The 57273-nt window shown below is 60.6% G+C and carries 52 protein-coding genes, 2 tRNA genes and 1 pseudogene; 23 read left to right on the plus strand and 32 right to left on the minus strand.

Features of this window, described 5'->3' with window-relative positions:
- From CWI66_RS06140 to CWI66_RS06170, 7 genes and pseudogenes are all read right to left on the minus strand, one after another.
- Positions 1-189: DUF6444 domain-containing protein (locus tag CWI66_RS06140; protein ID WP_232710767.1), on the minus strand; the 189-nt coding region annotated here is incomplete at its 3' end.
- Between the two features lie 79 nt (positions 190-268).
- Positions 269-460: pseudogene (locus CWI66_RS06145) on the minus strand (adenosine deaminase); the annotation flags it as partial.
- Positions 461-491: 31 nt separating this feature from the next.
- Positions 492-2198, minus strand: coding sequence for a thiol reductant ABC exporter subunit CydC (cydC, locus tag CWI66_RS06150; RefSeq protein ID WP_100731204.1), 1707 nt, complete (start codon positions 2196-2198; stop codon positions 492-494).
- Positions 2195-3871 carry a thiol reductant ABC exporter subunit CydD gene (gene cydD, locus CWI66_RS06155; protein ID WP_100731205.1) on the minus strand — a complete coding sequence of 559 codons (1677 nt, stop codon included), beginning with the start codon at positions 3869-3871 and terminating at the stop codon, positions 2195-2197. The genes cydC and cydD overlap by 4 nt, the downstream gene beginning before the upstream one ends.
- Positions 3872-3874: 3 nt before the next feature.
- Positions 3875-4876, minus strand: coding sequence for a cytochrome d ubiquinol oxidase subunit II (gene cydB, locus CWI66_RS06160; RefSeq protein WP_016913968.1), 1002 nt, complete (start codon positions 4874-4876; stop codon positions 3875-3877).
- A 3-nt stretch (positions 4877-4879) separates the two neighbouring features.
- The gene (locus CWI66_RS06165) at positions 4880-6295 is read right to left on the minus strand and encodes a cytochrome ubiquinol oxidase subunit I (protein ID WP_100731206.1); all 1416 of its coding nucleotides are present in this window, start codon (positions 6293-6295) and stop codon (positions 4880-4882) included.
- A gap of 221 nt (positions 6296-6516) precedes the next feature.
- On the minus strand, positions 6517-7491 hold the full coding sequence (locus CWI66_RS06170; RefSeq protein ID WP_100731207.1) for a calcium/sodium antiporter: 975 nt from the start codon (positions 7489-7491) through the stop codon (positions 6517-6519).
- Positions 7492-7676: 185 nt separating this feature from the next.
- On the opposite strand from CWI66_RS06170, the gene CWI66_RS06175 reads away from it, so the two are divergent.
- The 8 genes from CWI66_RS06175 (at position 7677) to CWI66_RS06210 (ending at position 16016) form a co-directional block, all read left to right on the plus strand.
- Complete coding sequence (locus CWI66_RS06175; protein WP_189464035.1) at positions 7677-9020, plus strand: paraquat-inducible protein A; 1344 nt, start codon at positions 7677-7679, stop codon at positions 9018-9020.
- A complete protein-coding gene (gene pqiB / locus CWI66_RS06180; RefSeq protein ID WP_100731209.1) occupies positions 9013-10686 on the plus strand; it encodes an intermembrane transport protein PqiB in 1674 nt (557 codons plus the stop codon). Before CWI66_RS06175 ends, pqiB begins: the two co-directional genes overlap by 8 nt.
- A gap of 11 nt (positions 10687-10697) precedes the next feature.
- Positions 10698-11294, plus strand: a complete 597-nt coding sequence (locus CWI66_RS06185) for a PqiC family protein (protein ID WP_100731210.1) — start codon at positions 10698-10700, stop codon at positions 11292-11294.
- A gap of 248 nt (positions 11295-11542) precedes the next feature.
- Positions 11543-12799, plus strand: coding sequence for a DEAD/DEAH box helicase (locus CWI66_RS06190; protein WP_016913974.1), 1257 nt, complete (start codon positions 11543-11545; stop codon positions 12797-12799).
- A gap of 75 nt (positions 12800-12874) precedes the next feature.
- On the plus strand, positions 12875-13378 hold the full coding sequence (locus tag CWI66_RS06195) for a hypothetical protein (RefSeq protein ID WP_016913975.1): 504 nt from the start codon (positions 12875-12877) through the stop codon (positions 13376-13378).
- 9 nt (positions 13379-13387) lie between these two features.
- Positions 13388-14590 carry an MFS transporter gene (locus CWI66_RS06200; RefSeq protein WP_100731211.1) on the plus strand — a complete coding sequence of 401 codons (1203 nt, stop codon included), beginning with the start codon at positions 13388-13390 and terminating at the stop codon, positions 14588-14590.
- Positions 14591-14619: 29 nt separating this feature from the next.
- Positions 14620-15690: an asparaginase gene (locus CWI66_RS06205; protein WP_100731212.1), complete on the plus strand. Its 1071-nt coding sequence runs from the start codon at positions 14620-14622 to the stop codon at positions 15688-15690.
- A gap of 86 nt (positions 15691-15776) precedes the next feature.
- Positions 15777-16016, plus strand: a complete 240-nt coding sequence (locus CWI66_RS06210; protein WP_016913978.1) for a DUF2789 domain-containing protein — start codon at positions 15777-15779, stop codon at positions 16014-16016.
- Positions 16017-16026: 10 nt separating this feature from the next.
- Here CWI66_RS06210 and CWI66_RS06215 read toward each other — a convergent pair whose 3' ends face one another.
- Both CWI66_RS06215 and CWI66_RS06220 read right to left on the minus strand, forming a co-directional pair.
- The gene (locus CWI66_RS06215; RefSeq protein ID WP_016913979.1) at positions 16027-16695 is read right to left on the minus strand and encodes a TVP38/TMEM64 family protein; all 669 of its coding nucleotides are present in this window, start codon (positions 16693-16695) and stop codon (positions 16027-16029) included.
- Positions 16688-17104: an SRPBCC family protein gene (locus tag CWI66_RS06220; protein WP_100731213.1), complete on the minus strand. Its 417-nt coding sequence runs from the start codon at positions 17102-17104 to the stop codon at positions 16688-16690. Before CWI66_RS06220 ends, CWI66_RS06215 begins: the two co-directional genes overlap by 8 nt.
- A 193-nt stretch (positions 17105-17297) precedes the next feature.
- Between CWI66_RS06220 and queC the strand changes: the two genes are divergently transcribed.
- Genes queC through CWI66_RS06240 form a run of 4 tightly spaced genes read left to right on the plus strand, consistent with a single transcriptional unit; the run spans position 17298 to position 19793 of the window.
- On the plus strand, positions 17298-18005 hold the full coding sequence (gene queC, locus CWI66_RS06225) for a 7-cyano-7-deazaguanine synthase QueC (RefSeq protein ID WP_100731214.1): 708 nt from the start codon (positions 17298-17300) through the stop codon (positions 18003-18005).
- Positions 18005-18679: a 7-carboxy-7-deazaguanine synthase gene (gene queE / locus CWI66_RS06230; protein ID WP_100731215.1), complete on the plus strand. Its 675-nt coding sequence runs from the start codon at positions 18005-18007 to the stop codon at positions 18677-18679. The genes queC and queE overlap by 1 nt, the downstream gene beginning before the upstream one ends.
- Entirely contained in the window at positions 18679-19512 is an 834-nt protein-coding gene (locus CWI66_RS06235; protein WP_100731216.1) for a 6-carboxytetrahydropterin synthase, read from the plus strand. Before queE ends, CWI66_RS06235 begins: the two co-directional genes overlap by 1 nt.
- Positions 19509-19793, plus strand: a complete 285-nt coding sequence (locus CWI66_RS06240; protein ID WP_100731217.1) for a YkgJ family cysteine cluster protein — start codon at positions 19509-19511, stop codon at positions 19791-19793. The genes CWI66_RS06235 and CWI66_RS06240 overlap by 4 nt, the downstream gene beginning before the upstream one ends.
- Here the strand turns inward: CWI66_RS06240 and CWI66_RS06245 are convergent.
- Complete coding sequence (locus CWI66_RS06245; protein WP_100731218.1) at positions 19790-23695, minus strand: AAA family ATPase; 3906 nt, start codon at positions 23693-23695, stop codon at positions 19790-19792. The genes CWI66_RS06240 and CWI66_RS06245 overlap by 4 nt on opposite strands.
- Before the next feature lie 30 nt (positions 23696-23725).
- On the minus strand, positions 23726-24382 hold the full coding sequence (miaE, locus tag CWI66_RS06250; protein ID WP_100731219.1) for a tRNA-(ms[2]io[6]A)-hydroxylase: 657 nt from the start codon (positions 24380-24382) through the stop codon (positions 23726-23728).
- 531 nt (positions 24383-24913) lie between these two features.
- On the opposite strand from miaE, the gene acnB reads away from it, so the two are divergent.
- From acnB to CWI66_RS06265, 3 genes are all read left to right on the plus strand, one after another.
- The gene (acnB, locus tag CWI66_RS06255) at positions 24914-27517 is read left to right on the plus strand and encodes a bifunctional aconitate hydratase 2/2-methylisocitrate dehydratase (protein WP_100731220.1); all 2604 of its coding nucleotides are present in this window, start codon (positions 24914-24916) and stop codon (positions 27515-27517) included.
- Positions 27518-27660: 143 nt separating this feature from the next.
- Positions 27661-28155: a ribonuclease E activity regulator RraA gene (gene rraA / locus CWI66_RS06260; RefSeq protein WP_081193057.1), complete on the plus strand. Its 495-nt coding sequence runs from the start codon at positions 27661-27663 to the stop codon at positions 28153-28155.
- A gap of 87 nt (positions 28156-28242) precedes the next feature.
- Positions 28243-30126: a glycerophosphodiester phosphodiesterase family protein gene (locus CWI66_RS06265; protein ID WP_446718682.1), complete on the plus strand. Its 1884-nt coding sequence runs from the start codon at positions 28243-28245 to the stop codon at positions 30124-30126.
- Between the two features lie 21 nt (positions 30127-30147).
- Here the strand turns inward: CWI66_RS06265 and ggt are convergent, their stop codons facing one another.
- Together ggt and ppsA are read right to left on the minus strand one after the other, a co-directional pair.
- Entirely contained in the window at positions 30148-31935 is a 1788-nt protein-coding gene (gene ggt / locus CWI66_RS06270) for a gamma-glutamyltransferase (RefSeq protein WP_100731222.1), read from the minus strand.
- A 180-nt stretch (positions 31936-32115) separates the two neighbouring features.
- Positions 32116-34500, minus strand: a complete 2385-nt coding sequence (gene ppsA, locus CWI66_RS06275; RefSeq protein ID WP_100731223.1) for a phosphoenolpyruvate synthase — start codon at positions 34498-34500, stop codon at positions 32116-32118.
- Between the two features lie 314 nt (positions 34501-34814).
- On the opposite strand from ppsA, the gene ppsR reads away from it, so the two are divergent.
- Complete coding sequence (gene ppsR / locus CWI66_RS06280; RefSeq protein WP_016913992.1) at positions 34815-35648, plus strand: posphoenolpyruvate synthetase regulatory kinase/phosphorylase PpsR; 834 nt, start codon at positions 34815-34817, stop codon at positions 35646-35648.
- A 9-nt stretch (positions 35649-35657) separates the two neighbouring features.
- Here ppsR and CWI66_RS06285 read toward each other — a convergent pair whose 3' ends face one another.
- The 4 genes from CWI66_RS06285 to CWI66_RS06300 all read right to left on the minus strand — a co-directional run bounded on the left by CWI66_RS06285 (position 35658) and on the right by CWI66_RS06300 (position 38542).
- The gene (locus CWI66_RS06285) at positions 35658-36236 is read right to left on the minus strand and encodes a hypoxanthine-guanine phosphoribosyltransferase (protein ID WP_016913993.1); all 579 of its coding nucleotides are present in this window, start codon (positions 36234-36236) and stop codon (positions 35658-35660) included.
- A 30-nt stretch (positions 36237-36266) separates the two neighbouring features.
- Positions 36267-37286, minus strand: a complete 1020-nt coding sequence (gene nagZ / locus CWI66_RS06290; protein WP_100731224.1) for a beta-N-acetylhexosaminidase — start codon at positions 37284-37286, stop codon at positions 36267-36269.
- A 76-nt stretch (positions 37287-37362) separates the two neighbouring features.
- Positions 37363-37878 carry a L,D-transpeptidase gene (locus CWI66_RS06295; RefSeq protein WP_026001706.1) on the minus strand — a complete coding sequence of 172 codons (516 nt, stop codon included), beginning with the start codon at positions 37876-37878 and terminating at the stop codon, positions 37363-37365.
- Positions 37856-38542 (minus strand): TetR/AcrR family transcriptional regulator, encoded by a 687-nt coding sequence (locus CWI66_RS06300; protein WP_016913996.1) that lies wholly within the window; start codon positions 38540-38542, stop codon positions 37856-37858. The genes CWI66_RS06295 and CWI66_RS06300 overlap by 23 nt, the downstream gene beginning before the upstream one ends.
- A gap of 224 nt (positions 38543-38766) precedes the next feature.
- Here CWI66_RS06300 and lexA point away from each other — a divergent pair, with 224 nt between their 5' ends.
- Positions 38767-39444, plus strand: coding sequence for a transcriptional repressor LexA (gene lexA / locus CWI66_RS06305; protein ID WP_016913997.1), 678 nt, complete (start codon positions 38767-38769; stop codon positions 39442-39444).
- A gap of 12 nt (positions 39445-39456) precedes the next feature.
- On the opposite strand, the gene CWI66_RS06310 is transcribed toward lexA, so the two are convergent.
- On the minus strand, positions 39457-40128 hold the full coding sequence (locus CWI66_RS06310; protein ID WP_016913998.1) for an energy-coupling factor ABC transporter permease: 672 nt from the start codon (positions 40126-40128) through the stop codon (positions 39457-39459).
- Between the two features lie 23 nt (positions 40129-40151).
- Entirely contained in the window at positions 40152-41006 is an 855-nt protein-coding gene (gene purU / locus CWI66_RS06315) for a formyltetrahydrofolate deformylase (RefSeq protein ID WP_016913999.1), read from the minus strand.
- 275 nt (positions 41007-41281) lie between these two features.
- On the opposite strand from purU, the gene CWI66_RS06320 reads away from it, so the two are divergent.
- The gene (locus CWI66_RS06320) at positions 41282-42880 is read left to right on the plus strand and encodes a ribonuclease J (protein WP_026001707.1); all 1599 of its coding nucleotides are present in this window, start codon (positions 41282-41284) and stop codon (positions 42878-42880) included.
- Between the two features lie 32 nt (positions 42881-42912).
- Here the strand turns inward: CWI66_RS06320 and moaE are convergent, their stop codons facing one another.
- From moaE to CWI66_RS06370, 10 genes are all read right to left on the minus strand, one after another.
- The gene (gene moaE, locus CWI66_RS06325; RefSeq protein ID WP_100731225.1) at positions 42913-43392 is read right to left on the minus strand and encodes a molybdopterin synthase catalytic subunit MoaE; all 480 of its coding nucleotides are present in this window, start codon (positions 43390-43392) and stop codon (positions 42913-42915) included.
- 3 nt (positions 43393-43395) lie between these two features.
- The gene (moaC, locus tag CWI66_RS06330; protein WP_016914002.1) at positions 43396-44190 is read right to left on the minus strand and encodes a cyclic pyranopterin monophosphate synthase MoaC; all 795 of its coding nucleotides are present in this window, start codon (positions 44188-44190) and stop codon (positions 43396-43398) included.
- Between the two features lie 4 nt (positions 44191-44194).
- A complete protein-coding gene (gene mobB, locus CWI66_RS06335; protein WP_016914003.1) occupies positions 44195-44755 on the minus strand; it encodes a molybdopterin-guanine dinucleotide biosynthesis protein B in 561 nt (186 codons plus the stop codon).
- A gap of 23 nt (positions 44756-44778) precedes the next feature.
- The gene (locus CWI66_RS06340) at positions 44779-46008 is read right to left on the minus strand and encodes a uracil-xanthine permease family protein (RefSeq protein WP_039182211.1); all 1230 of its coding nucleotides are present in this window, start codon (positions 46006-46008) and stop codon (positions 44779-44781) included.
- Positions 46009-46097: 89 nt separating this feature from the next.
- On the minus strand, positions 46098-46727 hold the full coding sequence (gene upp, locus CWI66_RS06345) for a uracil phosphoribosyltransferase (RefSeq protein ID WP_039182214.1): 630 nt from the start codon (positions 46725-46727) through the stop codon (positions 46098-46100).
- A 97-nt stretch (positions 46728-46824) separates the two neighbouring features.
- Complete coding sequence (gene ung / locus CWI66_RS06350) at positions 46825-47508, minus strand: uracil-DNA glycosylase (protein ID WP_100731226.1); 684 nt, start codon at positions 47506-47508, stop codon at positions 46825-46827.
- Between the two features lies 1 nt (position 47509).
- The gene (gene gpt / locus CWI66_RS06355; RefSeq protein ID WP_100731227.1) at positions 47510-47989 is read right to left on the minus strand and encodes a xanthine phosphoribosyltransferase; all 480 of its coding nucleotides are present in this window, start codon (positions 47987-47989) and stop codon (positions 47510-47512) included.
- Positions 47990-47995: 6 nt separating this feature from the next.
- Entirely contained in the window at positions 47996-48541 is a 546-nt protein-coding gene (locus tag CWI66_RS06360; RefSeq protein WP_039182221.1) for an adenine phosphoribosyltransferase, read from the minus strand.
- Positions 48542-48575: 34 nt separating this feature from the next.
- Complete coding sequence (locus tag CWI66_RS06365) at positions 48576-49874, minus strand: NCS2 family permease (protein WP_039182223.1); 1299 nt, start codon at positions 49872-49874, stop codon at positions 48576-48578.
- Between the two features lie 193 nt (positions 49875-50067).
- Positions 50068-50694 carry a riboflavin synthase subunit alpha gene (locus CWI66_RS06370; protein ID WP_100731228.1) on the minus strand — a complete coding sequence of 209 codons (627 nt, stop codon included), beginning with the start codon at positions 50692-50694 and terminating at the stop codon, positions 50068-50070.
- Between the two features lie 462 nt (positions 50695-51156).
- On the opposite strand from CWI66_RS06370, the gene CWI66_RS06375 reads away from it, so the two are divergent.
- The 4 genes from CWI66_RS06375 (at position 51157) to CWI66_RS06390 (ending at position 54328) form a co-directional block, all read left to right on the plus strand.
- A complete protein-coding gene (locus tag CWI66_RS06375) occupies positions 51157-52200 on the plus strand; it encodes a methionine ABC transporter ATP-binding protein (RefSeq protein WP_100731229.1) in 1044 nt (347 codons plus the stop codon).
- Positions 52181-52834, plus strand: a complete 654-nt coding sequence (locus CWI66_RS06380; RefSeq protein ID WP_026001709.1) for a methionine ABC transporter permease — start codon at positions 52181-52183, stop codon at positions 52832-52834. The genes CWI66_RS06375 and CWI66_RS06380 overlap by 20 nt, the downstream gene beginning before the upstream one ends.
- 136 nt (positions 52835-52970) lie before the next feature.
- Positions 52971-53765: a MetQ/NlpA family ABC transporter substrate-binding protein gene (locus CWI66_RS06385; protein ID WP_100731230.1), complete on the plus strand. Its 795-nt coding sequence runs from the start codon at positions 52971-52973 to the stop codon at positions 53763-53765.
- Between the two features lie 95 nt (positions 53766-53860).
- Entirely contained in the window at positions 53861-54328 is a 468-nt protein-coding gene (locus CWI66_RS06390; RefSeq protein ID WP_100731231.1) for a GAF domain-containing protein, read from the plus strand.
- A 42-nt stretch (positions 54329-54370) separates the two neighbouring features.
- Here the strand turns inward: CWI66_RS06390 and CWI66_RS06395 are convergent.
- Both CWI66_RS06395 and CWI66_RS06400 read right to left on the minus strand, forming a co-directional pair.
- Positions 54371-54447 (minus strand) — tRNA-Val (locus CWI66_RS06395).
- 20 nt (positions 54448-54467) lie between these two features.
- Positions 54468-54544, minus strand: a tRNA-Val gene (locus CWI66_RS06400).
- A 181-nt stretch (positions 54545-54725) separates the two neighbouring features.
- On the opposite strand from CWI66_RS06400, the gene CWI66_RS06405 reads away from it, so the two are divergent.
- A complete protein-coding gene (locus tag CWI66_RS06405; protein WP_100731232.1) occupies positions 54726-55796 on the plus strand; it encodes an endonuclease/exonuclease/phosphatase family protein in 1071 nt (356 codons plus the stop codon).
- 37 nt (positions 55797-55833) lie between these two features.
- Here the strand turns inward: CWI66_RS06405 and CWI66_RS06410 are convergent, their stop codons facing one another.
- Positions 55834-57210: a class II fumarate hydratase gene (locus tag CWI66_RS06410; RefSeq protein WP_100731233.1), complete on the minus strand. Its 1377-nt coding sequence runs from the start codon at positions 57208-57210 to the stop codon at positions 55834-55836.
- Between the last annotated feature and the right edge of the window lie 63 nt (positions 57211-57273).

Here is a 57273-nt window from a genome sequence, read left to right on the forward strand (position 1 = left end):
ATTGGGATCCTGGGACGGTGGCTTGCTGCTGTTGCGGCTACTGGTGGCCAGGCGATCGGCCATGAGCTTGACCAGCAGCATCAGCACATCGATGGCCGCACGCAGCGACGGAGAGACCGTCTGGTCTTCCTTGAGCTGCTGTCGGACCCGCTCCAGAGCCTCGTCGACGTTGATATCGCTGATGGTCATGTCACCGCATAGATATGCCGAAGGATTAGGCACACTATACCAGAAAAATCAGGTGGTTGGCGACAGGCTATCCGCAACCACCTGAATAGTTACGATTCAGAAACCCTTGCAAATCCTTGAAATCATACGCTGCCTTGGCCTCTTCGACCGTGGCATAGGGGAGTTCGATGCCGTTACGTTCCGCCAGTTGGAACATCAGTTCCGGCTCGAGAGAGCCTTCGATATGCAAGTGAAGCTCAGCCTTGGGAAGGTGTCGTAAAAAGTCGTTCATGGTCGTCGCCTACTTGCCGATTCGGTGAATATCATGATGAAGTATCGTGAATTAACTTACCGCCATCAAGCCGCCATTGATGAGCCAACCCCGGCACCAGGGCCGCATCATCCACTTGATGAACAAAGAAAATCGCCGTACGGCCTACCAACCAGGCGTCCAGCGAGGCCGCTACGTGCCGGGCCGTTGCCGCATCCACTCCCGCGAAGGGCTCATCCAGCAATACCACCGAGGGTGAGCGTAAAAAAAGCCTCGCCAACGCCACTCTGCGCGCCTGCCCGCCTGAAAGCTGCTGCCCTCTTTCTCCCACCTGAGTCGCCAGCTGACGAGGCTGGCGTGCCGTCCAATCTGAAAGCGCTACCTGGGCCAGCACCTGCCAAAGCTCTTCGTCTGTCGCGTCAGGCTTGGCGATCCGCAGGTTATCGGCCAGCGAGCCATCGAACAGGTCTATTTGCTGGGGCAGATAACCCATATGCGCTGCGCTACTTTCGAGGGTAACGGCCGAGGGTGCATGCTCCGCCACCCACACGTCCCCCTCAGTGGGAGAGATGCGGCCCATGATCAAATTGGCCAGCGTCGACTTGCCCGAACCCGAAATACCCATGATGGCACCACGTTGACCGGCGGGCAGGGTCAGGGAAACCTGGCATATCGCCCAGCCCGCCACATCCGGATAACGGAACATGACCTCACGCAGTTGCAGGGCATGGCCACCCTCGTCATCCGGAAGAGAGCCCACACGCGTTTGCCCTTGTGTCGCCTGCAGGGCATTCAGCCGCTGGGCCGCCCCGTGGCTGGCGCCAAACCGCACAAAAGCGGCAGGCAGGCTGGCCAGCACCTCATTGATACCAAACACGGCAATCACGGCCATGACCATGATGGGGCCCACCACGCGCTGCTCGGCCAGTGCCAGCCCCCCCAGCCAGAGCACACCGATGATCAACAGCCCCGTTACCGCCATCAGTAGCGCATTTCCCAGCGCAGCCTTCACGGCCAACTGACGCTGGTTATCCAGCGCTTGCTGTTCGTGAGCTCGTATTTTCCTGCGGTACCAGTCACTGGTTCGGTAGCTCAGCAGCTCAGCAGACGCCTGTACCTGATCCAACACCAGCCGCCGAAGCTCCTCCTGATCATCCACTTGCCGATGGCTGTTGGTGAAACCCAGCCTGGCAAAGCCCAGGGTGATGACCAGCCACAGCAGCGTCAATACACAGGCCACGACGGCTCCCACCAGCGGCAACCAGATAGCGATGAAACCTGCGACGATCCAGACACTAAACAAGGCCACTACTGGCGGCACCAGTAGGCGCAGATACAGGCTATCCAGGGCATCGATATCCGCCGTCAGGCGACTCAACCACTCACCGACTCGCCGACGCCGCAGCGATGCGTCATCCAGGCGCGTCAAGTCACCAAAGACGCGATAGCGTAAATCCGCCAGCAGCGTCAGCACGGTATTGTGGTTGTAGAGCCGCTCGGTATATCGAGCGACGGTGCGCAGCAAGGCAAAAAAACGAATGCCGCCGCCGGGCACATAAATATCCAGCGATGACGGCAACCCGGCAGCCAACGCAATGCCCGCCAAGGCACACGCCGCAATGAACCAGCCGGACAAACCCAGCAGGGCAAGGCCCGCCAGCAACGTTACCCATACCAGCAGCGCACCCACGAGGAAGCGCTGCCTGCGCCTTAACATGAGCGCCAGCCATGGGCTCAGGTCATTGTGCAGAAACTTCATGGCGCCACCTCGTGAAGCTGGCCGTCTCGACACACCCAGTGGCGAGTGGCAACGGCCATCACCGCAGGGTGATGTGTTGCCATGACTAACGTTCGCCCTTCCGCCGACCAGGCCAGCAGTGCGTCGATCACGCTCTTTTCCGTCGCCGAATCAAGGCTGGCCGTGGGCTCATCCAACAACACCAGCGGTGCCTGGCTGAGAAATACCCGAGCCAGGGTCAAGCGCTGCGCCTGACCTCCCGACAAGCCGACCCCGCGCTCCCCCACCACCGTCTCCAGGCCATGGGGCAAGGCAACCAACAGTTCCCCCAGGCCAGCTTTTTCCAGGGCCTCCTGCATGGCAGCCGGTGTCGCATCAGGCGCCGCCAGGCGCAGGTTATCGGCCAACGACCCTTGAATGATGCAGGGTGATTGATCCAGCCACGCCACTTGCTCGCCCTGGCGGACTCTGCAAGCGCCACGCAGAGGCGCCATGAAACCGGCCATCAGCGCCAGCAAGGAAGATTTGCCACTGCCTGACTCTCCGGTAATGACCACCACATCCGCCTGACGTATCGTAGCCGAGACGCCCGTCAAGACCGCCGAGTGCCGACCATAGCCCACCTCGGCATCCACCAATTCAATCAATGCATCTGGTTCGGCGGGGGCGTCAAACCGAGTCGGCACCACGTCAGGCTCATCGAGGATGGTCACGATACTCTCTGCCGCCCCCAGCGCCGCAGCACGGTCGTGATAATGCTGCGAGAGGGTGCGCAAGGGCTGGAAGAACTCCGGAGCCAGAAGCAACACCGCCAGACCACTGAACAGGGTCAGCGAGGGGGAAGGACCGTAATCGATATAGCCCAACAGACCAAACCCCACGTACATGGCGACGACGGCAATGGCCACCGAGGCAAAAAATTCCAATACCGCTGACGAAAGAAATGCCAACCTAAGCGTGCGCATGCTCAGGCGGCGATACTGATCAGTGGCATACCAGACGTCCTGCTGGGCAGCACGCGTATGACCAAACAGCTGCAGCGTCGTCATGCCGCGTACGCGGTCAACGAAATGCGCCGAGAGCCTGGCAACAGAAGCGAACTGCTCCTTGTTGAGACGCTCTGCCCCCATGCCGACCAGCGCCATGAACAGCGGAATCAATGGCGCAGAGAGCAACAAGAAGATGGCCACCAGATAATCGAGCCACCCCACCACCGCGGCAATCAGCAGTGGCAGCAATAGCACGATGCGCATTTGGGGTAGAAAGCGCGCAAAATAGCCATCGAGGGCTTCGATGTGCTCAACCGACTGGGTCGCCAAGGCTCCGCTCTGCTGCCGCGTCATCCAGACCGGGCCTAGCGCGGCAACCTTGTTCAAGACCTGCTCCCGAGCGTACTGACGGATGCGCAAGCTGGCAGTTGCACTCAACGACTCTTGCAGGGCAAGAAACAGTGAGCGCAACGCCACGGCCACCACCAGGCCGAGCAGCACGGGTACCAGCGTGACAGGTGAGCGGCCATGCACGACCAGTTGCTCAATCGACCACGCCAACCCGACCACCAGCAGGATCGTCTGAGCACCAGACAGCACGCCGAAGCACGCTGCCAGCGCTAGCCGAGCACGCTCACGACGAGCCAGCGTGCTCAGCCAACGGCGCGGCGTCAACGAATTCGACTGGGCCGCAGGAGAGGCCATGAATCAGTGATACCCTTCGCCAACGCGCACCTTGCCGCGGAAGACCCAGTAGGTCCAGGCAGTGTAGGTCAGGATGATCGGAATGACGAACAGCACACCGATCAGCAGGAACAGCTGAGACTCAGGGGCGGAGGCGGCATCCCACAGCGTGTAGTTCGGTGGCACGATGATGGGCCACTTGCTGACGATCAGCCCCAGGTAAGTGAACACGTAGATGCCGATGGTGGCCACGAAGGGAATGCCCTCGTTACGACGCTTCACGGAGCGATACACCATGAAGGCCGACAGCAGCGCCAGTGCCGGGAATATCCAGATCAGCTGCAAATGACCGAACCAGCGCTCCCAAACCACCGGATTCACGAACGGTGTCCAGATGCTAATGATACCGAAGACGCCCAGCACCAGCGCCAACAGCAGCGGCGTCACCTTGTAAGCCCACTCCTGAATATGCCCCTCGGATTTCAAGATCAGCCAGGTGGCTCCCAGCAACGCATAACCTGCCATCAGGCCGAAGCCGGTCAGTACCGAGAATGGCGTCAGCCAATCGAAAGCGCCACCTGCAAAGGCAAAGTTTTCGACATGAAACCCCTGAATGTAAGCACCGACCACCGCCCCTTGAGCGAAAGCGGCCACGCCGGAGCCCCAACAGAAAGCGCGGTTCCACCAGCGACGATTGCGCCGGGATTTGAAGCGGAACTCGAAGGCCACCCCCCGGAAAATAAGCCCCGCCAGCATCAAGAACACGCCAATATAGAGTGCGGGCAGGAAGACCGAATAGACCAGCGGGAAAGCCCCGAGCAAACCGGCACCCGCCAGCACCAGCCACGTCTCGTTGCCGTCCCAGACCGGCGCCACGGAGTTCATCATCACATCCCGGGCATCTTCGTCCGGGGCGAAGGGATACAGAATCCCAAGCCCCAGATCGAAACCGTCCATCAACACGTACATCATCAACCCGAACCCGATGATGCCTGCCCAGATTATCGTCAGATCAAACATTTCCATGTCTCAGTTCCTCACCGGGTCGACATCGTCATCAAAGGGAGTTTCCGTGGCCGATAGCGGGCGCATGGGGCGTCTGAAGTTGTCACCTACCGTTTCACGCTCTTCCTTGGGCAGCATGCCGTTACGCACCACGCGGGTCAGGTAGTAGATACCGGCATAGAACACCACCGCATACACCAGCACGTAGCCCACCAGCGTAAACAGCGCCATGGGGCCGGTCAGCGAAGGCGTAACGCCTTCTGCGTGGGTCATCATGCCGTATACCAGCCATGGGGCTCGTCCAGATTCGGTGACTACCCAGCCAGCCAACACGGCGACGAACGGCATGGGGATCATATACACCAGCGTCTTGAGGAACCCGGTGTGCTGATGGAACTTGCCTTTACGACGCAGGAACAGTCCTGCCAAGGCGGTGGCAATCATCAATAGTCCAATCCCCACCATCACGCGGAACGCCCAGAAGACGATCCAGACCGGTGGCTGCTCTTCAGGAGCAAATTCATTCAGCCCCTGAATAACCCCATCCGTAGAGTGGGTCAGGATGAGGCTGGCAAGATTGGGAATGCCGATTTCAAAGCGATTGGTTTGTGCTTCCTGATCCGGGATGGCGAACAGCAGCAGCGGAACGTTGCCAGAGGTCTCCCAATGCCCTTCCATGGCCGCCACTTTGGCCGGCTGGTGCTCCAGGGTATTCAAACCATGGAAGTCCCCCACGACCGCCTGGGCTGGCGCCAAAAACAGCAGCAACCAAAGGCACATGGAAAGTGCTCGACGGTTGGCTTCCGGGTCACGACCACGCAGCAGGAACCAGGCACTCACACCGGCCACCACGAAGCCACCGGTCAGGAAGGATGCCATGGCCATGTGTGCGAAGCGGTAAGGAAAGGAGGGGTTGAATATCGCTTCGGTCCAGGAAACCACGTGGAACCGATAGTCGATGAGCTCTACCCCTGCCGGCGTATGCATCCAGCTGTTGGCAGAAAGAATCCAGAACGACGAAATGAACGTACCGATCGCCACCATGATGGCAGCAAACAAGTGCACCCCTTGTGGCACCTTGCCTCGGCCAAAGAGCAGGACACCGAGGAATGCCGCTTCAAGGAAGAAAGCGGTAACGACCTCGTAGCTGAGCACCGGCCCGAGGAAGTTGGACGCTGCCTGGGAGAAGTTACTCCAGTTGGTGCCAAACTGAAAAGACATGACGATCCCGGAGACCACGCCCATACCGAAAACCACGGCAAACACCTTGGTCCAGAACAGTGCCAGGCGGTCCCAGGCGGGGTTGTTGGTCTTGAAGAACAGCCCATGAAGCAGCGCTATGTAAGACGCCAGTCCGATGGTGAAGACCGGAAAGATCGCATGAAACGATACAACGAAGGCGAACTGCATTCGCGATAGTACAAGGGGGTCGAGTTCCATCACACGCTCCTAAGACCTGGATCAATATCCCATCAATGGGTTACACAAGCTTAGTTGAGCCTTAATGGCACCGCATTTTAGTTATAAGCACTAAGCTTATTCTTTAGCTGTGTTGCATTTTAACGCTTCGACACCCGTTATACAGCGCAAGTTTGCCCAAAAAGCTGTGTCGCATTGACGCATGCCATTCAGGCAAACTGCTCTTTTTCAATTAAAAAAAGTCATGTCATCACCACCAGACTGACCATGTAGCCGGTGTAGGCGACAAACAGGGAAAACAGCACGCCACCCTCCAGACGATTGATCCGCCGCGGACGGCCACGCCAGGAGAATGCAAACAGCACCATCATCAGCGTCATGAAGGTCATCACGCTCCAGTCACGCACCAGCACCTCACGACCCGCCTCGATTGGCGCGATCACACCCGCCAACCCGACGACGGCCAGACTATTGAACAGATTGGAACCGACCACGTTGCCCAGCACCATATCGTGCTCTTTGCGCCTCAAGGCACTGATGGACGAGGCAAGCTCGGGTAACGACGTACCGACGGCCACCACCGTCAAACCGATGATGAGATCGCTGACACCAAATCCTACGGCAATTTCTACCGCGCCCCACACCAACAGACGCGAGCTGGCTACCAACAGCACTAACCCCACCAGCGTCCACATCACTGCTTTACCACGTGACAGCGGCTTGCTGTCCAGGCTCTCCGTCACTTCATCGGTCAGTGCATCCGCCTGATGACGCCGTGACTGGATGATACTGACCGTAATGAAGATCCCCAGCGCGGCCAGCAGCAACACTGCCTCACCGCGGGAAATCCAGCCATCCATCAGCATGTAACCAGTCAGCAGCATGACCGCCACCAATAGCGGCATCTCCTTGCGAATAACGCTGGAGTGCACCGCCAGCGGCGCTATAAGCGCCACAAAACCCAGCACCAGCCCTATGTTGGCAATATTGGATCCGTAAGCATTGCCTACCGCCAGCCCGGGATTACCCTGCATGGCCGCCAGTACGGAGACCATCATTTCAGGGGCCGACGTTCCGAATCCGATCACCAGCATACCGATCAGCAGTGGCGACAACCCCAACCACCGCGAGGTAGCAGCAGCGCCATCGATAAATTTTTCAGCACTCCAGATCAGCAGGACGAGCCCTACCACCACTGCTACAAAGGCAAGCAACATTTCGGTTCCTTAATGTCATCGTATTAGGCACTATCGCGGCTGCATCCTTGTCGAACCGGGAGGCGGGGTCAAGCACCGAGTTCAAGAGAAGCGTGGTGACCCTGATTTGACACTCACGTCTCGGCTCTATATTGATTTAAAATGCGCCAACTATCGAGAGTTTGCTATTACCTGATGTCTCTTTCATGAAACGACCCACCCTTTCCATGCATACCCCCGCCGTGGACTGCACGCCCCCCGAGGCACGCGTCCAGCGCAGACGGCTGCGCGCCTGCCATGAGTGCGACTGGGTCTCGGCCCTGCCCCCTTTGGGCTCGGGTGAGAAGGCCTCCTGCCCACGATGCTCCCATGTGCTGGTCAAGCGCCACCGCTACCCCGCGCAACGTAGCATGGCACTGGCCATTGCCTCACTGGTGGCACTCATCCTGGCCGTTTCGTTTCCTTTCGTCAGCTTCAGCGTAGGCGGTATCGGCAACCGCATCGAGCTGACCCAGACGGCCACGGCGCTGATCAATTTTCATCAGCCTGTCGTGGCCATCGCAGTGATCATGACCATCGTGGTACTGCCTGCGGTCTACCTGACGGGGGTCATCTGGCTGCAGTTCGGGCTACTGCGCGCCCGCCCGCTGCCATTGAGTCGTGATATCGCTCGCTCACTGGCCCACCTGACCCCCTGGATGATGGCCGATGTATTCATCATCGGCGCGCTGGTCAGCCTGATCAAAGTGGCCGGCATGGCACAGATCGAGCTAGGCATCTCCTTTTGGGCCTTCTGTGTGTTCGCGATCCTGCTACTGATGACCACACAGTCCATCGACGCGGACTGGATGTGGTTTTCATTGGAGGGCGAGCCACTGGCCCCGGAAGGCACCCTGACGGGTGCCACGGCGGCGAGCCAGAACGTGACGGGCTGCCCCACCTGCGGGCTGGTCAACCGCCTGGACAAAGGCCATGGACGGTGCGTTCGCTGCCACGAAAAATTGCACACACGGCTTCCGTACAGCTTGCAGCGCACCTGGGCGCTGCTCTTTGCTGCGGCGATCATGTATATTCCTGCCAATGTCTACCCCATCATGACCACTACCAGCCTTGGCCATACGGCACCCTCGACCATCATTGGCGGTGTTGTGCAGCTCCTGCAAATGGGGTCATGGCCCGTGGCTGCGGTGATTTTCATTGCCAGTGTCATCGTGCCTGTCGGCAAATTGGTCGCGCTGGTATGGTTATGCCTGATGATCAATCGCAGCGACGAGCTCAACGCCAACAGCCGCACGCGGCTATATCGCATCACCGAGTTCATTGGCCGCTGGTCCATGGTGGATGTATTCGTGGTAGCGATTCTCGTTGCCCTGATCCGTGCCGGTTCGCTGATGTCGATCACCCCCGGCCCCGCAGCACTCGCTTTTGGCGCCGTGGTCGTGCTGACCATGCTGGCCGCCATGACGTTCGACTCTCGCTTGATCTGGGACTCTCCGACTCCACGCCCTGCCCGCCGCACGACGGCCACCAAGGACGCTATTGATGGCTAATGATGTAACCCCCAACACCGATACTGACAACGAACTCCACCGAGCCAAAGCCTCTCGGCAGACACGCCTGTCGCCCATCTGGATCGTACCGCTCGTGGCCGTCATCATTGGCCTGTGGCTGGTGTATGACAACTACACCAGCCGTGGCACCTTGATCACGTTGACCATGAGCAACGCGGAAGGCATCGAGGCAGGCAGCACCTTGATACGCAGCCGCAACGTCGAGATTGGTCGCGTACAAAGCGTGCGCCTGTCGGACGACCTCTCACAAGCCGTGATGACCGCCCGAATCCAGCCCGAAGCCGAAGCCATGCTCAGAGAGGACAGCCGATTCTGGGTCGTCAAGCCGCGCATTGGCCGCGAAGGCATCAGCGGCCTGGGCACCGTGCTATCCGGAGCCTACCTTCAATTGGAGCCCGGCCAATCGGACGAACCGAGAAGGGAGTTCTCCGTCAGCGACGTGCCGCCGGTGGCCACGGCAGGACAGGCCGGACTTCAAATCAGCCTGGTCAGCCAACTGGGCAACTCCCTACGCGTCGGCGACCCGGTTTCCTATCAGGGCTATACCGTTGGTCGCGTCGAAGACACCCGCTTCGATGCCGATTCGCGCACCATGTATCACCAGGTTTTCATCGAAGAACCTTATTCCCAATTGGTGACCGACAGCACCCGATTCTGGACGGCCAGCGGCGTCGATTTTCGCCTGGATGCCAATGGCTTTCGGGTCAATGTCGAATCGCTCGAAGCATTGCTGGGCGGCGGTGTGACCTTTGGCGTGCCCGAAGATCTGCCCATGGGACGACCCGTTGAGCATAACGCGCGCTTCAATCTTTACGCCGATGAAGACGACGCCCGCGAAGGTACCTTCAACCGCTACCTGGAATACGTGCTGCTGGTCGACGACACGGTGCGTGGTCTTTCCCGCGGAGCGCCAGTGGAGTTTCGCGGCGTGCGCATCGGTACCGTGGCAGCGGTACCCTGGAATTTTACCGCGCCTCAGCCTGATTCCAGAGCACGGTTTGCGATCCCCGTACTGATTCGCATCGAGCCCCAGCGGCTGGGCATCGAGAATTCAGATATCGATCTGGGAGATTGGGACAATCGCTTCACCAGGATGTTTAGTCTGGGCCTACGTGCGTCGCTGAAAAACGGCAGTCTGCTCACCGGGGCGCTGTTCGTCGATCTGAACTTCCAGCGCGACCTGGCCGATGAATACATAGCGGAAACTTTCTCGGAACGGACGGTATTCCCCACCGTCGCCGGTGGCTTTGCCCAGATTCAGGGGCAGATTACCGATCTGCTGGAAAAGCTCAACGCACTGGAGGTCGAACCGCTTCTGGCGGGCATGGACCGCAACCTGCAAGCCTCCGAGCAGGTGCTCAACGAAGTGCGTGACGTCAGCCGTTCGGTCAACGAACTGCTCAGCGACCCTGAAACTCGCGCGATTGGCGGCAACCTGAACAGCACGCTGGAAGAGCTGCGCAGTACGCTACAGGGTGTCTCGCCGTCGTCACCGGCCTATCAGGAGCTGACCACGGCCATCGAGCGGCTGGACCGCCTGATGCGAGACCTGCAGCCGCTTACGCGTACGCTGAATGAAAATCCTCGCGCCCTGCTGTTCGATAACCTCGACACCCAGGACCCGACGCCCCGCGCCCCACGCTGACAGGAGAGAACATGATGCAACCTTTTACACGACTGCTAATCATTGTCGCTGCCTGTGTAGCGCTGACCGCATGCGCAAGCAGTGTCACTCCTCCTGCCCGCTACATGCTCCCCAGCCCTGCGGCCAGCAGCGCCCCTAGCCAACCCACGGGCACGCTGGCCATCCGCGCTCCACGCTTGGCGCACTATCTGGACGTGGATGGCATCGTCATGCAGTTGGACGACATCACGTTGAACCAGGCTCGTGAACACCAGTGGGCCGAGGGCATTGGCCGTCAGCTGGAACGTAGCCTGCGAGCGCAGTTGGCCCAGCAGCTTCCCCAGCTGCAGGTGGTGCGTTCAGAGGGCGCCCTGCCAGACGCCTTGACGCTATCCGTTGAGGTGGATCAGTTCCAGGGACGCCACGATGGCATGGCAGTGGCCAGCGGCCAGTGGCAGCTACGGCGCGAGGACAATAGCCTGGTCACACTGCAAAGCTTTACCACGGAAACGCCCCTGGAGGAGGACGGCTACCCGGCCCTGGTACGCGCACTGGGTGAAAGCTGGAACCTGCTAGGCGTGCAAATCGCCGAGCAGGTTCAGCGCAATGGCTATTTCACGGGCCGCTAATTCAAGACTGCATGAACGGCGCTGAGTGCGACTTTCGTGTTACACTAGGCGACAGCGCCTTTCGCAAGCGCCACCCCATCACTTCCACGCAGCCCTGCGGGCAATGGCTGCGTGGCTTTAAAACGCCCGTCGTGGCTGCCCGATCTGATTCTTAGATGCGCCTTCATGGCGCAATGACATCCTCGTATCTTGAACATGACGCCAACCCCTCACTCAGAGAGTGAGGGGTTGGCGACTGCGGAGAATGCATGAGCTTTTCTGACCTTGGTCTGCACCCTGATCTACTCAGCGCCGTTGGCGCACAGGGCTATCATCAGCCCACCCCGATTCAACGCCAGGCCATTCCCGTCGTTCTGGAAGGACGAGACCTGCTGGCCAGCGCACAGACGGGCACCGGCAAAACCGCTGGCTTCACGCTGCCCATGCTGCAACGCCTGGTGCAAGGCAAACGCCCGGGCAAACGCCAGGTACGTGCACTGGTCCTGACCCCTACCCGCGAGCTGGCCGCCCAGGTGGGTGAAAGCGTCACCGCTTATGGGCAGCACTTGTCACTGCGCTCGCACATCATTTTTGGCGGCGTTGGCCAGCAACCCCAGGTAGACGCCCTGAAAGCCGGTCTGGACGTGCTGGTGGCCACGCCGGGACGCCTGCTGGACCTTCACCAGCAGGGTCACGTAGACCTGTCTGCCGTGGAAATACTGGTACTCGATGAAGCCGACCGCATGCTCGACATGGGCTTCATCCACGACATCAAACGTCTGCTGCGCCTGGTACCCAAAGCGCGTCAGAACCTGCTGTTCTCGGCCACCTTCTCCAACGAGATCCAGGCCCTGGCCCAGCAGCTGCTGAACAATCCGGCGATGATCGAAGTGGCGCCGCGCAACACCACGGCCGAAAAAATCGAGCAGGCCATCTACCGCGTGGATCGCGACAAGAAACGCGACCTGCTGGCCCATTTGATTCAGCGACATGGCTGGTTCCAGGTGCTGGTCTTCACGCGCACCAAGCACGGCGCCAATCGCCTGGCGGAGCAGCTGACCAAGCAGGACATTCCGGCCATGGCGATCCATGGCAACAAGAGCCAGGGAGCGCGCACTCGAGCACTCGGGGCCTTCAAGAGCGGTGACTTGCAGGTCCTGGTTGCCACCGATATCGCCGCACGCGGTCTGGATATCAGCGAACTTCCCCACGTGGTCAACTTTGACCTGCCCAACGTCGCCGAAGATTACGTCCACCGCATCGGGCGCACAGGCCGTGCGGGCAGCAATGGTGAAGCGGTGTCACTGGTGTGCGTCGATGAGCATGGCCTGCTCAAGAACATCGAGCGGCTGATCAATCAAACGTTGCCCAAGCACGTTGAGCCCGGCTTCGAACCTGACCCCAACGCCAAGCCCGAACCTATCGAAAACGGCCGCCGCGGCCAGCGTCAACCGCGTGCCCGCCGCTCCTCCGAGAGCACTCAAGCGAATAACGGTGGCGAACGTCGCCGCCGCGCTCGCCGCTAGCCCAAAGGACCGGAATGTGCGAATGTATCGCCTCGCATATTCCGGCGTTTCGCTGAACCAATTCATGGAGTGACTATGGCGTCTTCACAACTGATGGCAGACTATCGCCAGTGGCTGACTTTTCAGCGTCAGGAGCAGCTGAGCCGCGAACATCAGGGTATTTCACAGCGTCTGGAAGATGCCCGCGCCTCCTCTGGCCAGGTCGTGCAGGCTTACCGCAGCATGGCCGAAAAAGCATCCCAGGAAGGCGCCTGCTATCGGACGCTGTTCCTGCGCGAGTGCGATGACAACGCCTCCTTGCCTTGTGAAGGCTGGCTGTTCGTGCGCCGCGTGCTGAGTGAAGGCAACAGTACGCGCATCAGGGCCACCCTGCTGGAAACCTTCAATTTAGCCGAGGGCGCCATTGCGTTAGGCGACAAACCGGCACGCAAGCTGACCCTGGAAATCTACGACAAGCTGGACATCAACAAGGGCATGCGAACCCAGGTACGTGTGGACGCCATCGACACCCCACAGGACTATCACTTCATCACCCTGCTGGATGCCGTACGCGGCGACCTGCGCCCTTACATGCAATAAGTTCGCGTCATGGTGACACGCCGCGCCGTCAGCTTCATCCTGTTGATGTTCGTGGTTGGGCTCAATCTGCGCCCGGCCATGTCTTCGGTGGCCCCCCTGCTGCACAGGCTGCAGGAAAGCGCGGGGCTGTCGCCTACCGCTGCCGGTATTTTGACCACACTGCCCGTGCTGTGCCTGGGTCTTGCCGCACCGCTGGCACCCTGGCTCAGCAAACGCCTGGGCAGTGAGCGGGCACTGAGTGCCGCACTGCTGCTGTTGGCGACCGGCCTGCTGGTACGGGGAGTTCCCTGGCCAGGGTTGCTGTACCTGGGGTCGGCCATGGCAGGCGGTGCTATCGGGATAGCGGGCACACTGCTTCCCGCCCTCGTCAAACGCGAACTGCCGCACAGCGCCGACCTGCTGACCGGGCTGTACACCATGGCGCTCTGCTTTGGTGGCGCCCTGGGGGCAGGGCTGAGCGTCCCGCTACTGACTTGGCTGGGCAGTTGGCAACTCAGCCTGATGAGCTGGTCACTACTGGCCCTGGCAGCCTGGCTGCTATGGTCGGGCTTTGCGCCACGCCCCGTCGCAGCACCATCGCTTCAGCCCACCTTCCGAGTGCCGCTTGCCGCTTTGCTACGCCAACCCTTGACCTGGCATGTGATGCTCTTCATGGGCATTCAATCCTCCATGGCTTACATCGTGTTTGGCTGGCTGCCCACCCTGCTCATCGACCGGGGCTACAGCGAAGCAGACGCTGGCTGGACCATGGCGGTCTCCATCATGAGCCAACTGGCCTCGGCACTGGCCGCCCCATGGGTTGCCCGCTTGCATAAGGACCAGCGGCCTGCTCTCCTCATGGTACTGGCCGCCACGGCCATCGGCCTGGCGCTACTGTTGATTGCCCCATTGGCTTGGCGATGGCCTGGCGCCACCCTGCTGGGCCTCGGTCAGGGCGGTAGTTTCAGCCTGGCGTTGGCCCTGCTGGTGCTGCGCACGGCCAACGCCCCCTTGGCTGGACAGCTTTCCGGGCTGGTGCAGGGAGGCGGCTACACCCTGGCCGCGCTGGGCCCCTTCGGCGTGGGTGTGATGCTGCAAATGGGCGCCTCGACCGCACACATTGGCTGGCTACTGATCGGCTTGATTCTGGTTTGTTGCGGCTTTGCCTGTCTGGCAGGTCGCAACCGGCAGCTGGATGATCAAGGCGGTCAGCTGCGCGTCTACCTTCAATAACTCTTTTTTGCCTTTACCAGGACATGGCCATGAGTAACGCTCCTCGTTTGACAGACACCCCCTACCCACATGAGCGGATACTGATCATCTACACCGGTGGCACGATCGGCATGCAGCCAACCGCCACCGGACTGATGCCAGCAGGCAACTTTGCCGACAGATTACACAATGCTCTACAGCAGTTGCCTATCCCGCAACAGCAGGCACTCCCCGCCTACGACATCATCAGCCATGACCCACTGATCGACTCCAGCGCCGCCACGCCTGCCACGTGGCAAACGCTGGCAGGCGATATCGCCGCCCGTTTTTCCGCCTACCGGGGCTTTGTCATCCTGCACGGCACAGACACGCTCAGTTGGAGCGCCTCGAGCCTGGCCTATCAGCTACAAGGACTGGACAAGGCGGTCGTATTAACAGGGGCCATGCAACCGCTGGAGGCAGCCAATAGCGATGCTCTGGACAACGTATGCGGCGCCCTGCAATTCGCCGCCATGAGCGCCCTTCAGGAAGTGGCGATCTACTTTGCGGGACGCCTGATGCGGGGTGTCAGGGCGGTGAAGCAGCACTGTGAAGCGATGACCGCGTTTGCCTCCCCCAACTACCCCCTGCTGGGCGAACGGGTAGGCGATGACTGCGTACTTTACCCCAGCCGGGGGCTGGCGCTTCACCAGCGTGGCGCGCCCCGCTTCGAACTCCCGGACTATGGGTGCCTTGCTCAGGGGCAAGTGGTGCGCATCGCGCTGTGGCCAGGCATAGCCGCCTGGCAACTTTCCAGTTGGCTGGCGAATGACAGCGTCAAGGGGGCACTGCTGGAGCTCTGGGGAGCGGGCAACTTGCCTGACGACCCGGACCTGTTAGCCGTACTGGCGCGTGCCAGCGGAGAAGGAAAGCTGGTGGCCGCGATCAGCCAGTGCCCGCAAGGCACCCTTCACCTGGGCGCTTATTCTGCTGGCCACGGCCTGACGGATGCTGGCGTGCTGTCCGGGGGCTCCATGACCCCCGAGGCAGCTTACACCAAGCTGGTGCATTTGCTGGCGCAGCCGCTTACCCACGACGACCGAGCAACGCGCTTCGTCACTCCGTTAGTGGGCGAGCGGTAGCCAGACTGGCATCCCGGAGCAGACAGGCTATGGTTAAACAGGACACATGGAGTGCAACATAACCTTCTGAAAACAGGTGAAAACGTATGGATCAACCAGTGCATCATTTTAGTGAACTGTTTGAACAGCTGGGGCTGCGCTCGGACGCGGCTTCTATCGAACGCTTTATTGAGCGACATTCACCGTTACCCAAGGAGATGCCGCTGGCCGACGCCCCCTGCTGGAACGAGGGCCAGGCGGATTTTCTACGCGAAGCAGTGGAAGAAGATGCCGACTGGGCCGAGGTGGTCGATCATCTGGATGCCTCGATGCACAAGGCGGAATGATCGCCTGAATTCAAGTCTGATCCCGCGCCGCTTCCAGGCGGCGCCGGTACCAGGCCCCTGCCAGCAGCAGGGCCGTCAGGGCCAACAGGGGCAGCAGCACGTCCATCTGTAGCGGGTCCTCTTCCTCGATGGCTTCCAGCGCTCCGTAAATGGCGCTGCTATAGACGGCCCATTTCACGGCCAGCCCCAGCGTGGCAGCCAATAGATAGCGCCCCAGCGCAATATGCCCCAGGCCTGCCGCAAAATTGATCACTGAGTGCGGAAACCCCGGCAGCACTCGCATGGCACATTGGGTCAGCAGGTCACTTCGCGCTTTCAGGGTATCCATGACCTTGAGCGTCAGCCCCTTGGGCTGCCACCGCTGCCCGACTCGCGCCGCCAGTAAATAAGCCCCCCAGGCGCCCGCCACACTGCTGACGGTCAGCATGAGCGTTGCGATCAAAGGCGGATAAAAAGGCGCGATCAACCACAGCCCAATACTGCCGGGCAGGCCAATCGCAAGTGTCACCGCCATGGTCAGCATGACGGTCACCACGACCACCGGATGGTGCGACATGGTGGCGGCCCAGCGCTTCACCGCCATCAGGTCCGGGGAGTACCAAAGCCATACATAGGCCAGCATGGCAGCCACCGCAAACGCGGCCGCCCAGCGCCAGGAGTAGAGAGATAATTTACGCATGGAGGCGTGCTTCAACCCGCTCGAGAATTTGTCGACTGACCTTTCCGACCAGTGGCCTGGCCGCCTTGTTCACCGCTTTTTCCATGAGACGATTGCGAATGTCATAACTCAGGGTCAGTGACACCTCTGTGCCTTCCGGTACGGCGCGCAGCTGGTAGCGCCCCTGATTCTTGACGCCATCCAGAGATTCCCAAGCCAATACCTCCGGGGGTTCGATCTCGGTCACCTCCACGTCAAACGACCAGTCCATGCCCACTGCCCGCACATGCCAGCGGTAGCGGTTTTCGCCAAGACGATCGATCGAGCGTATCAAGTCCGAATACTCCGCAAAATCTTCCACTCGGCGTAACAAGTCAAATACGCGCTCCGGGGAGGCTCGAACGATTTCACTATGTTCTATGGTGGCCATGCGTCCATCTCTAGCGGCTTTAGAGGGGTAGCTTATCACGCCAATTCCATTGACACACCGGATGCCGCCACCCGGGGCACTGGTCAGCAAGAGCGGCATTGCGTAAACTGCCCGCCTTCCGGACCGGACCCCGGAACACCGCCCTGCGGTTCAGGCAGGCACGACATAAATTCTCCGACCATGAGTACCCAGCATGTCATCCACTGCATCATCCGGCGCCCAGGCGCCATCCACCGTCGTCATCTACTCCGGCGGCATGGACTCCTATACCGTCCTTCACCGTGCGCTGCGCGAGGGCCTCGCTGTCCATGCGCTATCCTTCGATTACGGTCAGCGCCACCGTCGTGAACTGGACGTTGCACGTCAGGTATGTGAGTCCTTGGCCATCCCTCATCAGGTCGTCGATATTCGCGCCATTCACGGGCTGATCGACAACTCGGCATTGACCAACTCGGCCTTGGCCATGCCCCAGGGGGAGTACGATGCCGACTCGCTCCACAGTACCGTGGTGCCCAACCGCAATATGATCCTGCTGTCGCTGGCCATTGCCAAGGCGGTCAATATTGGCGCCAACCGTGTCGACTATGGCGCACACGGCGGCGATCACGTGCTTTACCCCGACTGCCGCCCGGCCTTCGTCGAGGCCATGAACGACGTGGCGCAGATTGCCAACTTCGAGCCCGTCACCGTCCACGCCCCTTATCTGGCCTCCAGTAAAGCCGACATCCTGCGCGATGGGCTCGCCATGGGCCTCGATTACCGGCATACCTGGACCTGCTACGAAGGCCAGCAACTCGCCTGTGGGCAGTGCGGCAGTTGCCGCGAACGGCTGGCGGCCTTTGCCGCCAACCAGGCCACCGACCCCCTCGCTTACGCCACCCCTGCCGAGCGAGGCCGCTGATGTACCACGTCAAAGAAGCGTTCTACACGCTGCAGGGCGAGGGTGCCCAGGCGGGGCGCGCCAGCGTTTTCTGTCGCTTTACAGGCTGTAATCTCTGGTCGGGGCGTGACGCCGACCGAGCCACGGCCAAGTGTACCTTCTGCGATACCGATTTCATTGGCACCGACGGGATCAACGGCGGCCGCTTCGAGAGTGCGCAACAGCTGGCACGGCATATCAAACAGCTGTGGCCAGCCAACGCAGGCAGCGCGGTGCCCTATGTGGTGTTTACCGGAGGAGAGCCGTTACTGCAGCTCGATACCCCGCTCATCGCCATGCTGCACAGCGAAGGGTTCGAGGTCGCCGTGGAAACCAACGGCACGCTGCCAGCCCCCGCGGGGATCGACTGGCTATGCGTCAGCCCCAAGGGCAGCAACCCGCTGGTCATTGATCAGGGGGATGAGCTGAAGCTGGTGTACCCACAGCACGACGCCCCGCCCGAGCAGTTTACCGCGCTGCACTTTCGACACTTTTACCTGCAGCCTATGGATCACGTCGCCCAGCATGCCGACACGATCCATACCACTGTCGCTGAGCACAATGCCGCCACGGTGGCCGCCACGACGGCCTATTGCATGGCCCACCCCCAGTGGCGCTTGTCGCTGCAAACCCACAAGATCGCAGGATTCGATTGATGGCTTTATTCGTTCACCACCTGACCCATATCGATGTCTCCCTCTGGTGCCCTGAGCGCGGCTTGACCGGCTGCAGTTGGCAGGTCGACGCCCATCTGGATGGCGAACTGGGTGAAGACGGCATGCTGTTCGATTTTGGCGAAGTGAAACCCTGGATCAAGCGCACGCTGGACAACGGGCTGGATCATACGCTGCTGGTGCCCACCAAGGCGCCTGGCGTAGAGGTCAGCGAGTGCGCAGAAGGCCTGTGCATTCGCACCACCACGCCCTATCCGATGGAAGTACGCGGGCCTGCGCAGGCGTTCACCCTGCTCCCCTGGGAACACATCTCGGTGGCAAGGGTGACCCAGCTCCTGAGCGAAGAGCTGACACGCGCTCGGCCTCGCAACGTCACCCGTGTCACCCTGAACCTGCAGGAAGAGCGTATCGAAGGCGCATCCTATGGCTACAGCCACGGCCTGAAACGCCATCTGGGCAACTGCCAGCGTATCGCCCATGGCCACCGCTCACGGCTGCATGTCTATCAACACCAGCAGCGCCAGCCCGCTCTTGAGGCACAATGGAGTGAATGGCTGGACAACCGTTACCTGCTGGAGCAGGCCGATGTGGCGGAGCAGACGAATACCACTCTGACCTGCCGCTACACAGCCGAACAGGGAGCGTTCTCGATCACCCTGCCCACTCACCGGTGCAGCGTGTTACCGGCACCCACCACCGTGGAAAATATCGCCCGTTGGCTGGCCAGCAGTATCGCCGAACAAACTCAGCAGGAAACCCATATAGAAGCCTTCGAAGGTATCAACAAGGGGGCTACCGCGCAGGCAGCGCCATGACGACTCTGATTACCAGCGACCAGCAGGCGTCTTGCCGCATGGGATGTGGCGCCTGCTGCATAGCGCCGTCCATCAGCTCGCCCATTCCCGGCATGCCAAGCGGCAAGCCTTCGGGCATTCGCTGCGTGCAGTTGAATGAGCAAAACCTCTGCATGCTCTTTGGTGATGCCCGTCGCCCTGCCGTATGCAGCCAGTTCGACTTCGACAAGGAGGTGTGTGGCGAGGACCGAGAAGAGGCCCTCGCCACACTCTACGGGTGGGAAACCGCCACAGCCGGTTAGACCTCGCCGCCCAGGCTCACCGGGTGCGGCAAGCGACGGTCCAGCAGGCTGATCCAGCGCACCAGCACCGGCGCATCGCTATGGCTTACCTCGCCCAACAGTCGACGAAACACCTCTTTCGCCTGCTGGTCATTGGGCGCTATACGCGTAAGCCATAGCTCCAGCGCCGCCAACTCCTGATGGCGGTTGCCATGCTCGCGGGATTGCTGAATAGCCATTTCCGTCAACGCCTTGACCTCGTGGGCAGGGTGGCCCAGCAGGTCACGCACGCGGGCCAGTTGGGTAGCCAGCTCGGGCAGGAAAAGAGTCGTGCGCTCACGGGCAATCACCAGGCACTGGTCGAGATACTCTTCGGCTGCGTGCAGCTCACCCAGCTCGATACAGGCATCGGAGTACCACAACACGGGCCGCTGGAAGCGGTCTCGGCCGTTCAATTCGGCCATCTGATCCAGGCTGTCGTGCATTTGCACCAGCCCGCCCTGATCCCCCGCCAACGCCCGCTGCCAACCCAGCACCCCCTGCGCGGAAATCTGCCAAAGCTGCAGGTCTGGCGTACCGGTCATGGCCGCGGCTCGCTCGGCATGCCGGGCCGCCAAGTGCACATGGCCCAACTGACGATACAATGCCGCCGCAAACATCAGCGCCATGGCCAGGGTACCCGGGTGGCCGATCTGCTCCGCCAGCCGAATGGCCGCCGCGACATGCCACTCTGCGCGATGGTAATCACCTCGCAGACAAAGCGCCCAACCCTGAAAACAGGCCGCCGTCACCTGGGGATGATCCGAGAACGGCAGCCACTCGATCATCATGGGAGCATTCAGCGGATCGATTTCGTCCAGGTGGTCGTGGGCCTGTTGAATACGCCCCGCCCAGTATTCACAGTGTGCCCGCGCATAATCCGCCAATCGGCGGTAGCGCGGGTCTTCCAGGCGAGCGGCGATATCCGCCAGGGTCGATGCCAGCGCAAAGGCGTCGGCATGGGCATAGCGCTGGCTGCGCCCCACCCATAGCCCCCACTTCACCAGGAAAATCTGCTCGAGGTCTGCCGGGTCGTCAGGCGTGTCGCTCCCGGTTTGGCGCAGCAGCTCACGGGCCTTCACAAAACTTTCATGGGCCGTGGGCGAACCGTGGCCTTCCAGGGCGAACGCAGCCTGACCACGCACCGTCAGCAGGCTGACTTCACGCTCTACCTCATGGGCTACGTGGCGCAGGCTGGCCAAGCCGAAGTCGGCCATGCGCAGCGCCGTGCGGTTGGCACTCACCTTGAGCGCTTCCCGCGCGGAGAGCTCGAAGTAGCGCGCCCCACGTGCATAGTGGCCGCTGCGCCGCAGATGCGTGGCAAAGTCTCCCGGATGGCGACTGATCCATACCGGAAAACGCTCCTCAATCAAGGTCACGACCTGCTGATGCAGCTTGACCCTGACGTCACGGGGACAGGAGAGGTAGGCCGCCTCTTGAAGCAACTGGTGACTGAACTGGTACTCATGATCACCGCCCTCCTTGTCGATGGGCTCGATGATCTCCAGCGCCCGCATGTGCTCTAGCGCTTGGCACAACCTGGGCTTTTCCCAACCGCTGCATTCGGCCAGCAAGTCCAGTCGAAAACGCTTGCCCAGCACCGCTGCAATATGGGCAATATCCCGGTCGCTTTCCAACTGATCGATTCGACTGGCCAGTAGCCCCAGCAGCCCCTTGGGCAGCTCATCCAGCTGTACGCTGCGCCCCTCCCGTCGATCCATGTCGAGGCGACGACAGATCTCCTGCATATACAGCGGAACACCATCACAGCGCTCGATGATCTGGTTGCGCAGCCGTGGGCTCAGATGAATACGATAACGACGAGAAAGTTGCGACAGCAGCCGCGAAGACTGCAGTGCATCCAGCTTGCTCAGGGTGATCTGCTGATCCCAGTGCAGTTTGACCGGTAGCGGTTCGCGGCCGTGGTGGCTGGCCACCATCATGAAGGCCGTGTTGATCGACAGACGTGCCTGTAGCCCCGCCAACACATTGAAAGAGGGTTCATCCAGCCACTGCAGGTCATCGATCATCAGCACCAGAGTTTGCGACACGGCACGATGGTCGATCAGCCGATGCAAGAGCTTCACCACCAGCTCCACGGCTTCGCCATTTTGAGTCAGCTGGCTGATTTCCTGAACTTCGCGAACCCCCAACGCCTCTTCCAGCAGCTGCTGACGCGCGCTATCCGAGGTATCGAGGCCCAGCGTTGCCTGCAGCGCATGCACGGCATCGAGCGTTGGCGGATGTTCGAAGTGCCAGGCCAGCAACGACCGGGCTACACCGTATGGGTCCAGTACCGAGAGCCGAGTAGTCGGAAGCCAGCAGATCGCCGCATCGCGGCTCAGCTCCAACTGCCGAAACCCCACCATCAACGCCGACTTGCCCATGCCCGAGGCACCCCGCACCAACACGCTTTGCCGCAAACCAATGCCAGCCCGTGCCAGCGCATCGCGCAAGGTGCGTAGCGAGGTTTCCCTTCCCACCAGGCTCGGTGGCAAGGCATCACGCCCGCCTTCGTTCTGGCCCAGCACCAGCGCACGTAAACGCACGCGGCCATCGCTGGCCACCAAACGCGATACCAGCCTGGGCTGCAAGTCCAGCGCCGGGGGCATGTGCTGGCTGGCTGCCTGAGAGATGACCAGCTCGCTTCCCTCAGCGGCACTCATCAACTCCAGAGACTCTTGCGTCACCTGGCCCAGCGGGTCGGCCAGCTGGCGCTCGGGCAAGTAGACCACGCGCCCGCTGTGCAATCCGGCCGCCAGTTCGAATACCGGCGGTTCGGCGTCCCCGGCCCAGTGGCGACGGCTCTCCTGAGGTAGCGCCTGACGGCAGTGTTCGTAAAGCGCCACCAGCTCCGCCAGCTGATGGGCGGGACCATGGGTACCGAAGCAGGCCAGACCCAAGCCCCCCGTTGCCCCCGGCAGCCAGAAACCGCCCAGATGGTGGCACTGCTGCTCCAACCATCTCAGCAGCTCCAGCTGCAAGGCCAGGCAGTTGCGGGTAGCCGCGCGATCTGGCCAGTCACCCTTCAAGCGCAAGCGGATGGCCATCACCGAAAGCTGACGCAGCTCGATCTCATCTTCGCGCAGCGGCTTGCTGTCCGCCGCCAACGCCCGCGAAAAGGCGCCCTGGGGCGACATCGCCCGGGGGTCGTGGTGACCATCCGACCAGAAACTGGCCAATTGCACGAAACTGGGCTCAGGCTGTTGCCCGGAGAGTGCCAGCAGTTGCAGGTAGCTGTTGTACTGTTCGTGAGCCGCGGCCATCTGGTTCTGCTCGGCTAGCTGCCGCACCCAGCGCTCGTGGAACGGGCCGTAGCCTGAAAAGCGGCTGACCAGTCCTTCCAGCATGGCATCCGGCACTTCGGCATGTGCTTCCAGCACCTGTTCGGCAAAACGGATGACTCGTTGGCGCCACTCATTGCGCACTTGCACCAGCCAGCGCTGGAACTCGCTGCAGTTGCTGAGCTGCAGCTCCTCGATCAGATCCCCTTGGTAGCACTCCATCAGCGCTTCCAGCGTCTCCAGATCCCTGGGCCCTTCCAGCAGTTGCTGCAGCTCATGCAAATCCACCTGCCAGTGGGACGGCAAATGAAAGGCAATGGTCTGGCGCGACACGTTGAGGACGTGATCGGCATGCTCGCCCATGGATTGGCGCAGGCAGTGCAGCGCATGGCGCAGGTTGGTTCTGCCTGAGGAGAGGCCCTGGTCTGGCCACAGCAGCTCCGCCAGGGAGGCTCGATTGACGGGCTGACGATGGAGCAGCAGATATACCAGCAGCGCCTTGACCTTGTCGTAGCTGAAATGAGTGAGCACGTCCTCCCCTTGGGTCAAGGAGAAGTGACCAAACAGGGTCAACTGATCTGTCTGTTGAGCATCACGCATGTTACACATCCTGCCTTGGCTAGCGGCGCATCACGCGGGCACGCCACTATGAAAACGAAAAGCCGTATCCGGAGACATGATCAGCTCCGCCTCACGAGCAACGAAGAACGCGATGCGCTCGTCGATAGGCGCATCGGTCTGCTGGCGGGCCAGCAATAGATAGTCTTCGAAATGACGCCCTTCGGACTTGACCAGGGTGCGATAGAACCTGGCCAGCTCTTCGTCCAGGTAAGGAATGAGTCGTGCAAAACGCTCACAGCTGCGCGCCTCGATCAGCGCCCCAATGATCAACAGATCGATCAAGCGCTCAGGGTCCTGACTGCGTAAATGCTTTCTGAGGCCTTCGGCGTAGCGTGACGCCGTCAGATGGCGATAAGGAACGCCACGACGCTCCATCAAGCCCACTACTTGCTCGAAATGAAGCAGCTCCTCACGAGCCAACTGAGACATCTTGCTCAACAGCAGCGGCTGGTCCACATAGCGATACAGCAGGCTCATGGCCGTGGAAGCCGCCTTCTTTTCACACTGCGCATGATCGATCAGCAGCGTTTCAGGGTTGGCCAATGCCCACTGCAACCAGGCATCGGGGGTTGGGCAAGCTAAAAACTCATGCAAACTTTCGGGCAACAGATCATCCGCTTGCAGCGCATGATCCGCTGTTTGCAACGCCATTAATTGTATCGACATAACACCAGCACCAAGCGTTTATCACACTATTGTACAATATATAAACGCCAATGGCGTCCGTTCCCTGATTGGATCGAGGATGAACAAACCTATCTGCCAGCCTCGCTTAAAAATGCGTCAACGCTAATGTATAGCAAGCCTGAATCACGCTCCACACGGGAATCACGCTTGCCGAGGCTACCCAGCTCTAAAGGCCAGCACTCGCTTGGCAGTCATGGTAACGCGGCATCACGATAATCACACCAGCCGTCACCTAAAAACACGCCTATCGGTAAAAATCTTTCACGTTTACGGCACATTAATCAAAAAAACCGCCCTCAGGAAAGCGGCTTTCAACATCTCAACACAAAGTACAAGTAGGCATCCCGCCTGACTTCTTAACATTGTCGACAGTTTCCCGTAGAATCCGAGCCATCCACCAGACGCTGATTCTCAAGCGTATGTCATGTGATCGAAGGATGTCCTTGTTACCGTGCAGGCGTCTTTTGCTACCACTGATGATCACTACCAAGAAGATGAGAGGGCCCCAACGTGCTTGAAGCTTACCGCCAACATGTCGAGGAACGCGCTGCAGAGGGCGTCCCAGCCAAGCCCCTGACCGCCGAACAAGTCGCCGACCTGATCGAGCTGCTGAAGAACCCGCCGGCCGGAGAAGAAGAGTTCATTCTGGACTTGATCACCAACCGGGTACCGCCGGGCGTCGACGAAGCCGCCTATGTCAAAGCGGGCTTCCTGACCGCGTTGGCCAAAGGCGAAGCGTCCTCGCCGCTGATCGACAAGGTCCATGCCGTCAAACTGCTGGGCACCATGCAGGGCGGCTATAACATCGTCTCCATGGTAGAGCTGCTCGATAACGAAGAGCTGGCCCGTGAAGCGGGTGAGCAACTCAAGCACACCCTGCTGATGTTCGATGCTTTCCATGACGTGGAAGAGCGCGCCAAGAATGGCAACGCCGTCGCCAAGGACGTCATGCAGTCCTGGGCCGACGCCGAGTGGTTCCTTTCCAAGCCTGCGCTGGAAGAGAAAATCACCCTGACCGTCTTCAAGGTCCCGGGTGAAACCAATACCGACGACCTGTCGCCCGCGCCGGATGCCTGGTCGCGCCCGGACATCCCGCTGCACGCCAACGCCATGCTCAAGAACGAGCGTGACGGTATCGAGCCTGAAGTACCCGGCACCACTGGCCCGCTCAAGCAAATCGAAGCCGTCAAAGCCAAGGGCCATCCGGTGGCTTACGTGGGCGACGTAGTCGGCACAGGCTCTTCGCGCAAATCAGCCACTAACTCGGTGCTGTGGTTCTTCGGTGACGACATCCCTTACGTGCCCAACAAGCGCGGCGGAGGTTTCTGCTTTGGCGGCAAGATTGCCCCGATCTTCTTCAACACCATGGAAGATTCAGGCGCCCTGCCGGTAGAGATGGATGTTTCCAGGCTGGAAATGGGCGATGTCATCGACATCTATCCCTATGAAGGCAAAGTGTGCAAGCACGGCACCGATGAAGTGCTCTCCACCTTCGAGCTGAAAACACAGCTGATTCTCGATGAAGTGCGTGCAGGCGGTCGTATTCCGCTGATCATCGGCCGTGGCCTGACCGGCAAGGCGCGCGAGTCCCTGGGCTTGGCGCCGTCAGACGTTTTCCGTCTGCCGGACCAGCCTGCCGATACCGGCAAAGGCTTCACGCTGGCACAGAAGATGGTCGGCAAAGCCTGCGGCCTGAACGGCGTGCGCCCCGGCATGTACTGCGAGCCGAAGATGTCTACCGTCGGCTCCCAGGACACCACTGGCCCAATGACCCGTGACGAGCTGAAAGACCTGGCCTGTCTGGGCTTCCAGGCCGACCTGGTCATGCAGTCCTTCTGCCACACGGCTGCCTATCCCAAGCCGGTGGACGTGGACACGCACCACACCCTGCCCGACTTCATCATGAACCGCGGCGGTGTTTCACTGCGCCCCGGCGACGGTATCATCCACAGTTGGCTGAACCGCATGCTGCTGCCGGACACGGTCGGCACCGGCGGTGACTCCCACACCCGCTTCCCGCTCGGTATCTCCTTCCCGGCAGGTTCTGGTCTGGTTGCCTTTGCTGCTGCCACTGGCGTCATGCCGCTGGATATGCCCGAGTCCGTTCTGGTGCGTTTCAAGGGTGAGCGTCAGCCTGGCGTCACGCTGCGCGACCTGGTTCACGCCATTCCTCTCTACGCCATCAAGCAGGGTCTGCTGACGGTCGAGAAATCCGGCAAGAAAAATGCCTTCTCCGGCCGCGTGCTGGAAATCGAAGGCCTCGAAGACCTCACCGTCGAGCAAGCCTTCGAACTCTCCGATGCCTCGGCCGAGCGTAGTGCGGCTGGCTGTACCATCACGCTGTCCGAAGAGAGCGTGACCGAGTACCTGAAGTCCAACATCACGCTGCTGAAGTGGATGATTGCCAACGGCTACGGCGACGAGCGTACCATCAGCCGTCGTATCGAAGGGATGGAAGCCTGGCTGGCCAACCCGTCACTGATGCGTGCGGATAAAGATGCCGAGTACGCCGAAGTCATCGAGATCGACCTCAGCGAGATCAAGGAACCGGTACTCTGCGCTCCCAACGATCCGGACGACGCTCGCCTGCTCTCCGACGTGGCTGGCGAGAAGATCGACGAAGTGTTTATCGGTTCGTGCATGACCAACATCGGTCACTTCCGTGCCGCCGGTAAACTGCTCGAGAAACAGCCTGCGGGTAGCCTGAAGACCCGCCTGTGGTTGGCGCCGCCAACCAAGATGGATCAGCACCAGCTGACCGAAGAGGGTTACTACGGCATCTACGGCCGTGCAGGCGCCCGCATGGAAATGCCGGGATGTTCACTGTGTATGGGTAACCAGGCGCGTGTGGCTGCCAAGAGCACCGTCGTGTCTACGTCTACACGTAACTTCCCGAACCGCCTGGGGGATGGCGCGAACGTCTACCTCGCTTCGGCGGAGCTGGCAGCGGTAGCCGCGGTGGAAGGCCGCCTGCCGACAGTCGCTGAGTACCAGCGCTACATGGGCGAATTTGACGCCCTGGCCGGCGAAATCTATCGTTACATGAACTTCCACGAAATCGAGGAGTATCAGAAAATCGCCTCGAACGTGATTCCAGTAGCGCAAGAGGCTTAAGCGCCAAGGCTACTGACCCATCGCCGATGCTCGCAACATCGCAGAGACGCCACGCGACTCTGAGCCGATGACCGAACGCCCCTTCCCTTGCAGGTTGGGGCGTTTTTATTACCCACAGTGTCATTCATGGACAGGAGACTCTCATGACGACCACACCTCACGTCGTGACCCCCGATTTGTGCGACCAGTACCCGGACGTCAAGGTGCTCGAGCCGATGTTTGCCAACTTTGGCGGCGTCGATAGCTTTTACGGGCCTATTCGTACCGTCAAATGCTTTGAAGACAACTCCATGGTCAAGCAGGCCGTCGCCGAACCCGGCGAAGGCGCCATTCTGGTGGTGGACGCAGGCGGCTCTCATCGCTGCGCCATGTTGGGCGACATGCTGGCTGAACAAGCCGCCAAAAACAGTTGGGCAGGCGTCATCATGTATGGCTGTGTGAGAGACGTAGACATTCTGGCCACCCTGCCACTGGGCGTGCAAGCGCTGGGCAGCCACCCTCGTCGCAGCGAAAAACATGGCGAAGGCCAGCGCGACGTGGCGGTAACCTTTGCAGGCGTCACGCTGCAGGTGGGTCAATGGCTTTACGCCGACAATAACGGCATCATCGTCGCCGAACAGCCGCTCAAGCTCTCTTGAACGCGCCGATCCCCTGCTAACCCGCCAGACTTGTCAGTGGTGGCAGATAGTGCCACCCTGATATTTCATTTTCATGCCACGGACACCATGCAGCCGCTCAAGCCACTGGGCTACGCCCTACTTCGCACCCTTCGTGACCACCTGCGCCCTCTGATTGCCTACCACCTGCTATTCACGCTGTTGGCATCGGCCGTGGTGTTGCCGCTGGTGGCCTGGGGCTCCCAGCGATTCATGGCCCAGCTCAACCGTACCGTGGTCACCAACGATGCCTTGCTGGCGCTACTGTTCAGCCCCCTCGGGCTGTTCACCCTGCTGGCGGGCCTTGCGGTCACTTTTTTGCTGATCTACTGGCAGCAAGCGGGCATGCTTCAAGTGGCCAGCAGGCCCAAGGACAACCACTACCGCTTGGCCCTGGAGGCCCTGTGGCTCAGCACTCGGCGGCTACCGGCACTGCTGCTGCTGGTGATCCTGCAGGTGGGCGCCCACCTGCTGCTGCTGGCCCCGTTCATGGCAGCCATCGCCTGGCTATACGATCTCTGGCTCAGCGGCCTGGACCCCTACTATCTACAGCGCGTACGCCCACCAGTACTGTGGTACTTCATCGCCTGCGCCTTACCGGTCGTGCTGCTGTGGATGAGCCTGGCGGCGTGGCTATATCTGCGCTGGCTACTGGCGCTGCCGCTGGTGGCGCTGGAGCACTGCCACCCCCTGCAGGCCTTGAAGCGCAGCGTGCACCTCACCCGTGGCTGGCACCGCTCCATTGGCGCGGCGGTGCTGCTGTTACTGCTCGTCATCATTGCCCTACCGATTGCCACCACCTGGCTCTACGATACCCTCGTCACGCCGCTGCTCTGGTGGCTTCCCGAGCACAGTGCCGTGCTGGTGCCCGCGATGCTGGCCTACCTGACCGGCTATGTCCTGATCACCCTGACCATCACGTTTCTGGGCATTACCACCCATGCGCTGCTGTCGGCCTGCCTTTACTTGCAGCTTGCCTATCGGGAGGCTCGGCCTGCCGCTCCCGAGAATTCACAAACAGGTCGATTGGCCTGGGCACTGGAAGTGTGTGTCTTGCTGATTGCTGCACTGCAAGCCTGGTGGATACTCAACAGCTTCGAAATACGCGATGACGTCGCCATCATCGCCCACCGGGGCAGCTCCATGGTGGCGCCTGAAAACACCCTGGCTGCCGTGCGCCAGGCACTGGAGGATGGTGCCGATGCCGTCGAGCTGGACGTGCGCCTCAGCGCCGACCAACAGGTCATGCTCTACCACGACCGCACGCTGGCCAGGCTCACGGGGGACCCCAGGGAGTTTGGCGAGCTGACCCGAGCCGAGCTGAGCGAGTTCGATGTGGGTAGCTGGTTTGGCGATGCCTTCCAGAACGAACGAATCGCCGGGCTGGACGAGACCCTGGCGCTGGTGAGAGGCCACGCCGCGCTGATGATCGACATGAAGCCGCTGCCAGGTCAGGAGGAAGCGTTGGCACAGGCGGTACTGGATGAGCTGGAGGCAGAAAACGATCGCCGCTATCGCTGCTGGGCCACCCAGCATGATGCATTGGATGGAATGGCTGCCTGCGGCTTCCCGAATACGCTGCTGGAAATGCGCATGGCCACCATGTCCCCCGCGCTGGTCAGCTTCATCAAGCAGCGGGCGCCCGAACTGAGGGTGACACTACTGGCGCAGCTGATACTTCCCGGCACGCTGGACCGCCGTCAATTCGATGCGCTGGGCTTACGGCATAACCGCATTACCCGTCAGGAGGTTCGCCTGGCGGCCCTCTACGGCTATGAAATCCACGCCTGGACGGTCAATGATCGGGCCAGAATGTCGGCGCTGATCGATCTTGGCGTAGACGCCATCATCACCGACTACCCTGACCGCTTGAGAGAACTGCTCGAAGACCGCCACGCCATGAGCGATGGCGGCCTGATGCTGGTGAAACTGCGCAACTGGCTACGTCAGTAGCACATCGCTGCGGTCGCGGGCTTACTCGCCCATGACCACGCCCTCACGACGCGGGTCGGCGCCACCAAACAGGGTGCCGTCTTCCAGTTTCATGATGGCCTGCAGGCCACTGGTCAATTCCCGCTCGCTCACCTGATGGCCGCGCTCACGCAGTGCGTCGGCGGTTTCCTCCGAGAACCGGCCCTCTTCCAGATAGACATCGCCCCCCAGGGTGATGGCATGGGGCAGGTCAAGCGCTTCCTGGGCATCGAGCCCCCAGTCACGCATGGCCACCAGGCTTCTGGCCGTGTAATGAATGATCGCTGCACCACCTGGCGAGCCCAGGCTGGCCACCAGCTCGCCGCTCTCCAGATCGAACACCAGCGTTGGGCTCATGCTCGAACGGGGACGCTTGCCAGGCTCCACCCGGTTGGCCACCGGGCGGCCGTCGCTTTCCGGCTCGAAGGCGAAATCGGTCAGCTCGTTATTGAGCAGATAGCCCCCTGCCAGCCCCGTGCCGCCGTCTGCCAGGATACGTGAGCCGAAGGCTTGTTCGATGGTCGTGGTCATGGCCAGCGCATTTCCATCGCCGTCCACGATGCTGATGTGGCTGGTGCCATACTCGGGCTGTTCGGGCTGGCTGGCAAAGCTCACCTCCAGCTCACCGGGATTGCCAGGCTCGACGCTATCGCCCAGCGACTCCTCGCCCATTAAACGGCTGCGCTGATTGAGATACTCCGGGGCCAGCATCGTAAGCCAGTCGCCTCCCGGTGCCTCGACAAAATCAGGATCGCCGATGTAGCGGCCCCGGTCGGCAAAGGCCAGCCGAGATGCTTCGAGGAACTGATGCAGCCAGCCGCTGCTGGGCACACCGTTATCCAGCGGCGCTTCGATCAACGGCTGCTGATCGAGAATACCGAGGATTTGCATGACGGTGATATGGCCCGACGACGGCGGCGGGAAGCCGCACACTTCCCACTCCTGCCAGGGCGTACAGATCGGCTCGCGCTCCACCGGCTCGTAGCCGCTCAGGTCCTCCAGGCTCATCTCGCCCGGACGCTGCGGATGGGACTGCACTCGGGCCACCAGGTCTTCGGCGATCTCACCTTCATGGAAGGCACTGCTGCCCTCTTCCGCCACTCGCCGCAAAATAGCGGCCAGCGCGGGGTTGGTCAAGGTGTCGCCCACGGCCAGCGGCTCGCCTGCTTCATCGTAGTAGAACGCTCGGGCCAGCGGGTCCTCGCGCAGCGCCGTGTCGTTGGCCAGGCTGGTATGCAGCCGGTGGCTGACGGCAAAGCCCTCTTCCGCCAGCGTAATGGCAGGGGTAAAAAGCTCTCGCCAGGCGAGTTGACCATGTTCGGCGTGGGCCTGCTCCAGCATGCGCAGCACCCCCGGCACCCCCACAGAGAGACCGCTGGCCACCGCGTCCATGAACGGTAGCGGCTCGCCATCTTCCATGAACAGCTCACCGGTGGCCGCCGACGGTGCAGTCTCGCGACCATCGAAGGCCTGCACATTGCTGCCATCGTAGTGCATCAAGAAGGCACCGCCGCCGATCCCACTGGACTGCGGCTCTACCAGGGTCAGCACCATTTGTACGGCCACGGCGGCGTCGATGGCGTTACCGCCGGCCTTGAGCACTTGATACCCCGCGTCAGTGGCCAGCGGGTTCGCCGCAGCAACGGCAAAGGATTCCACGGCCCAACCGGGCTTCTCCTCATACCCTGAGCCTACTTCCGGTGACATCTCGGGAGCCTGGTAGCTAAAGCCCCAGCTCACCATGGGAACGAGTAGTAAGCCCGTCAGGGGGATTGCCCGTTTAGGCAGCATAGTCTTTCTCCTTTTCAGCAGGGTGCAGGCAGATATCGCGTAGGGCCACGGGGGCGGCGTCATCCAGAGCGGTGTCATCCAGAGCGGTGTCATCCAAAACAAAGCGTAGCCTATAAAACCCGTGCGCCCGGCACAATGGCCGGGCGCAAATCGAACAGCAGGCTAACTAACCCATGGATGTCAGGCGATACTCTCTCCTGCCAGCATGAACCAGGTTTCGAGAACCGCGTCCGGGTTCAATGACACCGAGTCGATCCCTTGCTCCATGAGCCACTTGGCGAGGTCCGGGTGATCCGAAGGCCCCTGGCCGCAAATCCCCACGTACTTGCCTTGCGCCTTGCACGCCTGAATGGCCATGGCCAGCAGCTTTTTGACCGCTGGGTTACGCTCATCGAACAGGTGGGCCACGATGCCCGAGTCGCGATCCAGCCCCAGGGTCAATTGCGTCAGATCGTTGGAGCCAATCGAGAAACCGTCGAAGTACTCGAGAAACTCATCGGCCAGCAGCGCATTGGCAGGCAGCTCGCACATCATGATGATCTTGAGGCCGTCAGGGTCGCTGCTGCCACCGCGCTTCAGGCCGTTGGCGGCCAGCAGCTCGACCACTTCCCGGGCTTCATCCGTAGTGCGTACGAAAGGCACCATGATCTCGACATTGGTGAAGCCCATCTCTTCACGCACGCGCTTCAGCGCCCGACACTCCAGCTCGAAACAGGGCCGGAAGGCATCGGAAATGTAGCGAGAAGCGCCACGGAAGCCCAGCATGGGGTTCTCTTCACCTGGCTCGTACAGCTTGCCGCCTATCAGGTTCTCGTATTCGTTGGATTTGAAATCCGAGAGGCGGACGATCACCCGCTGCGGATGAAACGCCGCCGCCAAGGTGGAAATCCCCTCCACCAGCTTGTCGACGTAGAAACTGACCGGGTCGGCGTACCCTGCCGTACGCAAATCGATGACCTGCTGAAGGTCAACCGGCAGCGTTTGATAATCCAGCAGCGCCTTGGGATGCACACCAATCATGCGGTTGATGATGAACTCCAGGCGCGCCAGCCCCACGCCCGCGTGGGGAAGGCTGGCAAAACCAAAGGCACGGTCCGGATTGCCCACGTTCATCATGATCTTGAAGGGAATCTCCGGCATGGCATCGACGCTGGAGACGTTGCAATCGAAGGCCAGCAGGCCTTCATACACATGGCCGGTATCACCCTCGGCACAGGAGACCGTCACGTCGCTGCCTTCCTGCAGCTGCGTGGTGGCATCTCCACAGCCCACCACCGCGGGAATGCCCAGCTCACGGGCAATGATCGCCGCATGACAGGTACGCCCGCCTCGGTTGGTGACGATGGCCGATGCCCGCTTCATGATCGGCTCCCAGTCGGGGTCGGTCATGTCGGTAACCAGGATGTCGCCCTCTTGAATCTTGTCCATCTCGTCAGGACTGAGCACGATCTTGACCGCACCACGGCCAATGCGTTGTCCGATGGCCCGGCCAGTGATCAGCGTGCGGCCCTTTTCACGCAGCTGGAAGCGCTCCAGCTTGCCGCCCTCCTGCTGGGAAACGACGGTCTCAGGACGTGCCTGCACGATGTACAGCTGGCCGTCATCGCCATCCAGAGCCCACTCGATATCCATGGGCCGCTGGTAATGCTGCTCGATGGTGACCGCCTGACGGGCGAGGTCCATGATCTGCTCGTCGTCGATACAAAACCGCCCGCGATCCTTGTAAGGCACGTCAACGGTTTCCACGGAACGACCTGCGCTGGCATCCTTGCCGTACACCATCTTGATCAGCTTCGACCCCAGGGTACGACGCAGCACGGCGGGGCGCCCAGCGGCCAGCGTGGGCTTGTGCACATAGAACTCGTCAGGGTTGACCGCGCCTTGCACCACGGTCTCGCCCAACCCCCAGGAAGCGGTGACGAACACCGCGTCCCGGTAGCCGGACTCGGTATCCAGGGTAAACATGACCCCAGACGCACCGGTTTCGGAGCGCACCATTTTCTGCACCCCGGCGGACAGGGCGACGTTTTCGTGGGCATAGCCCCGATGCACGCGGTAGGAAATCGCACGATCATTGAACAGCGAAGCAAAGACCTCGTGGACCGCGTGCTTGATGTTGGCCAGGCCTTCGATATTGAGGAAGGTTTCCTGCTGACCGGCGAACGATGCATCCGGCAGGTCTTCCGCCGTGGCGGAGCTGCGTACCGCGACCTTCAGGCCGGGGTGTTTTGCCTGCAACTGCTGGTACGCCTGCTCGAGTGCCGCTTCGAAGCTGGGCGGCAACGGCGTCTCGATGATCCACCGGCGAATACGCTTGCCAGCCTCGGCCAGCGCCTTGACGTCGTCGACGTCGAGCCGTGCCAGGGTGTCGTTGATACGGTCGTTGAGGCCTTCGTGGGAGAGAAACTCGCGGTATGCATGGGCCGTAGTGGCGAAACCGCCGGGCACCGTGACACCCACACCGGCCAGATTGGAGATCATTTCGCCAAGCGAGGCGTTCTTACCACCCACGCGTTCGACGTCCGCCATACCCAGCTGATCGAACCACAGAATGTACTCTTCCACGCAACCCCCTCACTCAGACATTGATGCAACCGTTGGGACGACACCCATTCACGCTGCCACCCTAGCATCGCGGCCCCCTATTCGCCATTGGTCTAACAGCGCAGGGAGTGGAGGATTTTTACAACAACGGCCGGAAACACGGCGTTTATGTAGTCAGGCAGGATGCCGACCTGTTTGCGCAAGCCCAATCGCAAGTACTCTGCACACGCAAACCCTCCACACGAAAACCCTGCACATGAAAACGTTGTACTGCCATGGCGCACGGCACACAATGAGCGCTCGTAAATCAGTTGGATGGGGATGGCGGACAGACTATGAAACGAACAGCCTTTTTTATTTCCGATGGCACGGGGATCACGGCAGAAAGCCTGGGGCGCAGCCTGTTGGCGCAGTTCAGCGACGTGGACATCAACATGATCACCAAGCCCTACATCGACACGTTGGAAAAGGCTCAGGCCGTCGCCGAGATCATCGAGTCCACCGCGATGCGCGACGGTGTTCGCCCCATCATCATCGACACCATCGTCGACCAGCAGATCCGCAACGTCATCCGCCAGGCCTCCGGCTTCAAGGTCGATATCTTCTCGACGTTTCTGGAACCGCTGGAACAGGAGCTGGGCACGCACTCTTCCTACAGCGTCGGGCGCACTCACTCCATAGGCAGCGACGATGTGTACATGGATCGTATCCACTCGGTGCATTTCGCACTGGATAACGATGACGGTGCCCGCACCCATCAATACGACAAGGCCGACATCATTCTGGTAGGGGTATCCCGCTGCGGTAAAACGCCGACGTCCTTGTACCTGGCACTTCAATTCGGCATTCGCGCGGCCAACTATCCGCTGACCGAGGACGACCTGGATGAAGATGGTCACTTGAAGCTGCCGAAAGCGCTGGCACCGCACCGGCACAAGCTGTTCGGCCTGACCATCGATGCCCGCCGACTAGCGGCCATTCGCAACGAGCGTCGCCCCAACAGCCGCTACAGCTCCATGGACCAGTGTCTGCAGGAAGTCGAGCAGGCCGAATCGCTCTACCGCAGCATGAACATTCCTTTCATCGACACCACGCGCTTCTCCGTGGAAGAGATCTCCACCCGCATGATTGCCGAAACCGGCCTGGCAAGACGCTTCTCGCCTCGCTAGGCCAATGCCTTACATGCCCTTGGGTGCAAAAATCCCCGGGGCATTTCGCCAGTAGCCCTTGTAGTCCATACCGAAACCGAAGACGTAGCGGTCGGCGACTTCCAGGCTGCAGTAGTCGGCCTTGAGACCGGGCACTGCCTTGCGGTCGTGCTGCTTGTCCACCAGCACGGCGGTGGTCACGCTGGCGGCCTGGGCCTCCTTGCAGTACGCCAGGATGGCCGCCAGGGTGGCGCCTTCATCGAGAATATCGTCGACGATCACCACATGCCGACCCGCCATGGGGATTTCCGGCGAGACCCGCCAGAACAGCTCGCCGCCGCGCAGCTCATTGCGGTAGCGAGTCGCGTGCAGGTAGTCCACTTCCAGGGGAAAGCCCAGCCGCGTCAGCAGATGACCGGTGGTGATCAAACCACCGTTCATGACGCAGTAGAAGACCGGCAACTTATCGCCCAGGTCGCGGGTGATCTCTTCTGCCATGCGGTCAAGGGCACGCTCGACCTGCTCCTGTGAAATCAAACAGTCGGCGTTGTCCATCAACTCGCGCATGGAGTCCAGCGACTCCAGCGCCTCTTTATCCAATTTGGACATCGAGCCTCTCCAAAACAGTCTATGGGTCAATTAGCTGGCGTCAGCCACCAGCGCTTCCAGCCTGGCGTGGGTCTTGCGCCAACGGCCCAGCGCGGCCAGTGCTTCCAGCTGCGGCCGCGCCCGGCCATAACGCAGCTTGGCGGGTCGCTTGTTGAATACGTCATGACAGGCCTGCACCACTTCCAGCGCCGCCTCACGGTCGTTGCAGATCAGCAGCATGTCGCAGCCCGCCGTCAGGGCAGCCTTGGCGCGCTCGGCGGGGCCACCCGCCTCGTGGGCGCCGGCCATACTCAGGTCATCCGAGAAGATGCAGCCTTTGAAGCCCAGCGATTCACGCAGCATGCCTAGCCAGCTGGGGGAAAAGCCCGCTGGGCGGGAATCGAAGGCAGAGTAGACGATATGGGCGGGCATGACGCCGTTGAGCAGCGTGGCAAGCTGACTGAAGGGCACCAGGTCGCGCTCCTTGATGGCCGAGAGCGGACGTTCATCCACCGGCAGTGCGGTGTGCGAATCAGCCCCCACGCCGCCATGACCGGGAAAATGCTTACCCACGGCCGCCATTCCTGCTTCGTGCAACCCGTGCACGAAGGCCTGCCCCAGCAAGGCAACGTGCTGTGGGTCTCGGCTGAAGCTGCGGTCGCCAATCACACTGGAAATACCGCTATCCACATCCAGTACTGGAGCAAAGCTGATGTCCAGGCCGCAGGCGGCCATCTCCATGCCCAGCAGCCAGCCGGCATCCTTGGCCAGCGTCAGCCCCACTGCCTGATCCTCGTCGAAGACATCGCCAATGCGTGCCATCGGCGGCATGCGCGTCACGCCTTGCCGGATACGCTGAACCCGCCCACCTTCCTGATCGATGGCCAACAGCAGGTCACCTCGCACCCCGCGGATGCTGTCGCACAGTTCGCGCACTTGGGTGGCGCTTTCCACATTACGGGCAAACAGAATGACACCGCCGACCGCAGGATTCTTCAGCAGGCGCTTGTCTTCCTTGCTCAGAGTCTGGCCTTCCAGGTCGAGCATGACCGGGCCTAAGGGTTGAGTCATCGTACTGGATCCAGGAAAAAGGGCGTCATTCTAGACCACCCGTGTGAGCTTTCAAAATGAGCAACACCATGTCACTTCAATGCAGCCATACCGGCGTGCCAGGCGGCGCCTGCTGAAACAGCCAGAGCAGGTCGGCATTGCGCAGTCGCACGCAGCCATGGGAAACGGCAACGCCCATGGGCTGGTCAGGGGGAGTACCATGCAGGTAGATGTAGCGACGCTGGGAATCGACACGGCCACCGCGATTGATACCGCGCTCCAGGCCACACAGCCACAGTATGCGGGTCAAGATCCAGTCGCGCTCGGGGAAGTCGGCTGCCAAACCGGCAGAGTAGATTTCTCCGGTCCAGCGACGACCACGAAAGACCGCATCCTCAGGCAGCCCATCGCCAATGGCTGCCCGCACGTAGTGCCAGCCCAGTGGCGTACGGCCACTGCCTTCTTCTTGCCCCACACCGGCCTTGCCCGTGGAAACGGCGCATTCGTGCTTTAGCTCACTCCCCTGCCACCAGCGCAGGCGTTGGGCCTGGGTGTCGATTTCCATCCAGCCACCTTCAACGGGCGGCAGGTCAGCCAATCTGGGCGTTTGCATGAAGCTTCTCATCCACGGTTGCTGCAGGCAACGGCATTGGCGCGCTCATGGCGGCCACCACGACGGGACGCAGACGCCGGATCAAGTCGCGCACCGTTACCTGCTCCTGATAATCCTTGGCAGCAATATCACGCAGCGCATCCAGCCCCGACAGCGTAAAGATCACCGTGCCCAGCATGAAGTGTAGCCGCCAGAAGCGCTCTGCATCCGGCAGCTCGGGGGTCGCCCGGCGCACCAGCTCGGTGAAGCGCGTAAAAACATCGCCATACTGCTGCTGGATGTAGCGCCGCAAGTGCCCTTGCGCCTGGCTGTAGGCCAGCCCCAGCAGCCGCATGAACACTTTCAGGCTGTGGCGCTCGGCAGGCACGGTCAGTACCGTGGTGGCCATGGTTTCCAGCAGCACTTCCAGCGGAATGGGCTGGCCTTCATAGCGCGCTTCCAGCTCATCCAGGGCGGTGTGGAAGCGCTCGGAGAACGGGTCCAGGTAGCGGGCAAACACCGCCTGTATCAGCGCTTTCTTCGACCCGAAGTGATAATTAACGGCGGCAAGGTTGACCCGCGCCTTGCTGGTGATATTGCGCAGTGACGTCTCGGCAAAACCCCGCTCTGCAAAGAGCACTTCTGCCGTATCCAAAATACGTGTGACCGTATCCGACTGGGCCATAGCGCCCTCCCAAAACAGGTGTTTAAAACATGGCGGTTGCGTTGGCGAATAGTATGCCATTCTCCCTGATGGCTCAAACGATAATCCCCTGTGTACCGCAGGTTGCGCTACCTGAGACGTATTGCAACTCATCATGTACTGGACAGAGCAACATACTGTATACTTAAACACATATTGATTTTACGGACATGTAGCGACTGTCTTTTCACTGTTAGGAGTCTGATATGTCACGCCCACTCACTGCACGCCAGCAGCATGTATATGATTTTATCGTGAAGACCATGGGCGAGCTTGGCTACCCCCCTACCCGCGCCGAAATCGCCAAGGCGTTGGGCTTTCGCTCACCCAACGCCGCCGAAGAGCATCTGCGCGCCCTGGAGCGCAAAGGCGCCATCCGCATCATCCGCAATACGTCCCGGGGCATACGCCTGCCCAACCAGGAGCCGCTCGACAACACGCCCCCGGCAGCCGAGCCCACCAGCGCCGCCAACGATGCCACGCCCAATGGGCTGCCGGTGATTGGTGAAGTTGCTGCGGGCAGCCCCATTCTGGCAGCGGAGCATATCGACCGTTACTGCCCGCTGCCGGCAGAGTACTTCACCCCCAAGGCCGACTACCTGCTGCGGGTACGCGGCCTGTCGATGAAAGACGTGGGTATCCTGGAAGGCGACTTGCTGGCCGTGCATCGTACCGACCGCGTGCGTGACGGTCAGATCGTCGTCGCGCGCCTGGAAGACGAGGTCACGGTCAAGCGTTTTAAACGCCAGGGGCATCACGTCACGCTGCTCGCCGAGAACGAAGACTTCGCCCCCATCGAAATCGACCTGAGAACTCAACAGCTGGATATCGAAGGCGTCGGGGTAGGCGTCATCCGAGGCGGCAACGGCCAGGCACTGGGCTAGACCGCCACCCACCTACTGCATATCGATATAGCGATGGTCGTTGAACGTGGCGACCCAGTGCGGGTGGTAGACCAGCAAGATACTCAGCAGCATGCCGGTGATGAAGGCTTCCGAGGGCATCAGCAAGGGTAGAAAGCGGGCATACTCCTGAGCCAGATAGATCGCTTCAGGGTCGGTGCCCGCCACCAGAATCAGCCCGACGGCCGCCAGCCCACCCCCTAGCGTCGCCAGCGCAGCACCGAAAAAACCGCAGGCAAACAGAAACACCATCAGGTTGTCCGGCAAGCGGCGATCCACGATACGCCATACCACCCCCGTGATCACGGCAGGCACCAGCCCCGTCACCAGCACGTTGGCCCCCAACAGTTCCCAGGCATTGCGCCCGATCAGCACCATCGCCACGTTGAGCAGCAGGTTGCTGATCAAGGCCAGGGGCACCTTGAACACCAGCGTCATCAACACCGTAAACACCAGATGCAGAGTCAACCAATCGACCGCCTGAGCCCGCAGCTGCCACATCAGCATCACGGCCAGCGTCGCGGCCATCCAGCGATGCTGCAAACCGGTATCTTCCAGCAGCGGCTGCCAGGGGCGCTGCCACAGCACCCACCCCAGAGCACATGCCGACACCAGCCAGGTAGCCAGCAGTGCCCAAGTGGCCAGCACGCTTTGTGCAAAGGACATGGCGCCCCTCCCCGGTGGGCGAGTTAGCTGAACACGACGGTCTTGTTACCGTGAATCAATACGCGGTCTTCCAGATGCCAGCGCAGGCCGCGGGCCAGCACGGCTTTTTCCACGTCACGGCCAAAGCGCACCAAATCGGTGGGTGTATGGCAGTGGCTGACCCGGTGAATATCCTGCTCGATGATGGGGCCAGCATCCAGCTCTTCGGTCACGTAGTGGCAAGTGGCACCGATCAGCTTGACACCCCGCTCATAGGCCTGGTGATAGGGCTTTGCCCCCGCAAAGGAAGGCAGGAAACTGTGATGAATATTGATGACGCGTCCGGCATAACGCTCGCACAGTGAAGGCGGCAGAATCTGCATGTACCGCGCCAGCACGACACAGTCAGCCCGGGCAGCATCGATCTGTGCCTGCACCTGCTCGAAAGCCGCCTGCTTGTTGGCCGGGTCCACCGGTACATGATGATAGGGAATGCCATACCACTCGGTGAGCGAGCGCATGTCGTCATGATTGGAGATGACGCCCACGATATCGCAATCCAGCTCGCCAGCCTGCCAGCGATACAGCAGGTCCACCAGGCAGTGGGATTCCCGGGAAACCATCAACACCACGCGGCGGCGCTTCTGGGTGTCTACCAGCGACCACTGCATGTCGAATTCGTCGGCGACGGGCTCGAATGCGGTGCGCAGCGCCTCGGCCGACATGCCCAGTGAATCGGCGAGAATTTCATAACGCATGAAAAAGCGCCCTGTTTCCAGATCGGAGTGCTGGCTGGCCTCGGTGATCGAGCCGCCCTGTTGGGCAATGAAGCTGGAAACACGCGCCACAATACCCACCTGATCCGGGCACGACACAACTAAACGGTAATAATGAGACATCAATGAACACTCTTGCGTATGTAACGGCACGTTCGCTGGGTAGGCGCCTGCTCGCGGGCAAGCCTCACCAGGCGCATTAGTGTAACGCAAGCGCCACGGCTAAGCACCGTGGTGCAGTGCCACGATGATTGTTACGTGCCCCTCCCTTCCCGTATAGTTAAGGGACTATATTTCCAGGCTTTTCATGACTGATGCATCCACCACGCGTTCAACTTCGTCCCCGTCGCCGCCCGCCCCTGCACCTGCTTCCGCTAGGTGGATGCGGTGAAATTGGAATGAATCTTACGCTGTATGGATACGACGATAAGTGGATCGCCGTCGATTGCGGCATGATGATCCGTCAGGATCTGCCCAACTCGCCGCTGCAGGTACCCAACACCGACACCCTACAAACCCTCGGTATCACGCCTGCCGCACTGTTCATCACCCATGGTCATGAAGACCACATCGGCGCCGTGGCCTGGCTATGGCCGCGTTGGGGCTGCCCTATTTTTGCCACCCCGTTGGCCGCAGGCCTGCTGCGACATAAATTTGCCGAACACCAGCTGAGCAGCGCTGCCATCGAAATCATCGAACCCGGCGATGCGGTGGAGCGCGGTCCCTTCACCCTGCGCTACCTGAGTGTCACTCACTCCATTCCTGAAAGCTGCGCCATCATGATGCAGGCGGGCGACTATCGAGTACTGCATACGGGAGACTGGAAACTGGACCCGGAGCCGCTCATCGGCGCCCCGGTGAATGCCGCTCATTTTCGTGCGCTGGCCCCTTTGGACCTGGTGGTGGGCGACTCCACCAACGCCCCCATGCCTGGCCAGTCAGCCAGCGAAGGCGACGTCGCCAAAGCACTGGCCACGACCCTCGAGCAGTGCAAGGGCCGCGTGGTGGTATCGTGCTTTGCCAGCAACCTGGCGCGGGTACTGGCCATCGGGCGCGCCGCTCATGCTTGTGGGCGGCGGGTCAGCTTGATGGGCCGCTCCATGGAGCGCATGGTGAGCGTGGCCAGAGGGCTGGGCTATCTGGACGACTTCCCGCCGCTGGTCCCGTCCCACGACCTTGGATACCTGCCTCCCGAAGAAGTGGTGATCATCGCCACCGGCAGCCAGGGCGAGCCACGCGCTGCCCTTCAACGGCTGGCGCAGCGTCGTCACCCCTTTGTCGACCTGGAGCCAGGCGATAGCGTGATTTTTTCTGCCAAGGCCATCCCGGGCAATGAGCGCCCCATCGAACAGCTTAAAAAACGTTTGTTACAGCTGGGTGTCGCGCTATTCGATGAAAACAATCACCCCGAGCTCCATGCCACGGGACACCCAGCCCGGGAGGAGCTGAAAAAGCTCTATCAATGGGTGCGCCCCAAGGCCCTGCTACCCGTGCATGGTGAAGCGCGTCATCAGCAGGCTCATCAGGCACTCGCCGAGCAGCTAGGTATCAGTGCCCCCCTTACGCCCGTCAATGGGGACCTGATCCTGCTGGACAATCAGGGCCTGCGCCTGGAAACGCGCCATCCACAGCCGCCCTGCATCGTCGATCAAAACAGCGTAAGGCCCCACCCTGGCCTCGAACATCAGTCGTCTGGTCCACGGCGCGGCAGCCTGTTTCTGGCGCTACCGGTGACCGCCACCGAGACCGGCTGGTGGCGCATCGGGCGGATGATGCTGGATACCACGGGGGCCAGCCCACTGGACGAAGAGAGCTTCAGCGACTGGCTGGACGAGCAGCTGGAAGAGATCGAAGCGGAAACGCTGGCAGACTTGCGCCACGCCCTGCAGCCGCGCCTGATGCACTGGCTGGCCAACCACTTGCAACACATGCCGGAGGTGCATCTCCAGATCATGGCCGCCGACATGCCCACCGAAGAGGAACTGGACCGACAGTAGTCCCTTTCCAGGTCAGCAGGCTGAAGAGCAGCTCACGACCAGCGCTCGGCATCCTGGTGATCGGTCTTGCGCTCCTTGACCCAATAAGTCCCTTGGCGCGCGCGCTCCTTTTTCCAGAACGGCGCCTGGGTCTTGAGATAGTCCATGATGAAGTCACAGGCCAGGAAGGCATCCCGGCGATGCGCACTGGCGACCAGCACGCGAACGATAGGGTCACCTGGCGCCAAATCTCCCACCCGATGAATGATGCGCACCGCCTGGAGCGACCAGCGTTGCCAGGCCTGCTCGGCGATCTCCATCAGGCTGCGCTCGGTCATTCCGGGGTAATGCTCCAGCGTCAAGCCCAGTACATCGGGCGACTCGTTGAAGTCGCGCACCAGCCCGGTAAAGCTGACCACCGCGCCGATATCCGTGCGACCCCGCAGCGCCTGCTCGTAGCCATGCGCCATGGAGAAGCTGTCCTCGGTGACCTCGACCACGAGCGCTTTATGCGGATGCTCAAGCAGCGCCATGGCTTAGCCTCCCGTGACCGGTGGGAAGAACGCCACTTCGTCATCGTCGGTAATGCGCGAACTGTCGCTGGCCATGACCTGGTTGATGGCACATAACGTACGCTGATCGGACAACAGCGCATAGCGCGCATCCTGAGCGCTGAGCGCCGCCTTCAGGCCCGCGACGTTGCGGCTCGGCAAACGATCCAGATCCACCGACACATCGCTTTCCCCGACCCGCTCGCGCAGCTCGGCCAGAAACTTGACCCGCACGCAGGGAGATGAGCAACGCTCCCCAAGGCTTACTTCCCCCGATGCCCCTTCGCCGGTCACGATGGGCGCGGGCATCAGGCGCTGGTAATCTCCCCGGCTACCCCCCTGCTTGCTCTCCAACTGCACGGCTTCGATACGCATCTCTTTATCGACGGCCTTGCACATGTCATACAGCGTCAGGCAGGCCACGGACACGGCCGTCAGGGCCTCCATCTCTACCCCCGTCCGGCCATTCAGGCGGCACAGCGCCGTAACGTTGACCCAACCGTTGTCGTGGTCGACCTCGAAGTCCACCGACACCTTGGAAAGCGCCAAGGCGTGGCACAGCGGTATCAGCTCATGGGTACGCTTGGCCGCTTGAATACCGGCGATGCGCGCCGTGGCCAGCACATCACCCTTGGGCAAGGCACCGTCCGTCAGCAGCTGAAGCGTCTGAGCGCTCATCACGATTCGTCCAGAGGCGACGGCCTCTCGGCGTGTCTCAGCCTTGTCGCCAACATCGACCATGTTGGCTTCGCCTTGGGCATTGAGGTGGGTTAACTGCATCGTGTCACCTTTTGCTATCAATCAGAGAGTGGCGCTGCTCGGCAGCCCAGTCGAATACCCAGCGGGCAATACCATCGATGTCGTCGAGGTTCAGCTGCATCACACCCTCACGCAACGGCACAGGCGCCCCGCCGCTCAGCGCCACGCCCACTCCATGCGGGTCATCGAGGATGTGCGCATCGCCAATGCCCTCTCGGTAGAGCACCAGCTTGGCGATGGGCCAGGCCTTGAAACCTTCGACGATGACCAGGTCTGGCGCATGCGGTGCCATGAGCGAAAGCAGATACGCCAGATCCGGCTCTTCCCCAGTCGGCATATCCATCATCAGCGCCAGACGGCGACTCGATGCCACCAGCATCGGGGCCGCTCCGGCCTTGCGTAGCTGGTAGCTATCCTTGCCGGGCTGGTCCACCTCGAACTGATGATGGGCATGCTTGATCACCGCCACCGAGAGGCCAAGCGCCCGCAGCCGGGGCAGCAGCTGTTCGAGTAGCGTGGTCTTTCCCGTCCCGCTCCAGGCGGCAACACCGAGTACCGGAAATGCACAGCGCAGTGGTTCACTCATGTCATACCTCGTCAACTGAGCGACTATTCGCCCTCTTTCTCCGCAGGCAACAGCCAGTTTAACGCAATGCCCACCAGGGCCGCCAAACTTACCCCCTGCAGGGTGAACTGACCACCCCCGAACTGCATACCGCCAATACCAAAGACCAGAATCAGCGACACCACCACCAGATTACGCGCCGCCGTCAGCGACTGCCCTGCGCGCACCAGGGTATTCATGCCCACCACGGCAATCGAGCCAAACAGCAGAGTCATGATGCCGCCCATCACCGGACCGGGAATGGTTTGCAGCAAGGCACCCAGCTTGCCGACGAATGCCAGCACGATGGCCAGCACGGCGGCAATCACCATGTATTTCGGGTTGAACGCCTTGGTCAGCGTCACCGCGCCGGTCACTTCGGAATAAGTGGTATTGGGCGGACCACCGAACAGCGCCGCCGTGGTCGTGGCCAGGCCGTCACCCAGCAGCGTGCGATGCAGGCCGGGTTTTTCCAGGTAGTTCTTGCGAGTCACCGAACCAATCGCCACCATGTCGCCGATATGCTCCACAGCGGGTGCGATCGCCACCGGAATCATGAACAGAATTGCGGCCCAGTGAAAACTGGGGGCAGTGAAATTGGGCACCGACAGCCAGGCCGCTTCCCTGACCGGGGCAAAATCGACCACCCCCATCAGCAGGGCCAGTACGTAGCCCACCGCAATACCGCCCATGATGGGCACCAGACGCAGCAAACCACGCCCGAACACAGCCAGCACCAGCGTCACCAACAGGCTGGCCATGGAGAGAAAGATCGCCGCACCGTAGCCAATGTTGTCACTGGTTTCACCGGTGGCCATGCTGACCGCCACTGGCGCCAGAGCAAGACCAATGACCATGATGACCGGCCCCACCACCACCGGTGGCAACAAGCGGTGCAACCAGGCCGTGCCTTTCAGTCGAACGGCCTGTGAAATGGCCACGTATACCAACCCGGCGGCCATCAGCCCGCCCATGGTGGCAGAGACTCCAAAGCTCGCAATCGACCCCTGAATGGGGGCAATGAAAGCAAAGGAAGAAGCCAAAAAGACCGGCACCGTCTGGCGCGTAATGCCGTGGAAAACGAGCGTGCCCACCCCAGCGGTAAACAAGGCCACGCTGGGGTCCAAGCCCGTCAGCAGCGGCACCAGCACCAAGGCACCAAATGCGACGAACAGCATTTGTCCGCCGGTCAGCAGTAGTTTAGGCCACGACTCTTGTGCACTATTCGTTGTCATTGCACCACTCCAGGAAGGTCTATCGTCGATAACGGAGGCAAAAAAATGCCCCCAACGCGGTGCGTAAGGGGCTGTATGTTACGGAGCGCTTAACGCGTCCCGAAAATCTTGTCGCCGGCATCTCCCAAGCCGGGGACGATGTAGCCATTCTCATCGAGTCGGTCATCTACCGACGCGGTGTAGATTTCTACATCAGGATAAGCATCTTGCACCCGTTTGATCCCTTCAGGGGCAGCCACCAGCACAATCACTTTCATGTGTTCACAACCGCGCTCACGCAGCATGTCCAGTGTCGCCACCATGGAACCACCGGTCGCCAGCATGGGGTCGATGACGATGGCCATGCGCTCTTCGATATCGTTGGCAAACTTGGCGAAGTATGGCACCGGCTGCAGCGTTTCCTCATCACGATAAAGGCCCACCACGCTAACCCGCGCACTGGGGATGAGGTCGGTCACGCCTTCCAGCATCCCCAGGCCTGCGCGCAGGATAGGCACGATGGTCACCTTTTTGCCCTTGAGGCGCTGTGTCGCGATAGGCTCACCGTTCCATCCCTGAATCTCGTGATTTTCAAGCTCCAGACCCTTGGTCGCTTCGTAGGTCAGCAGCTTGGCCACTTCACCCGCCAATTCACGAAAGCTTTTCGTGCTCAGGTCAGCTTCACGCATGAGTCCCAGTTTATGCTGAACAAGCGGATGGTTAATGGCGTACACACTCATGGGACTTCCTCACTACAGGGGATTCGGGATGGCAATCAGGATCGTATCGACACGCGATCAAAATTGCGCGCCATTCTACCCGCAACTGACCATCAGGTTAAGGCTTTTCCGGCAATTGCCACGTAATAGGCGTACGGCCCTGCTGCTGGAGGAACTGATTTGCCTTGGAAAAATGGTGATTACCGAAGAAACCACGGTGTGCCGACAGTGGCGAAGGATGAGGCGACTCCAGTACCAAATGGCGCTGGGTATCGATCAGCGCTTTCTTCTGGCGGGCATGGCTGCCCCAGAGCAGAAACACACAGGGCTCGCCGTGCTGGCTGACGGTTTCGATGGCCCGGTCGGTGAACGACTCCCAGCCCTTGCCGCGATGCGACGCTGCATTGCCCTGCTCCACGGTCAGCGCCGTGTTCAGCAACAACACGCCCTGCTTGGCCCAGGGTTCCAGGAAGCCATGGCGCACCGGTGTAAAACCTACGTCCGCCGCCAACTCTTTATAGATATTGACCAGCGACGGCGGCACCGGCACCCCTGGCTGTACCGAAAAACACAGGCCATGTGCCTGGTTGGGGCCGTGGTAGGGGTCCTGACCGAGAATGACCACCTTGACCGAGGCCAGCGGGGTCAGCTCGAACGCACGAAACCAGTGGGACGAATGAGGATAAATGACCTTCTTGGCCGCTTTTTCCTGAGCCAGAAAGGCTTTCAAGGCCGGCATGTAGTCGGCCTTGAACTCTTGCCCCAGCCACTGTTGCCAGTCATTGGGTAGCGGAGTCGACATGTTACTTCTTCATCTGGTCGGCGAGAGGCTCGACATAGGCAATGCCCATGTCCCAGGGAAACTGAATCCAGCACTGCTGTGCCACTTCGGTCAGGTACTGATCCACCAGCGGCCGACCTTCGGGCTTGGCGTAGATGGTCACGAAATGCGCCTTGGGCAGCATTTCACGCACCGCACGCGCCGTCTTGCCGGTGTCGACCAGATCATCCACCAGCAGCCAGCCTTCGCCGTCGTGGTCGACGCCTTTCATGATGTCCAGACCACCCTGGCTCATGTGGTCGTAGCTCTTGATGCAGATCGTGTCGATCAGGCGGATGTTGAGTTCACGGGCAATCAGCGCCGCAGGAATCAATCCGCCTCGGGTAATCGCCACGATCCCCTTGAAGTCACGCTCGATCAGCAAATGGCACAGCTGACGAACGTCACGATGAATCTGATCCCAGGAGACGGTGAAGTGTTGGTGGTAGCGTTCGCTGCTCATGGGGCGTTACTCGTCTTCATTAAAGGAACAGACCGCGAATACGCTATAGCCCGCATCGCGAATTTTGGTAGAGCCACCCAGTTCAGGCAGGTCGATGATCGTTGCCGTCTCGACGACCTGGCCGCCGCAGCGCTGAATGAGGTTGGCCGCTGCCAGCATGGTACCGCCGGTGGCAATCAGATCATCCATCAACAAAATACGGTCATTCTGCTGAAAAGCGTCGGCGTGCAGCTCGACTTCCGAATGACCATATTCCAGCGTATAGGTCTCGCTGATCGTCTTGAACGGCAGCTTGCCCTTCTTGCGCACCGGCACGAAGCTGCAGCCCAGCTCATAGGCCAACGGGGCGCCAATAATGAAGCCACGAGCGTCAATCGCCGCGATGGCATCCAGGTTCATCTCCTGGTAGCGGTGCACGAAGCTATCGATCAGCTTGCGAAAGGCAGCGCTGTTTTGCAGCAGCGGAGTGATGTCACGGAAGTTCACTCCTTGCTCTGGCCAGTCAGGAACCGTGCGAATAACGGACTTAATGTAATCGCCGTAGATGCTCATCGCGTCTCTCATTGATTAGTCAAAATGCGGGCAGTTAGCCCAGGAACAGGAATTTTGCTGCAAACAGCAGCGCCAGCACGACCACTGCCGGATTCAGGTCGCTGAATCGACCTGACAGGGTCTTGATGGCAACGTAGCTGATAAAGCCCAGGGCAATACCCTCGGCAATCGAGAAGGTCAGCGGCATGGCCAGCGCAGCGATCAGCACCGGCGCGGCGTCTGTGGGGTCTTCCCAGTTGGCATGCGCCAGGCTACCCGCCATCAGCACCGCCACGTACAGCAGAGCGCCCGCCGTGGCATAGGCCGGAATGGAACCCGCCAGCGGCGCAAAGAACAGGCTGATCAAAAACAGTACGCCCACGACCACCGCCGTCAGACCGGTACGGCCGCCCGAGGCAATGCCCGCTGTCGACTCGATGTAACTGGTCGTGGTGGAAGTACCCAGCGCAGCACCGGCCATGGACGCCGTGCTATCGGCCATCATGGCACGACCAATGCGCGGCAGCTTGCCGTCCTTGTCCAGCAGCTTGCCACGGTGCGCCACGCCCACCAGCGTACCCGAGGTATCGAACAGGTCCACGAACAGGAACGCAAAAATCACGCTCAGCATGGCCACGTCCAGCGCACCCATCAGATCCATGGCCATGAACGTCGGCGCGATGGAAGGCGGCATGGACATGATCCCGCCATACTGGTTGTGGCCCAGCACCATGGCCATGACGGTCACACCCAGAATACCGATCATCACCGCACCGGTCACGCGCAGGTAGGCCAGCGCGGTAATCACGAAAAAGCCCAACAAGGCGTAAATGGCCGGCGGCTGGGACAGGTCGCCCAGCGCCACGTAGGTCGCCGGATTGGACACCACGATGCCCGCATTCTTCAGGGCGATCATCGCCAGGAACAGGCCGATACCCGCCGCAATGCCCAATCGCAGCGACAGCGGAATCGAGTTGATGATCCACTCACGAATTTTGAAGATACTCAACAGGAAGAAGGTCAGGCCCGAGAAGAATACCGCCCCCAGCGCGGCCTCCCAAGTGTAGCCCATTCCCAGCACGACACCATAGGTAAAGAAGGCGTTCAAACCCATCCCCGGCGCCTGGGCAATGGGGTAGTTGGCCCATAGCCCCATCACGAAACAGCCAATGGCCGCCGCCAGACACGTCGCCACGAACACGGCACCGTAATCCATGCCGGCTTCGGAAAGAATGCTCGGGTTGACGAAGATGATATAGGCCATCGTAAGGAACGTGGTGACCCCTGCAATCACCTCGGTTTTTACGTTGGTCTTCTGCTCGGCGAGCTTGAAGTAGTTGTCCAGAAATTTCATGTCGTTTTTATCCTTCGCGCTTACGCTGGATGCGTCCCTTGGTGCGAGAAAAGCCGCACATACTACCGAAAGGCACTGCGCGATGCGAGTAGCCCGTGTGCAGCGAATGAAAGGGCGATGGCGCCCCTATCTTAATGATTAGCAAACTTCAGGCCATAAGCTAACCGATTGGTCAACACTGGCCGATAATTTTCTACAGTCGACTCGCCAGCACCCGCTCCACGGTCTCCACGATGACCTGGGTTTGCGGGTCGATCTCGATATTGACCCAGTCCCCGACCAGTCGCTCCTTGAGCATGGTGCGCGACAGCGTTTCGGGAATCAGGTTGACGCTGAACTCCACCCCTTCCCCAGCGCCAGCCGGTCGTACGTCCCCCACGGTCAAGCTGATACCATCCACGCCAATGTAGCCTTTCTCGAACACGAACCTGGCCATCGAGGGGGGCAGCAAGAACCACAGCCGACGATTGTTGGGGGCTTCCTCGATGGTCACGACCTTGGCCATACAGATGACGTGCCCGGACATGGAGTGCCCGCCAATTTCATCACCAAAACGGGCTGCACGCTCTATATTGACGCATTGCCCCACCTCGATTGCACCAAGATTAGTCAATCGCAGCGTTTCACGCATCAAATCAAAGCTGACCTTCTCACCTTCGATGCGCGTGACGGTCAAACAGACCCCGTTATGTGCTACCGACGCACCAATTTCCAGCCCCTCACGCAGCTCTTCGGGCAGCGCCACCACGTGGGTACGAAACGCCTCCAGCTCCAGCACTTCGACGACTTCGGCGATACCTTGCACAATACCGGTGAACATGGACTTTCCCTCTGTTGATTCGCCAGCGAACTGGCTCAAGCTGTAAAAATTTCCGCAAGCTTACACCCTATGCCCCAACCTTGTGCAGTGCAGGCCCGGCAAGTGCTTGAACAGCGTGTTTTTTGCTGTCCAATGCGGCCTGAAAAGGCCTAATTCAGAATCAAAAACTAAAAACAAGCCTAAAAAAAGCGGAAAAATCTGTATAAGCACGCTTAAACATGAAATAGACCGTATTTAATTGACAATTCTCCTACCTCTCTTTAGACTTTCGCCGCAAATGTAATGACGCCGATTTGTACCCAGATTGCGGGCGTCCACGCGGTTCCTGTAACCATGTGAAGTGCAGCTAAAAGGGTGTGTCCAGCGTTGATGGCCACCCGCAAGGGTGGCCTTTTTTTTGTTACCCTCCCTACGCTCGCCTCTTCCGCACTCCGTCTTCGGCCTAACATTAAGGCAGACGCTATGATTGAACTTAGCAATGTAAGCAAAACCTACGGCAGCGGCCCCAGCGCCGTTCACGCCCTTCAGGATGTCAATTTAACGATCCCCAAGGGCAGCATTCACGGCGTCATCGGCTTATCCGGCGCAGGTAAATCGACCCTGATCCGCTGCGTCAACCTGCTGGAGCGCCCCACCAGTGGCAAGGTACAGGTCGACGGCCAGGAAATGACTCAGTTGAGCCGCCGCGACCTGAATCAGGCACGCCATCGTATCGGCATGATCTTTCAGCACTTCAACCTGCTCACCACGCGCACCGTCTTCGATAACGTGGCGCTGCCGCTGGAGCTGATGGGTGAGAAGCGCAGCGCCATCAAGAACCGCGTCTTGCCACTGCTCGACATGGTCGGCCTGGCCGACAAGGCCAAGCAGTACCCCGCGCAACTCTCAGGTGGTCAGAAACAGCGCGTGGCCATTGCCCGGGCGCTGGCCAGCAAGCCCAGCGTACTGCTCTGCGACGAGGCCACGTCGGCCCTGGACCCGCAAACCACCAGCTCCATTCTGGAACTGCTGCGCGACATCAATCAGCAGCTGGGCATTACCATCCTGCTGATCACTCATGAGATGGAAGTGGTCAAATCGATCTGCCATCGCGTCAGTCTGATTTCCGGCGGGCGACTGGTAGAAGACGCCGAAGTCGGCGATTTCTTTACCGCACCAGCCACCCAGCTAGGTCGCGAGTTCCTCAACGACTTCCTGCAACTGAGCCCACCCAAGGAGCTGCTGGAGCGCTTGCAAGCGCAGCCCGGCGAGCAGACCCACCCGGTGGTGCGGCTGACCTTCTCGGGCGATGCGGTCTCCACGCCGCTGATTTCACGCCTGGCGCGCGAATGCAGCGTGGATGTCAGCATTCTGCAGGCCAAGGTCGAGTCGATTCAGGAGCGCACGCTGGGCTTGATGATCGCCGAGCTGCTGGGCACTCCGGCACAGACCGAGCAAGCCATGTCTTATCTGGAATCGCATCAACTACAGGTGGAGGTACTGGGTCATGTCCAGCGCAATGTTTGATCTCGTGTTACAGGCGACGCTGGACACCCTTTACATGGTGGCCGTGTCCGGCGTCATCGCCACACTGCTGGGCCTGCCGCTGGGGGTGCTGCTGTACGTCACGCGGCCTCGGCAGATTCTGGCCATGCCGGTACTCAACCAGGCACTGGGCATCATCACCAACGTAGGCCGTTCGATTCCGTTCATCATTCTGATGGTCGCCATCATTCCTTTCACGCGAATGCTGGTCGGTACCTCCATCGGCATCAATGCCGCCTCGGTTCCCTTGACCATCGCGGCCATCCCCTTCGTCGCCCGTTTGATCGAAGGCGCGCTCAACGAAATTTCGCCCGGCCTGATCGAGTCCGCCCAGTCGATGGGCGCCACGCCCTGGCAAATCATCACCAAGGTGCTGATCCCTGAAGCACGCGGCGGCATCATCACCGGTCTCACCATTACCGTGGTGACCCTGGTGAGCTACTCGGCCATGGCAGGCGCCGTTGGCGGCGGCGGCCTTGGCGATTTGGGCATTCGCTATGGCTACAACCGCTTCAACCCGACCATCATGCTGATCACCGTGGTGATTCTGGTGGTCATGGTGCAAGGCTTCCAAAGCCTGGGCGACTATCTGGTACGCAAAAGCGATCGCAAGTAAGCCACCGACGGCTCAGCGAAATGACATAGCTTTTAGCTTTGATCAGCATAGCCACATATAGCGAAAACGAATTAGACTTGCGTTTCTTATTACCGCATCATTACAACACGATTCACCACAACACTGGAGCAACGCCATGCAAAAACTCGTTATTGGCAGCCTGACCGCCCTGGCACTGGCCATCAACGTCGCCAACGCCGACACGCGCACCATCAAGATGGGCACGGTCGCTGGCCCGGAAACCGAAGTCATGGAAGTCGCGGCGCGCATTGCCAAGGAAGAGTTCGACCTGAACGTCGAAATCATCGAGTTTACCGATTACGTGACGCCCAACGCGGCACTGGCCGATGGCAGCCTGGATGCCAACGCTTACCAGCACGAGCCCTACATGCAAGCCATGATCAACGACCGTGGCTACGACTTTGCCATCGCCGGCTACACCTTCGTGTACCCCATTGGCGCCTACTCTGAAAAATACAGCAGCATCGATGAGCTGCCGGACGGCGCTCAGATCGCCCTGCCGAACGACCCTTCCAATGAAGGTCGCGCTCTGATCCTGATGCACAACGAAGGTCTGATCACGCTGAACGATCCGACGTTCCTGGAAGCCACCCCCATCGACATCGCTGAAAACCCGCGCGGCTTCCGATTCCGTGAAATCGAAGCAGCGCAGTTGCCTCGCGTACTGCCCGACGTGGACATGGCCTTCATCAACAACACCTTTGCTCAGCCAGCAGGCCTCAGCCTGGATGACGCACTGATCAAGGAAGGCCCCGAGTCCCCCTACGTCAACCTGATTGCCGTACGCAGCGGTGACGAAGAGCGTGAAGAGATTCGCCAACTGGTCGAAGCCTACCAGCGCGACGAAGTCATCGAGAAAGCCACCGAGCTGTTCAAAGGTGCCGCCGTACCTGGCTGGATCGAAGACTAATCCGCCGAGCAGCACACACGCTTTGCCATCAGGCCAGCCGCGAGGCTGGCCTGATGCGTTTTGATCCGAGACATTGATCCGAACCGGGAAACAACATGACCCCCATCGATTATGACCTGCTCAATCGACAGCTCGCTGCCCTGCTGGACACACGCGACTGGCTGACCAACAGCGCCCAGACCAGCGCGTTCATCCAGCAATCGCTGGAACAGCTCAACTGGGTAGGCTTTTACCTGCAGCGCCAGCCGGAAATATTGACCCTGGGCCCCTTCCAGGGCAAGCCCGCCTGCAACCCGATTCCGTTCAGCAAGGGAGTATGCGGCGCAGCGGCGCGCAGCCGCATCACCCAGCGGGTCGACGACGTACACGCCGTAGCCGACCATATTGCCTGTGATGCGGCCTCCCAGTCCGAACTGGTCGTCCCCATCGTTCAGGATAGCTGGCTATGGGGCGTTCTGGATATCGACAGCCCCCAGCTGGCCCGCTTCAGCGCCCAGGACCAGGCCGGCATCGAGGCGCTGGTCGACACCTTCATTCTCCACACTGATCTGCCCCGCCCATAACGCAAAAAGCCCCGAGCAGTGCTCGGGGCTTTTTGGGGAATCTGGTAGGACCAGGCGGATTTGAACCGCCGACCTCCACGATGTCAACGTGGCGCTCTAACCAACTGAGCTATGGTCCTGAAACGTGGCTGCACATGGTTGGTAGGACCAGGCGGATTTGAACCGCCGACCTCCACGATGTCAACGTGGCGCTCTAACCAACTGAGCTATGGTCCTGCTGTGCAACGGATGCGTATTCTACGGCTTTATATCTGAATTGCAAGTCATTTTTACGTCTTCTTCTCTGCAAGGCTCTGGCAACCGCCTGAGCTGGAAGAATTATATCGACACTTGATAAACGTAACCACTAAGCTTCATCTACGTTAAATCGTCCTATCATGATGCCAGGAGGTATCGCTTGCTCGGTCCATTACTGGGTTGTACCGCTCTGACACTCCTGTTCGCCACGCTGCTGGCCAGAGTCCGCCTACGCTGGTGGTGGGTTCGCAGCGTCGAGTTTCCACGTTTGCAGCTGGCGACCGCCGCGGCGCTCTGTGCGCTGCTGAGCGGCCTGATACTGCCTGCTGGCAATTGGCAGAGCATTGCTCTGGCAGCTTCCCTGGTGAGCCTGTTGCTTCAACTGCGCTACATCATCCCTTGGACCCGCTGCTGGCCAGTCCAGGTCAAGGCCACCCACGCCGACAGCCAGGCCCCGACGCTGACGCTGCTGATCGCCAACGTGCTCACGCCCAACCGCCAGTCAGCGAAACTGCTGGCCATGATCGAGCGCCACCAGCCAGACGTGGTGCTCACTCTCGAATCCGACCAGTGGTGGCAAGAGCAGCTCGATAGCGTTCTCCACGAACGGTGGCCCCACAGCGTCAAGGTGCCGCTGGACAACCTGTATGGCATGCATCTCTATTCGCGCCTGCCGCTGAGCAACCCACAGGTAAAGTGGCTGATTCAGGACGACATCCCTTCCATCCACACGCGCGTCACCCTGGACAACGGCGAACAGATTCGCTTCTACGCCCTGCACCCCAGACCGCCCGCCCCCAGCGAGAGCGAAAAGTCGCTGTGGCGCGACGCCGAGTTGCTATGGGTAGGGCAAGAAGTCCACGAAGAGCCTTTCCCCACCATCGTGGCTGGCGATCTAAACGATGTAGCCTGGTCGCGCACCACGCGGCTGTTCTGCAGGGTCAGTGGTATGCTCGACCCTCGGCGCGGCCGCGGGCTCTTCAGCACGTTTCACGCCCACTACCCTGTGCTCCGCTGGCCGCTGGATCATGTGTTCGTCAGTGAGGAGTTTACGCTGACCCACATGGAGCGTCTGGAAGCCTTCGGGTCGGATCACTTCCCCATCCTGGCGACGCTCAGCTACCAGCCGGCGCGCCAGGATGAGCACGACACCCCTTCCGCCAGTTCGGAAGAGCGTCAGGAAGCCAGTGCCACCATTGCGCAAGGCAAGAGCGAAGAGCAGCAGACCTGACACCAAACTGGCCTGAACCACGCCATAACGCGGCTGTTTACTGAGGGATCCCTCCACGCGTGAGCACCGCCGGGTCCAGCAAGCGCTCCAGGGTCGCGCGGTCCAGGTCGGTTTCTTCCTCGGCCACGTCGATGATGGGCCGACCCGCCTGATACGCCTTCTTGGCAATGGCAGCGGCGGCGTTATAGCCAATGACACTGTTCAGTGCCGTGACCAGAATCGGGTTGCGCGCCAGTGGCCCCTGCAAATTGTCCTCGCGCACCTTGAAAGTGGCGATGGCCCGCTCGGCCAGCAGCGTGGCGGTGTTGCTCATCAGTGTAATGGAGGTCAGCAGATTGGCCGCCACCAGCGGTAGCATCACGTTCAGCTGAAAGTTACCGCTCTGCCCGGCCACGGTCACCGCCGTATCCAGACCGATCACCTGAGCCGCCGCCTGGGCCGCGGACTCGGGAATCACCGGATTGACCTTGCCAGGCATGATGGAGCTCCCCGGCTGCAGCGCCTCCAGCTCGATCTCACCCAGCCCTGCCAGTGGCCCAGAGTTCATCCAGCGCAGGTCATTGGCAATTTTCATCACCACACAGGCAAAGCCGCGCAGCTGCCCGGACAGCTCCACGGCAGCATCTTGAGAGCCCAGGCTGGCGAAGAAGCTGTCGTTGGGCACCAGGGAAAGCCCTGTTTGTCGACTCAGGTCCTCGGCCACCCGCTCGGCGAACCCTGCAGGCGCATTGATGCCCGTGCCCACTGCCGTACCGCCTTGCGCCAATCGGCACAGCCGCTGCTGGGCGCTGTCAAAACGCTCGATGGCCTGCCCCACCTGGCTGGACCAGCCGCCCAGTTCCTGGTCCATGCGCAGCGGCATGGCGTCCATCAAATGCGTGCGCCCGGTCTTCACCACGTGGGAAAGCCCTTCGGCACGGCGGTCGATGGTCTCTTTCAGCTGCACCAGAGCAGGTCGGAGCTGGCCATGTACCGCAATCGCCGCGGACAGGTGAATGGCGGTCGGGATGACATCGTTACTGGACTGCCCCATATTGACGTGATCATTGGGCGTGACCTCGACCCCTTCACGACTGGCCAGGGTCGCCAGCACTTCATTGACGTTCATGTTGGTGGAGGTGCCCGACCCCGTCTGGAAAACATCCACCGGGAAGTGCTCATCGTACTGCCCGTCGATCACCGCCATGGCCGCCTTTTCGATGGCCGCGGCGCGCTGTTCATCCAGCAGCCCCAGCGCCTTATTGCTGCACGCGGCAGCCAGCTTGATGCGCGCCACGGCGTGAATGAACGCCGCGGGCAGCGGGGTGCCCGACACCGGGAAGTTGTTTACCGCCCGCTGTGTCTGGGCACCGTAAAGGGCTTCTGCGGGCACTTCCAGCTCGCCCATGCTGTCTCGTTCAATCCGCGTACTCATGGTGCTCTCCTTTTCCAATTGGCTTATCGAGTTCAGTTCGCTCGTCAATGGCTGGCATAGCCA

This window comes from Halomonas sp. 141 (assembly GCF_002810305.1).
In the GTDB taxonomy this organism is placed as follows: Bacteria; Pseudomonadota; Gammaproteobacteria; order Pseudomonadales; family Halomonadaceae; genus Vreelandella; species Vreelandella stevensii.

Excerpts from the sequence above, each read along its gene's own strand:
- ung (WP_100731226.1), bottom strand. The coding sequence starts at position 47,508 with ATGTCGACTCCGCTACCCAATGACTGGCAACAGTGGCTGGGGCAAGAG.
- CWI66_RS06295 (WP_026001706.1), bottom strand. The coding sequence starts at position 37,878 with ATGCAAACGCCCAGATTGGCTGACCTGCCGCCCGTTGAAGGTGGCTGG.
- CWI66_RS06310 (WP_016913998.1), bottom strand. The coding sequence starts at position 40,128 with ATGTCCTTTGCACAAAGCGTGCTGGCCACTTGGGCACTGCTGGCTACC.
- CWI66_RS06320 (WP_026001707.1), top strand. The coding sequence starts at position 41,282 with ATGAATCTTACGCTGTATGGATACGACGATAAGTGGATCGCCGTCGAT.
- CWI66_RS06200 (WP_100731211.1), top strand. The coding sequence starts at position 13,388 with ATGGTGACACGCCGCGCCGTCAGCTTCATCCTGTTGATGTTCGTGGTT.
- CWI66_RS06170 (WP_100731207.1), bottom strand. The coding sequence starts at position 7,491 with ATGTTGCTTGCCTTTGTAGCAGTGGTGGTAGGGCTCGTCCTGCTGATC.
- CWI66_RS06195 (WP_016913975.1), top strand. The coding sequence starts at position 12,875 with ATGGCGTCTTCACAACTGATGGCAGACTATCGCCAGTGGCTGACTTTT.
- moaC (WP_016914002.1), bottom strand. The coding sequence starts at position 44,190 with ATGCAGTTAACCCACCTCAATGCCCAAGGCGAAGCCAACATGGTCGAT.
- CWI66_RS06375 (WP_100731229.1), top strand. The coding sequence starts at position 51,157 with ATGATTGAACTTAGCAATGTAAGCAAAACCTACGGCAGCGGCCCCAGC.
- CWI66_RS06390 (WP_100731231.1), top strand. The coding sequence starts at position 53,861 with ATGACCCCCATCGATTATGACCTGCTCAATCGACAGCTCGCTGCCCTG.
- upp (WP_039182214.1), bottom strand. The coding sequence starts at position 46,727 with ATGAGTGTGTACGCCATTAACCATCCGCTTGTTCAGCATAAACTGGGA.
- CWI66_RS06340 (WP_039182211.1), bottom strand. The coding sequence starts at position 46,008 with ATGACAACGAATAGTGCACAAGAGTCGTGGCCTAAACTACTGCTGACC.
- CWI66_RS06385 (WP_100731230.1), top strand. The coding sequence starts at position 52,971 with ATGCAAAAACTCGTTATTGGCAGCCTGACCGCCCTGGCACTGGCCATC.
- CWI66_RS06235 (WP_100731216.1), top strand. The coding sequence starts at position 18,679 with ATGGCTTTATTCGTTCACCACCTGACCCATATCGATGTCTCCCTCTGG.
- CWI66_RS06370 (WP_100731228.1), bottom strand. The coding sequence starts at position 50,694 with ATGTTCACCGGTATTGTGCAAGGTATCGCCGAAGTCGTCGAAGTGCTG.
- gpt (WP_100731227.1), bottom strand. The coding sequence starts at position 47,989 with ATGAGCAGCGAACGCTACCACCAACACTTCACCGTCTCCTGGGATCAG.
- moaE (WP_100731225.1), bottom strand. The coding sequence starts at position 43,392 with ATGGCGCTGCTTGAGCATCCGCATAAAGCGCTCGTGGTCGAGGTCACC.
- CWI66_RS06265 (WP_446718682.1), top strand. The coding sequence starts at position 28,243 with ATGCAGCCGCTCAAGCCACTGGGCTACGCCCTACTTCGCACCCTTCGT.
- cydD (WP_100731205.1), bottom strand. The coding sequence starts at position 3,871 with ATGGCCTCTCCTGCGGCCCAGTCGAATTCGTTGACGCCGCGCCGTTGG.
- CWI66_RS06205 (WP_100731212.1), top strand. The coding sequence starts at position 14,620 with ATGAGTAACGCTCCTCGTTTGACAGACACCCCCTACCCACATGAGCGG.
- CWI66_RS06215 (WP_016913979.1), bottom strand. The coding sequence starts at position 16,695 with ATGCGTAAATTATCTCTCTACTCCTGGCGCTGGGCGGCCGCGTTTGCG.
- CWI66_RS06365 (WP_039182223.1), bottom strand. The coding sequence starts at position 49,874 with ATGAAATTTCTGGACAACTACTTCAAGCTCGCCGAGCAGAAGACCAAC.
- rraA (WP_081193057.1), top strand. The coding sequence starts at position 27,661 with ATGACGACCACACCTCACGTCGTGACCCCCGATTTGTGCGACCAGTAC.
- CWI66_RS06190 (WP_016913974.1), top strand. The coding sequence starts at position 11,543 with ATGAGCTTTTCTGACCTTGGTCTGCACCCTGATCTACTCAGCGCCGTT.
- CWI66_RS06240 (WP_100731217.1), top strand. The coding sequence starts at position 19,509 with ATGACGACTCTGATTACCAGCGACCAGCAGGCGTCTTGCCGCATGGGA.
- CWI66_RS06410 (WP_100731233.1), bottom strand. The coding sequence starts at position 57,210 with ATGAGTACGCGGATTGAACGAGACAGCATGGGCGAGCTGGAAGTGCCC.
- lexA (WP_016913997.1), top strand. The coding sequence starts at position 38,767 with ATGTCACGCCCACTCACTGCACGCCAGCAGCATGTATATGATTTTATC.
- cydB (WP_016913968.1), bottom strand. The coding sequence starts at position 4,876 with ATGGAAATGTTTGATCTGACGATAATCTGGGCAGGCATCATCGGGTTC.
- mobB (WP_016914003.1), bottom strand. The coding sequence starts at position 44,755 with ATGAGTGAACCACTGCGCTGTGCATTTCCGGTACTCGGTGTTGCCGCC.
- CWI66_RS06210 (WP_016913978.1), top strand. The coding sequence starts at position 15,777 with ATGGATCAACCAGTGCATCATTTTAGTGAACTGTTTGAACAGCTGGGG.
- CWI66_RS06165 (WP_100731206.1), bottom strand. The coding sequence starts at position 6,295 with ATGGAACTCGACCCCCTTGTACTATCGCGAATGCAGTTCGCCTTCGTT.
- CWI66_RS06185 (WP_100731210.1), top strand. The coding sequence starts at position 10,698 with ATGATGCAACCTTTTACACGACTGCTAATCATTGTCGCTGCCTGTGTA.
- CWI66_RS06285 (WP_016913993.1), bottom strand. The coding sequence starts at position 36,236 with ATGTCCAAATTGGATAAAGAGGCGCTGGAGTCGCTGGACTCCATGCGC.
- queE (WP_100731215.1), top strand. The coding sequence starts at position 18,005 with ATGTACCACGTCAAAGAAGCGTTCTACACGCTGCAGGGCGAGGGTGCC.
- ggt (WP_100731222.1), bottom strand. The coding sequence starts at position 31,935 with ATGCTGCCTAAACGGGCAATCCCCCTGACGGGCTTACTACTCGTTCCC.
- CWI66_RS06245 (WP_100731218.1), bottom strand. The coding sequence starts at position 23,695 with ATGCGTGATGCTCAACAGACAGATCAGTTGACCCTGTTTGGTCACTTC.
- ppsR (WP_016913992.1), top strand. The coding sequence starts at position 34,815 with ATGAAACGAACAGCCTTTTTTATTTCCGATGGCACGGGGATCACGGCA.
- CWI66_RS06175 (WP_189464035.1), top strand. The coding sequence starts at position 7,677 with ATGAAACGACCCACCCTTTCCATGCATACCCCCGCCGTGGACTGCACG.
- queC (WP_100731214.1), top strand. The coding sequence starts at position 17,298 with ATGTCATCCACTGCATCATCCGGCGCCCAGGCGCCATCCACCGTCGTC.
- CWI66_RS06380 (WP_026001709.1), top strand. The coding sequence starts at position 52,181 with ATGTCCAGCGCAATGTTTGATCTCGTGTTACAGGCGACGCTGGACACC.
- pqiB (WP_100731209.1), top strand. The coding sequence starts at position 9,013 with ATGGCTAATGATGTAACCCCCAACACCGATACTGACAACGAACTCCAC.
- nagZ (WP_100731224.1), bottom strand. The coding sequence starts at position 37,286 with ATGACTCAACCCTTAGGCCCGGTCATGCTCGACCTGGAAGGCCAGACT.
- CWI66_RS06220 (WP_100731213.1), bottom strand. The coding sequence starts at position 17,104 with ATGGCCACCATAGAACATAGTGAAATCGTTCGAGCCTCCCCGGAGCGC.
- CWI66_RS06360 (WP_039182221.1), bottom strand. The coding sequence starts at position 48,541 with ATGAGCATCTACGGCGATTACATTAAGTCCGTTATTCGCACGGTTCCT.
- miaE (WP_100731219.1), bottom strand. The coding sequence starts at position 24,382 with ATGTCGATACAATTAATGGCGTTGCAAACAGCGGATCATGCGCTGCAA.
- cydC (WP_100731204.1), bottom strand. The coding sequence starts at position 2,198 with ATGAAGTTTCTGCACAATGACCTGAGCCCATGGCTGGCGCTCATGTTA.
- CWI66_RS06300 (WP_016913996.1), bottom strand. The coding sequence starts at position 38,542 with ATGGCCCAGTCGGATACGGTCACACGTATTTTGGATACGGCAGAAGTG.
- purU (WP_016913999.1), bottom strand. The coding sequence starts at position 41,006 with ATGTCTCATTATTACCGTTTAGTTGTGTCGTGCCCGGATCAGGTGGGT.